General features: G+C 40.1%; 52 protein-coding genes, 1 tRNA gene and 1 other annotated feature. Of the genes, 25 read left to right on the top strand and 28 right to left on the bottom strand.

Translation table 11 applies throughout. The features are described from left to right. On the top strand, positions 1 to 1,229 hold a 1,229-nt coding region (locus CA730_RS07455; RefSeq protein WP_231940024.1), incomplete at its 5' end, for a hypothetical protein. Between the two features lie 216 nt (positions 1,230 to 1,445). On the opposite strand, the gene CA730_RS07450 is transcribed toward CA730_RS07455, so the two are convergent. Further along, positions 1,446 to 2,699, bottom strand: a complete 1,254-nt coding sequence (locus CA730_RS07450) for an FGGY-family carbohydrate kinase (protein WP_096665774.1) — start codon at positions 2,697 to 2,699, stop codon at positions 1,446 to 1,448. A gap of 156 nt (positions 2,700 to 2,855) precedes the next feature. Here CA730_RS07450 and psaM point away from each other — a divergent pair, with 156 nt between their 5' ends. Both psaM and CA730_RS07440 read left to right on the top strand, forming a co-directional pair. After that, positions 2,856 to 2,951: a photosystem I reaction center subunit XII gene (psaM, locus tag CA730_RS07445; RefSeq protein ID WP_027404816.1), complete on the top strand. Its 96-nt coding sequence runs from the start codon at positions 2,856 to 2,858 to the stop codon at positions 2,949 to 2,951. Between the two features lie 249 nt (positions 2,952 to 3,200). Beyond that, positions 3,201 to 3,611, top strand: coding sequence for a slr1601 family putative cell division protein (locus tag CA730_RS07440; protein ID WP_096665771.1), 411 nt, complete (start codon positions 3,201 to 3,203; stop codon positions 3,609 to 3,611). 43 nt (positions 3,612 to 3,654) lie between these two features. Here the strand turns inward: CA730_RS07440 and CA730_RS07435 are convergent, their stop codons facing one another. Next, entirely contained in the window at positions 3,655 to 4,365 is a 711-nt protein-coding gene (locus CA730_RS07435; protein WP_096665768.1) for a tetratricopeptide repeat protein, read from the bottom strand. Between the two features lie 311 nt (positions 4,366 to 4,676). Here CA730_RS07435 and CA730_RS07430 point away from each other — a divergent pair, with 311 nt between their 5' ends. Together CA730_RS07430 and CA730_RS07425 are read left to right on the top strand one after the other, a co-directional pair. After that, positions 4,677 to 5,141 carry a hypothetical protein gene (locus CA730_RS07430; protein WP_096665764.1) on the top strand — a complete coding sequence of 155 codons (465 nt, stop codon included), beginning with the start codon at positions 4,677 to 4,679 and terminating at the stop codon, positions 5,139 to 5,141. 14 nt (positions 5,142 to 5,155) lie between these two features. Next, the gene (locus tag CA730_RS07425) at positions 5,156 to 5,713 is read left to right on the top strand and encodes a glutathione S-transferase family protein (RefSeq protein ID WP_096665761.1); all 558 of its coding nucleotides are present in this window, start codon (positions 5,156 to 5,158) and stop codon (positions 5,711 to 5,713) included. Between the two features lie 58 nt (positions 5,714 to 5,771). Here CA730_RS07425 and CA730_RS07420 read toward each other — a convergent pair whose 3' ends face one another. From CA730_RS07420 to cofG, 5 genes are all read right to left on the bottom strand, one after another. Further along, positions 5,772 to 6,263, bottom strand: a complete 492-nt coding sequence (locus tag CA730_RS07420; protein WP_096665758.1) for a YajQ family cyclic di-GMP-binding protein — start codon at positions 6,261 to 6,263, stop codon at positions 5,772 to 5,774. A gap of 87 nt (positions 6,264 to 6,350) precedes the next feature. Further along, positions 6,351 to 6,767 carry an MAPEG family protein gene (locus CA730_RS07415; protein WP_096665755.1) on the bottom strand — a complete coding sequence of 139 codons (417 nt, stop codon included), beginning with the start codon at positions 6,765 to 6,767 and terminating at the stop codon, positions 6,351 to 6,353. Between the two features lie 138 nt (positions 6,768 to 6,905). Beyond that, positions 6,906 to 7,409, bottom strand: coding sequence for a hypothetical protein (locus tag CA730_RS07410; RefSeq protein ID WP_053540673.1), 504 nt, complete (start codon positions 7,407 to 7,409; stop codon positions 6,906 to 6,908). Between the two features lie 131 nt (positions 7,410 to 7,540). Next, positions 7,541 to 8,380, bottom strand: a complete 840-nt coding sequence (gene hpsJ-B / locus CA730_RS07405) for a hormogonium polysaccharide biosynthesis protein HpsJ (protein WP_096665752.1) — start codon at positions 8,378 to 8,380, stop codon at positions 7,541 to 7,543. A gap of 88 nt (positions 8,381 to 8,468) precedes the next feature. Beyond that, positions 8,469 to 9,437 carry a 7,8-didemethyl-8-hydroxy-5-deazariboflavin synthase subunit CofG gene (gene cofG, locus CA730_RS07400; protein WP_096665749.1) on the bottom strand — a complete coding sequence of 323 codons (969 nt, stop codon included), beginning with the start codon at positions 9,435 to 9,437 and terminating at the stop codon, positions 8,469 to 8,471. Positions 9,438 to 9,702: 265 nt separating this feature from the next. On the opposite strand from cofG, the gene psbA reads away from it, so the two are divergent. The 4 genes from psbA (at position 9,703) to CA730_RS07380 (ending at position 14,110) form a co-directional block, all read left to right on the top strand. Beyond that, positions 9,703 to 10,785 carry a photosystem II q(b) protein gene (psbA, locus tag CA730_RS07395; protein WP_027404089.1) on the top strand — a complete coding sequence of 361 codons (1,083 nt, stop codon included), beginning with the start codon at positions 9,703 to 9,705 and terminating at the stop codon, positions 10,783 to 10,785. Between the two features lie 114 nt (positions 10,786 to 10,899). Further along, positions 10,900 to 11,424 (top strand): Ycf51 family protein, encoded by a 525-nt coding sequence (locus CA730_RS07390; RefSeq protein WP_096665746.1) that lies wholly within the window; start codon positions 10,900 to 10,902, stop codon positions 11,422 to 11,424. A gap of 305 nt (positions 11,425 to 11,729) precedes the next feature. Beyond that, positions 11,730 to 12,908 (top strand): iron-containing alcohol dehydrogenase family protein, encoded by a 1,179-nt coding sequence (locus CA730_RS07385; protein ID WP_096665742.1) that lies wholly within the window; start codon positions 11,730 to 11,732, stop codon positions 12,906 to 12,908. Next, positions 12,905 to 14,110, top strand: a complete 1,206-nt coding sequence (locus CA730_RS07380; protein WP_096665739.1) for an aspartate aminotransferase — start codon at positions 12,905 to 12,907, stop codon at positions 14,108 to 14,110. The genes CA730_RS07385 and CA730_RS07380 overlap by 4 nt, the downstream gene beginning before the upstream one ends. Before the next feature lie 144 nt (positions 14,111 to 14,254). On the opposite strand, the gene CA730_RS07375 is transcribed toward CA730_RS07380, so the two are convergent. Next, on the bottom strand, positions 14,255 to 14,473 hold the full coding sequence (locus CA730_RS07375) for a hypothetical protein (protein ID WP_096665736.1): 219 nt from the start codon (positions 14,471 to 14,473) through the stop codon (positions 14,255 to 14,257). A gap of 225 nt (positions 14,474 to 14,698) precedes the next feature. After that, positions 14,699 to 17,221: a DNA gyrase/topoisomerase IV subunit A gene (locus CA730_RS07370; protein WP_096665733.1), complete on the bottom strand. Its 2,523-nt coding sequence runs from the start codon at positions 17,219 to 17,221 to the stop codon at positions 14,699 to 14,701. Between the two features lie 218 nt (positions 17,222 to 17,439). On the opposite strand from CA730_RS07370, the gene CA730_RS07365 reads away from it, so the two are divergent. Further along, the gene (locus CA730_RS07365) at positions 17,440 to 17,838 is read left to right on the top strand and encodes a response regulator (RefSeq protein WP_096665730.1); all 399 of its coding nucleotides are present in this window, start codon (positions 17,440 to 17,442) and stop codon (positions 17,836 to 17,838) included. 71 nt (positions 17,839 to 17,909) lie between these two features. On the opposite strand, the gene CA730_RS07360 is transcribed toward CA730_RS07365, so the two are convergent. The 3 genes from CA730_RS07360 to CA730_RS07350 all read right to left on the bottom strand — a co-directional run bounded on the left by CA730_RS07360 (position 17,910) and on the right by CA730_RS07350 (position 20,855). Next, entirely contained in the window at positions 17,910 to 18,770 is an 861-nt protein-coding gene (locus tag CA730_RS07360) for a tetratricopeptide repeat protein (protein ID WP_096665727.1), read from the bottom strand. A 149-nt stretch (positions 18,771 to 18,919) separates the two neighbouring features. After that, positions 18,920 to 20,341: a sensor histidine kinase gene (locus CA730_RS07355; protein ID WP_096671348.1), complete on the bottom strand. Its 1,422-nt coding sequence runs from the start codon at positions 20,339 to 20,341 to the stop codon at positions 18,920 to 18,922. A 49-nt stretch (positions 20,342 to 20,390) separates the two neighbouring features. After that, on the bottom strand, positions 20,391 to 20,855 hold the full coding sequence (locus tag CA730_RS07350; protein WP_096665724.1) for a hypothetical protein: 465 nt from the start codon (positions 20,853 to 20,855) through the stop codon (positions 20,391 to 20,393). A 188-nt stretch (positions 20,856 to 21,043) separates the two neighbouring features. Here CA730_RS07350 and ppk1 point away from each other — a divergent pair, with 188 nt between their 5' ends. Continuing rightward, complete coding sequence (gene ppk1 / locus CA730_RS07345) at positions 21,044 to 23,209, top strand: polyphosphate kinase 1 (RefSeq protein WP_096665721.1); 2,166 nt, start codon at positions 21,044 to 21,046, stop codon at positions 23,207 to 23,209. Between the two features lie 347 nt (positions 23,210 to 23,556). Next, positions 23,557 to 23,973, top strand: a complete 417-nt coding sequence (locus CA730_RS07340) for a response regulator (RefSeq protein WP_096665718.1) — start codon at positions 23,557 to 23,559, stop codon at positions 23,971 to 23,973. Positions 23,974 to 24,614: 641 nt separating this feature from the next. On the opposite strand, the gene CA730_RS07335 is transcribed toward CA730_RS07340, so the two are convergent. Continuing rightward, positions 24,615 to 24,797, bottom strand: a complete 183-nt coding sequence (locus tag CA730_RS07335; RefSeq protein ID WP_096665716.1) for a hypothetical protein — start codon at positions 24,795 to 24,797, stop codon at positions 24,615 to 24,617. Between the two features lie 137 nt (positions 24,798 to 24,934). Between CA730_RS07335 and CA730_RS07330 the strand changes: the two genes are divergently transcribed. Beyond that, the gene (locus CA730_RS07330; protein ID WP_096665713.1) at positions 24,935 to 25,477 is read left to right on the top strand and encodes a DUF2854 domain-containing protein; all 543 of its coding nucleotides are present in this window, start codon (positions 24,935 to 24,937) and stop codon (positions 25,475 to 25,477) included. Between the two features lie 312 nt (positions 25,478 to 25,789). Further along, positions 25,790 to 27,484: a bifunctional serine/threonine-protein kinase/formylglycine-generating enzyme family protein gene (locus CA730_RS07325; RefSeq protein ID WP_096665710.1), complete on the top strand. Its 1,695-nt coding sequence runs from the start codon at positions 25,790 to 25,792 to the stop codon at positions 27,482 to 27,484. Between the two features lie 547 nt (positions 27,485 to 28,031). On the opposite strand, the gene hflX is transcribed toward CA730_RS07325, so the two are convergent. Beyond that, the gene (gene hflX, locus CA730_RS07320; protein WP_096665706.1) at positions 28,032 to 29,768 is read right to left on the bottom strand and encodes a GTPase HflX; all 1,737 of its coding nucleotides are present in this window, start codon (positions 29,766 to 29,768) and stop codon (positions 28,032 to 28,034) included. Between the two features lie 214 nt (positions 29,769 to 29,982). Between hflX and rplS the strand changes: the two genes are divergently transcribed. The 8 genes from rplS (at position 29,983) to rplL (ending at position 34,409) form a co-directional block, all read left to right on the top strand. After that, on the top strand, positions 29,983 to 30,345 hold the full coding sequence (gene rplS / locus CA730_RS07315; protein ID WP_096665703.1) for a 50S ribosomal protein L19: 363 nt from the start codon (positions 29,983 to 29,985) through the stop codon (positions 30,343 to 30,345). A 149-nt stretch (positions 30,346 to 30,494) separates the two neighbouring features. Next, a tRNA-Trp gene (locus tag CA730_RS07310) sits at positions 30,495 to 30,567 on the top strand. A gap of 181 nt (positions 30,568 to 30,748) precedes the next feature. Beyond that, positions 30,749 to 30,970, top strand: a complete 222-nt coding sequence (gene secE / locus CA730_RS07305; protein ID WP_015078220.1) for a preprotein translocase subunit SecE — start codon at positions 30,749 to 30,751, stop codon at positions 30,968 to 30,970. Continuing rightward, positions 30,970 to 31,602, top strand: coding sequence for a transcription termination/antitermination protein NusG (gene nusG, locus CA730_RS07300; protein WP_027404879.1), 633 nt, complete (start codon positions 30,970 to 30,972; stop codon positions 31,600 to 31,602). The genes secE and nusG overlap by 1 nt, the downstream gene beginning before the upstream one ends. 6 nt (positions 31,603 to 31,608) lie before the next feature. Then, positions 31,609 to 32,034: a 50S ribosomal protein L11 gene (rplK, locus tag CA730_RS07295; RefSeq protein WP_027404878.1), complete on the top strand. Its 426-nt coding sequence runs from the start codon at positions 31,609 to 31,611 to the stop codon at positions 32,032 to 32,034. A 274-nt stretch (positions 32,035 to 32,308) separates the two neighbouring features. Then, a complete protein-coding gene (rplA, locus tag CA730_RS07290) occupies positions 32,309 to 33,025 on the top strand; it encodes a 50S ribosomal protein L1 (RefSeq protein ID WP_096665700.1) in 717 nt (238 codons plus the stop codon). A gap of 75 nt (positions 33,026 to 33,100) precedes the next feature. Further along, positions 33,101 to 33,267, top strand: a sequence feature (ribosomal protein L10 leader region). A 114-nt stretch (positions 33,268 to 33,381) separates the two neighbouring features. Then, positions 33,382 to 33,933: a 50S ribosomal protein L10 gene (gene rplJ / locus CA730_RS07285; protein WP_096665697.1), complete on the top strand. Its 552-nt coding sequence runs from the start codon at positions 33,382 to 33,384 to the stop codon at positions 33,931 to 33,933. An 86-nt stretch (positions 33,934 to 34,019) separates the two neighbouring features. Further along, on the top strand, positions 34,020 to 34,409 hold the full coding sequence (gene rplL / locus CA730_RS07280; protein ID WP_096665694.1) for a 50S ribosomal protein L7/L12: 390 nt from the start codon (positions 34,020 to 34,022) through the stop codon (positions 34,407 to 34,409). Positions 34,410 to 34,710: 301 nt separating this feature from the next. Here the strand turns inward: rplL and CA730_RS07275 are convergent, their stop codons facing one another. The 3 genes from CA730_RS07275 to CA730_RS07265 form a co-directional block, all read right to left on the bottom strand. After that, positions 34,711 to 36,276: an NAD(P)H-hydrate dehydratase gene (locus CA730_RS07275; RefSeq protein WP_096665691.1), complete on the bottom strand. Its 1,566-nt coding sequence runs from the start codon at positions 36,274 to 36,276 to the stop codon at positions 34,711 to 34,713. A gap of 50 nt (positions 36,277 to 36,326) precedes the next feature. Continuing rightward, positions 36,327 to 37,088: a hypothetical protein gene (locus CA730_RS07270; RefSeq protein WP_096671346.1), complete on the bottom strand. Its 762-nt coding sequence runs from the start codon at positions 37,086 to 37,088 to the stop codon at positions 36,327 to 36,329. Between the two features lie 102 nt (positions 37,089 to 37,190). Beyond that, positions 37,191 to 37,778, bottom strand: a complete 588-nt coding sequence (locus CA730_RS07265; protein ID WP_231940022.1) for a pentapeptide repeat-containing protein — start codon at positions 37,776 to 37,778, stop codon at positions 37,191 to 37,193. A gap of 399 nt (positions 37,779 to 38,177) precedes the next feature. Here CA730_RS07265 and CA730_RS26000 point away from each other — a divergent pair, with 399 nt between their 5' ends. After that, positions 38,178 to 38,303 (top strand): hypothetical protein, encoded by a 126-nt coding sequence (locus CA730_RS26000; protein ID WP_269076506.1) that lies wholly within the window; start codon positions 38,178 to 38,180, stop codon positions 38,301 to 38,303. A gap of 106 nt (positions 38,304 to 38,409) precedes the next feature. Here the strand turns inward: CA730_RS26000 and CA730_RS07260 are convergent, their stop codons facing one another. From CA730_RS07260 to CA730_RS07235, 7 genes are all read right to left on the bottom strand, one after another. Further along, positions 38,410 to 39,414 carry an aspartate carbamoyltransferase catalytic subunit gene (locus CA730_RS07260; RefSeq protein ID WP_096665688.1) on the bottom strand — a complete coding sequence of 335 codons (1,005 nt, stop codon included), beginning with the start codon at positions 39,412 to 39,414 and terminating at the stop codon, positions 38,410 to 38,412. A 292-nt stretch (positions 39,415 to 39,706) separates the two neighbouring features. Further along, positions 39,707 to 41,056, bottom strand: coding sequence for a magnesium transporter (gene mgtE, locus CA730_RS07255; RefSeq protein ID WP_096665685.1), 1,350 nt, complete (start codon positions 41,054 to 41,056; stop codon positions 39,707 to 39,709). A gap of 424 nt (positions 41,057 to 41,480) precedes the next feature. Next, complete coding sequence (locus tag CA730_RS24190) at positions 41,481 to 41,654, bottom strand: hypothetical protein (protein WP_157749927.1); 174 nt, start codon at positions 41,652 to 41,654, stop codon at positions 41,481 to 41,483. A 175-nt stretch (positions 41,655 to 41,829) separates the two neighbouring features. Then, a complete protein-coding gene (locus tag CA730_RS07250) occupies positions 41,830 to 41,994 on the bottom strand; it encodes a hypothetical protein (RefSeq protein WP_197705505.1) in 165 nt (54 codons plus the stop codon). A gap of 81 nt (positions 41,995 to 42,075) precedes the next feature. After that, on the bottom strand, positions 42,076 to 43,689 hold the full coding sequence (gene murJ / locus CA730_RS07245) for a murein biosynthesis integral membrane protein MurJ (protein WP_096665682.1): 1,614 nt from the start codon (positions 43,687 to 43,689) through the stop codon (positions 42,076 to 42,078). A 49-nt stretch (positions 43,690 to 43,738) separates the two neighbouring features. Continuing rightward, positions 43,739 to 44,245: a pentapeptide repeat-containing protein gene (locus CA730_RS07240; protein WP_096665679.1), complete on the bottom strand. Its 507-nt coding sequence runs from the start codon at positions 44,243 to 44,245 to the stop codon at positions 43,739 to 43,741. Positions 44,246 to 44,341: 96 nt separating this feature from the next. After that, positions 44,342 to 45,841, bottom strand: coding sequence for an LCP family protein (locus tag CA730_RS07235; RefSeq protein ID WP_096665676.1), 1,500 nt, complete (start codon positions 45,839 to 45,841; stop codon positions 44,342 to 44,344). A 343-nt stretch (positions 45,842 to 46,184) separates the two neighbouring features. Between CA730_RS07235 and CA730_RS07230 the strand changes: the two genes are divergently transcribed. Further along, entirely contained in the window at positions 46,185 to 47,249 is a 1,065-nt protein-coding gene (locus tag CA730_RS07230) for a mannose-1-phosphate guanylyltransferase (RefSeq protein ID WP_096671344.1), read from the top strand. A gap of 200 nt (positions 47,250 to 47,449) precedes the next feature. On the opposite strand, the gene CA730_RS07225 is transcribed toward CA730_RS07230, so the two are convergent. The 4 genes from CA730_RS07225 to CA730_RS07210 form a co-directional block, all read right to left on the bottom strand. Continuing rightward, complete coding sequence (locus tag CA730_RS07225; RefSeq protein WP_096665673.1) at positions 47,450 to 49,693, bottom strand: FdhF/YdeP family oxidoreductase; 2,244 nt, start codon at positions 49,691 to 49,693, stop codon at positions 47,450 to 47,452. A 22-nt stretch (positions 49,694 to 49,715) separates the two neighbouring features. Next, complete coding sequence (locus tag CA730_RS25525) at positions 49,716 to 50,012, bottom strand: type II toxin-antitoxin system RelE family toxin (RefSeq protein WP_231940020.1); 297 nt, start codon at positions 50,010 to 50,012, stop codon at positions 49,716 to 49,718. A 175-nt stretch (positions 50,013 to 50,187) separates the two neighbouring features. Beyond that, positions 50,188 to 51,090: a S1 RNA-binding domain-containing protein gene (locus CA730_RS07215; protein ID WP_096665670.1), complete on the bottom strand. Its 903-nt coding sequence runs from the start codon at positions 51,088 to 51,090 to the stop codon at positions 50,188 to 50,190. A 110-nt stretch (positions 51,091 to 51,200) separates the two neighbouring features. Continuing rightward, positions 51,201 to 51,986 (bottom strand): dienelactone hydrolase family protein, encoded by a 786-nt coding sequence (locus tag CA730_RS07210; RefSeq protein ID WP_096665667.1) that lies wholly within the window; start codon positions 51,984 to 51,986, stop codon positions 51,201 to 51,203. Positions 51,987 to 52,353: 367 nt separating this feature from the next. Here CA730_RS07210 and CA730_RS07205 point away from each other — a divergent pair, with 367 nt between their 5' ends. Further along, complete coding sequence (locus CA730_RS07205; protein WP_096665665.1) at positions 52,354 to 53,340, top strand: GntR family transcriptional regulator; 987 nt, start codon at positions 52,354 to 52,356, stop codon at positions 53,338 to 53,340. The last annotated feature ends 340 nt before the right edge of the window (positions 53,341 to 53,680 follow it).

The following is a 53,680-nucleotide window of genomic DNA, read 5'->3' as shown; positions in this document are numbered from 1 at the left end:
ATATTAATGGTGATTTAATAACTCCTAATTTACAAACTGAAGATATTTATGCTGGTGATTTTGTGCAAATGGGTGTATTTGCTATAAATCGCAATACTGCTACTATTAATATGTTAGTGAAGCGGAAAGTTAAACTGGTAAAGGCTGAAGATCATACTCCTATTATTGAGATTGCAGGGTTGCTGGCTCATGATTTGCATAATTTCAATAATTATACCATTGTCAAAGATGGTAAAGTTCATATTTCGACTTTAAATATCAAAATCAGCAACAAGAAAGTATTTGATTTATTGCAATCTAAAGGTGTAATTATTGTTGATAAATTTGAATTTGATTGTGAATATCAAATTCAATTAGATAATTTACCATTAGTTCCTGTTAATATCAAGTTTGGCAATATTGATGGCTTATTTACGCAATTAGCAGAAATTAAGGTGATTATGAGCATTTTATCTGCTTGTTTACGCCATCGCCATCAATCAGAATTATTTGTGAGTAATCAAGTAGAGGAATTAAAACAACATTATTTGTCAAAAAATCTCTACCTAAATTTTCCCACTACTCAAGAATATTCAGAACCAATTGATTCTCATATTAGTCATAAAATTGAGTTTGGTAATCAGGATATTCTCAATTTGAGTAAATTATATGCTGCCAACCAGTTTTTAGCGCGGAGATATGAAGTTTATGACCAAGAAACTGGAGAAATTTTTCTGAAACCAACTTGGGAAATGTGGTTAAATCAAAATATCGCTTTTCGACAAAAAGCCATTTCTGCAAGAATGAAACTAACTAAAGTTGATGATTTGATGAAACCCATTTTTGACGACTTTCTGGGAATCAATATAAATGGCAAAGTAGGAGAAATTCTCAGCAAAGTTGGTGAACATAACTTGGCGTTATTATATACTCAACACGCTAATAAATCTGTTAATAGAGAGGATTTGATTGCAGTTATGACGACAGCTTATAAAACATTAGCAGTTTATGTTGAGCAAATTTACCGAGAAAATATTTCCCCTATGGTCTTTTATATTGGTTCGACAGGATTATTACCAAATAAAATCCCTGCTACAGCGTTAACGGCTGATCAATTAGCGGCTAAATACCCCCATTTGCAATTTTCTAAAAATGAACAGTCAGGAACATTTTTTGAAGTGGGAAATACCATTATTAGCATTTACCCGCAAACAGAATATTACAGTGAAAAATCATTAGCTGTTAGTTAGTTCATAAATAAGATCCCCAACTTATTCAAAAAATCGGGTATCTGACGAACCTGAATCTTTGAAACCCTAAATTACCTGAGTTCGACATAAGATAATTTTGGAAAAACTCGCCCCAAGTATGAGTCTCAAACCCTTATTCTCTCCTTGAAAAATCATAACTCCGTTCGCGTAGCGTCTCCGAAGGAGAAACTCCGAACTCCTAACACCTAACTCAGGTTAAATCTGTACTTTTCCCATTGCTAAAAGTGCTGTTCCATAAGCTGCTTCCGTATGAATTGATGAAACAACGGGTACTTTTAAATAACGTTGACGAATAGCTGTCCAAGTGGAATTAGTCGCACCACCACCAGCGGTATAAATATTAATTAAAGAATCTGCACCTAGATTTTGTAATAGTTCATATCCTCTGGTTTCTATTCTCGCCATACTTTCTAATAAACCATGTAGAAATTCTTTATTTTGATCTGGACGCGGTTCTAGTCTGGGTAATAATTGAGGATCATTAATGGGAAAGCGATCGCCTGGTTTCAATAATGGGTAATAATCTAACTCACTGGGTTGAGTCGGATCAATTTCCCCACTTAACCTCACTAACTCAACATCGCTGAAAAAATGCTTTAAAACAGCACCTCCTGTATTAGAAGCACCTCCAGTCAACCACAAATTACCTAAACGATGACTATAAATTCCATATCGCGCATCTTCAATTCTGTGCCGACTTAAAAGTTTTAGTACCAAAGTTGAACCCAGGGAAGTTACCGCTTCCCCTGGAAATTTAGCTCCACTGGCTAGAAAAGCCGCAATACTATCTGTCGTGCCAGCAACCACCAAACAATCGCCTTTAAAGCCAAAATAAGCCGCAATCCGGGGAAGTAATTCACCAATAGCCGTCCCCGGTGCTAAGACTTGTGGTAACTGGAGGGGAATTTGTAACTGTTCCAACCATTTTGGATATTGCAATTTTTCCACGTCATAACCTAATTTCAAGGCGTTATGGTAATCGCTAATACCTAACTTTCCATGCAGAAGAAACCCCAACCAATCGGCTTGATGCAATAAATATCTAGCTTTTGCAAAATCAGGTAATACTTGCATCCAGAGGAGTTTCGCTAGACTGGATGTAGCACTTAACACGGTGTGATTAGTTGGAGCAACCTGACTCAACTGTTCTAAAGCCATTGCACCCCGACCATCGTTGTACAATAGCGGCGCGTCTACAGGCTCTCCAGCCCCATCAGTCAGCAAAATAGTCGAAGAAGTCCCATTAATAGCGATCGCCCCTATATCCCCCCTTAAAGCGCCCGGAATTTGCCCTAATAGACTCCATAAAGCCTCTCGCCAACATTTAACCCAGTCAATAGTCTCAACCAGCCAATAATGACGCATTTCCGACAAAACGCGACCTTCTTCATCAATTACCACACCCCGTGCGCCAGAAGTGCCAAAGTCAATACCAAGGGATAAAGTCATAAAATTCAGGGGACAGGTGACAGGGAACAGGGAACCAATGAGAAACCCCCAGTTTTTGTTGCATCTTGTAACAAGATGTTTCCTAATCTTGCTAAAACAGGGAAAAGTAGTAAACGAAGTCTTGAAAATCTAGTTCAATTTAGGAGGATTTCCATTATGCCTATCTCAGATACTCAAGTTTACATTGCGTTGGTTGTAGCACTAATTCCAGGAATTCTAGCTTGGCGTTTAGCTACAGAGCTATACAAATAACACCAATGTAACTCTGTTACAGGTGATCAAGCCTAGTATCCGTAAGCGTGATTTCTAAGTTTTTGTAGTTCTAAGCTATGGGAATTTTGAAAATTGCACCTTACCTTACTAGGTAATATTTTATTTATTCTCATACTTGTATAAATTTCCCAAAAATGGAGTAATATAGCAGCTAAATTAAGCCGCAATTAGCACCTGTTTGCTTCTGACGGTCATTACCGTAAATTATGCAAGCCTTTTCTTAGCACCATGAATGCGTTCCAACCATCTAAACCTCCTCTACAACCCGTAGAAAAAAAACGAACTGTACCAAGACCTAAACGACACTTACGCCAACGTGCTTATCAAGTCATGGCACTGGAAACTACAGCTAAAGTAGCAGTTAATATAGTTATTAGTGCAGCAGCGGTATCTGCCTTAGTACAATTATTACCTTATCATTGGTCACAACAGGATAAGTTGCGAACAGTCCGTACCGAAGTAAAAGTGATGGAAGGGCGTGTGCAAAATTTGCAGACAGAATTTACCCGCAACTTTGATCCCGGTGAAGCTAAAAGTATTATGCAACAAAAATCATTTCGCTTTGACCCTAATCAGCGTCCAGTTATATTAATGAATCAAGATCAGACTGTAATAGAACCATCTAATTCAGCACCTTGATACTCCCCCTGATAATTCTGAATTAAGTCATCTACTGCTAAAATTAATCTTCAAAAAACAGCAACTCGTTTAACCAGGTTTCGAGTTGTAAACGCAAGCGATAACCAGAAACATCTTGATAATTCAAAGATGGTAGCTCTGCCAACGCGCGACGATAATCTGCTATTGCACAATTCCAATCACCCCAGAGATGATAAGTCCGTCCCCGTTCTGCCCAAATATTGCCTTTAAGTTGACCAAATAGCATAGCAATTTCCAAGTTTTCAATAGCTTCAGCATAGTTTCCCAAATCGCGTAAAGTAATACTGCGATTAATCCAAGCCCGAACATGATGGGGATTGAGATCCAACGCTTGTTCATAATCAGCTAATGCGTCAGTTAATTGACCACAAGCAGCGTAATAATTAGCCCGGTTATTGTAGGCACTAGCTAATTTAGAATTTAGATCCAAGGCTTTGTTATAATCGGAGATGGCTTTTTGACTATCACCACTTTGAAAATAAATTAGTCCCCGGTTATTGTAATCAACGGCATTTTCGGGATGATGGTCAATCAGGTGACTTAACAGAGCGATCGCTTTGGTATAATCCCCTTGTTGTGCTAACTTCAAAGCACAAGAGCGTAAATAACGTTCTTCTAACATTGATTCATTACCATCCTGTAACCGCTCAGATTGATGACAAGGATTGTTTTGATCAGAAACACATACTTGATTGTTTTGAATACCAGAATTAAAAAAAGAGTGCTTATTCATGGGTTGCCTATTTGATTTACTTGATTTGTCAAATAAAATTACAGTCTTTGTGTCTTGATGTCTCTAGGATTGTTGAAGAACGTGGATTTTACATCCAGCAACAGACGAGCCATAAGCCTAATAATGTATACTTCATACCCAAGTTCAATTCCCGAATCAGTAAAATTCTAAAGAATTGAAGTGTAAATTTTAATGATGACAGGGAAAAAGCAAAGGAAAGAAGCACAAGACAAGAGAAATTTTTACCAGTAACAACGAACAACTGACAACTAACAAAGCCCTATTTCCCAATTTTAGAAGAGACATTTCTTATGACAACAACAATTTCTTATGCTGATGCAACCGACCTCAATACCGAGGACTATATTGTTCTTGGTTTAGCTACGTGCTTTTATAAAGAAGACGGGGAAGTGCATCAAATTGAAGTGATAGAACCCATTCCTTCCGCAGCTTTAGAAGCTATATGTAAACAAATTCCCACCTCTTACAGATTGATTTATGCAACAACTTTGGGATCTGTATTAGAGGGTGATAAACTATCTTTGCCAGAAGGGTTTCCAGAGTCAGCACAATTTGGAGATGAGTTTCCATTACGATTATTTTCTGCGGCTCGTACCTATAAGCGCCGTGAAGTAGCCCAAACCTTGATTCCCTTGGGAACTACTAAAACCGATTTGAATTATTCCACAGAGCGCAAACGGGTACTAAATGCAGCTAGAGTTGTCACAAAAGACGACAACGTAAAACAACACTCTCACACTCACAAAGTTCTTTAATATTTCAGATGACTATGTTGAAACTTTACGGCGGCGCTCGTAGTCGGGCTGCGATTATCCAGTGGTACTTAGAGGAACTGGAAGTTCCTTATGAATTCGTGCTGTTAGATATGAAAGCAGGGGAACATCTCCAGTCTGAGTTCCTCAAAATTAACCCTATGGGTAAAGTTCCCGCAATTGTGGATGGTGATTTCCAGCTTTGGGAGTCAGGCGCAATTTTGCTTTATTTAGCGGAAAAATACGCTAAAACCGCCTATTCCGTCGAAGAAAAAGCCATATTTACCCAGTGGGTATTATTTGCCAATTCTAGTTTAGGAACAGGTATTTTTATAGAAGCCAATCGTGAACGAGAAATGCCACGATTATTGACTCCTTTAAATGAAATTTTGACAAAACAGCCTTTCTTACTGGGTAATGATTTTACCGTTGCCGATGTGGCTGTGGGATCAATTCTCTCTTATATCCCCATTATGCTCAAGTTAGATTTGAGTGCTTACCCAGCAATTGTGAACTATATTCAGTCAATGTCTGAACGTCCCGCATTTCAAAAAAGCATCGGGGGAAGTAAGTAATTTGAGGTAATTGGTAATGGGAATATTCTTTCTCCCTGCCCCTGCATCTTGTCTCTTTCTAACGATAATTTGTAAATTGCAAGGCAACGGGGAAATCTTCTTGTTTAAGACGTTGAATCACCAGTTGTAAATCATCTTTTGATTTAGCTGTTACTCGTACAGCATCACCTTGAATTGAAGCTTGCACCTTTTTAATTTCGTCTCGAATCAATTTAGAAATTTGTTTAGCAATTTCTTGGCTGATGCCTTTTTTGAGAGTGATTTCTTGACGGACACGGTTGCCGCTGGCAGATTCGATTTTACCAAATTCAAAGATCTTCTGGGAAAGGTTACGCTTGGCTGCTTTTTCCCGGAGGATGGTATGAACCGATTCTAAGGTAAAGTCGCTGTCAGCGCCAATGGTGATTTTTTCTTCGCCTAATTCAATTGTGGTTTGAGTATCTTTAAGATCGTAACGGCTTTTAACGTCTCTTGTGACTTGATCAATAGTATTCACTAATTCTTGTCTATCAAAGTCGCTGACGATATCAAAAGAAAAAGTAGCAGCCATAAATAAAATTGGTAATGGGTAATTGGTAATTGGTAGTTGGGAACAGGGAAGAGACAAAGTTGAAAATTCCCCTTCCCTTTTTCTTAATTATTTGATTTGCATGAGACTGAGGTAAAACAGAGTTCCTGAACTAAAAGAAGCAATACCGAACATGAGCGATCGCAACAGGGGTATATTCGTAATATAGAAAATAGAGTATAGCAAACGAGCAATATTAAAAGCGATCGCTGCGGTTACTGCTTCAGTGGAACTTACCCCAGTAACATACGCCATTAACGCTGCTGCCGCAAAAACCATAAACCCTTCAAAGGAGTTTTCATGGGCCCATGTTGCCCGTTGGGCATAGGGTGGCAACTTGTCAAACATAGCGCGAGGCGCAGAAAGATCATATCCTACCTGCACTCTAGCAAAAGCTACCAATAAATAGGGTAGATAAATGAGAATAGCCGCGACGACAATAGAGTATAAAAAAATAGCAGGTACTGGTAATAGAGATAGCGACATTCAACTAATTTAATTAGGGTACTTGGTCAAGCATTAATCATTCTTATCAATGGATAAGGGGTAATTTAGTTAAATTATTACCCTTTACCCAAAAATTTCCCATCTCCATCATTCGCTTTGCAAAAACAGCAGTTCACTCTAGTCAAAGTAGAAGAGTGTTACCACTTTTCGCTGGTCTTCTGCATCACTACAGGTTTGTAGCAGAGTGCGACTATCATGAAATGCAAAGCAAATTAGTTGTTGACAACGAGAAATAATTTCTTTGTTACATAAGTAACTCGCTTCAGCTAGAGACAAGTTATCATTACTGGGGTTTTCCACCAGGTGCATCACCTGTTCTAATTGCTGGCGCGATTCCTGGGGTTGACGTTCCAAGCTCTGAGGTAAAATTACCGTGAGTAAGTTGGGATCAGCCTTAGTTGCGCCCCGGATGGCCGCAGAGTTTGTGCCTGTAGCACCAGAAGTAATGATACGGTTGCCCGATAAAATCAGAGCATAAGTCATCATTTCAATCAGATTCTGGTGGGTAATTGGCACATGACGAGAACCTAGCAAGGCAATCCGCTTGGAACCTGTTTGCTGGATAGTTGCTAGTTCTTGGGCTAATGTATCGAGGTTGATAGTATCTATTGACTGACTCAAAGATGAAGATCATGAGATTAAACAACCTAGACATTCTACCAAACAGCGTGTAGATGGCAAACTAACCAGAGTTACATCTTGCTACAATTTATTTATTAGTTATTTATGAGGCTCACGAGAATAAAATAGACTCATTTGCTCCCTCTAGAACCACTTTTGGAAACACCCATACCTCTTAATCCTCTCCACCCGATGACGATGTAACCAATTGACAACAATAAACTATTAATACCAGTTCGCAATTCCTTCCAGGCATCTTCCTGAGTTTTTTCCAACTGTTGTTGTGCTTGAGTCTGAATTTGGCTAATTCTCTGCTTTGCTAGTTGTTCAGGGTCTGTTTGCTGGGCGATGAAATTATCAAGAGAGTTAAGATTTGTTTTATACTGCTTCAGTAAATCCTTCTGCGCCTCTGGTAATTGGTTATTATTAAGTGCCTGATTATACTTTTGTTCATCCTTAACTAGTTCATTTAGCTGGGTTCTGAGTTGCTCTTTTAATGCAGCGCGTTGTTTCTCTACAGATGCTTTTACCTGATCATTACCAAGTTGATTTTGGAGTTGTGCTAATTGACTTTTAACTTGGTTTTCTGACTGTTCCGCTTCTTTCTCAATCCGTGTTAACCCCTCTGCCTTTACTTGATTAACGTTACTTAGATGTAGGGGAAAAATCAGCAAAAATATTAGTCCTAACAAACTAGATAGGATAAAAATTGGCAATTTTAGACCAGAGGACGAGGAACGACCACTTTCACTAGATCTATCAACCCAGTATGCAGTTAGAATCGCTCCTAGACCAAGCAATGGTACAATACCCTGATCTACAAGACTTCTGCACAGGTTAATTTGCCAGAGTTTATCTGTAAGTTGTAAAGGGAATAATAAAAATAGAAAGTCCAGAGAAAAACACAATATGCAGATGATACCTATTAACTGAAGCAAGAAGGATGTCCTAGAGGATATACTAGTGGTCATGTTTGTTTACAGTGTAAATACATTAGATTAATTAGCATATTTAATGTTACTTTTATCGTACTGTGTCGCTATTTTTTCATGAACAGGGCTAGAGCTTAAATCTTTCTCGCCATTCTTGTACCTGCTGTTGTAACCCTGCACCCAACCATTCGTCAAACTGGGGATACAGTGGTAAACGTGGTACTAACTCCCAGCCTCTAGACTCTAAAATGTTTCTGAGTTCCTGTTCCTGTAAATGGGGATAATCAGGATTAACTTCATCTTTGGGACTTATTCCTCCTAAATCCCTCGCTCCAGCGGCTATACAAGCAAGTAACCAATTTTCATCTTCAACTAAATTGGGGGGAATCTGAATTGTCATGTCTGCTGGTAAAATTTCCCGCGCTTTAGCGATAACTGTCGGTAATTGATGGGGATCAAATGGTGGTGCGTCAAAGGTTTGCACAGTTCCGGGGCTGTGGGGTTGAAGAATTACCTCTTGAATATGATGGTAATGTGCATGAGATTCGGAAATAGCGGTTAAAGTCTCCCACCAATCTGCGTCTGTTTCTCCTATTCCTAAAAGTAATCCTGTGGTGAAGGGGATTTTTAGATCTCCTGCCCATTGTAATTGTTGCGATCGCACTTCTGGCAATTTACTCGGTGCGTGACGATGGACTGTATTTAATAGTTTTGGTGTCAATTGTTCCAGCATTAACCCCATTGACACATTCACAGTTTTAAGTTTCTGCATTTCTGTCCAACTCAATGGACCAACGTTGGTATGGGGTAAAAATCCCATTGCTAACGCTAACGCACACAAATCATAAATTCGCTCAAACCAAGCTTCCCTTCTAGCTGAATGGGGATGGACTTCACCACTCAAAATCAGGATTTCACAGACATTTTGATTTTTAAGTTGTAAAAAAATCTCTTTAGCAGCCTCAAGGGTCAACCAAGGACTTTTACCCGGTTCTGTGCGGAAATTGCAATAGGAACAGCGGTTAAAGCATTCATAAGTCGGGACAATAGTATAAGCAGGACTGTAGGTAACAATATTTTGACCAGATAGCGACATATACAGTAGGGGTAAAGGGCTTGCTCCCAAAATTTCAGGAATAAGGTAGTAGCTTACAAGAAAATTAGAATTTGTTACCAAAAAAGATTAATGCTTAAAAAGCCGACTACATCTAGTTTATAGCCATAAAGATGACCCAACTTTTGAGATTTATCAAAAAATATTACGAAAACCCCTTTACAAATCGAAACATAGGGATTAATATAAATTCATGAGGTAGAAACACCTACCAAAACATACATAACTAAAACGCAATTATAAACACATGACAACCACCTTACAACAGCGCGAAAGTGCTAACGTATGGAGCCGCTTCTGTGAGTGGATCACAAGCACCGACAACCGTTTATACATCGGCTGGTTCGGCGTAATCATGATCCCCACCCTACTATCTGCGATCGCTTGCTTCGTAATTGCATTCATCGCTGCTCCTCCTGTAGACATTGATGGTATCCGCGAACCAGTTGCAGGTTCATTACTCTACGGAAACAACATTATTTCCGGTGCAGTAGTTCCTTCCTCTAACGCCATCGGTTTACACTTCTACCCAATTTGGGAAGCTGCTTCCTTAGACGAGTGGTTATACAACGGCGGTCCTTACCAATTGGTAGTGTTCCACTTCCTGATCGGCGTATTCTGCTACCTCGGTCGTGAATGGGAACTTTCTTACCGCTTAGGTATGCGTCCTTGGATTTGCCTAGCATTCTCTGCTCCTGTAGCAGCAGCAACCGCAGTATTCTTGATCTACCCAATCGGTCAAGGTTCATTCTCTGACGGTATGCCTTTAGGTATCTCTGGAACATTCAACTTCATGATCGTGTTCCAAGCTGAACACAACATCTTGATGCACCCCTTCCATATGTTAGGTGTAGCTGGTGTATTCGGTGGTTCTTTGTTCTCCGCAATGCACGGTTCTTTGGTTACTTCTTCCTTAGTTAAGGAAACAACCGAAAACGAATCACAAAACTACGGTTACAAATTCGGTCAAGAAGAAGAAACCTATAACATCGTTGCTGCTCACGGTTACTTCGGTCGCTTGATTTTCCAATACGCTTCCTTCAACAACAGCCGTCAACTACACTTCTTACTAGCTGCATGGCCTGTAATTGGTATCTGGTTCACAGCTTTGGGTATCAGCACAATGGCGTTCAACTTGAACGGTTTCAACTTCAACCAATCCATCATGGATTCTCAAGGTCGCGTAGTCGCTACTTGGGCTGATGTAATCAACCGCGCTAACTTAGGTATGGAAGTAATGCACGAGCGTAACGCTCACAACTTCCCCCTAGACTTGGCTGCTGCCGATGTTGCTCCTGTTGCTTTAAGCGCTCCTGCAATCAACGGTTAATAAGTTTAGCTAAATAAAAAACGCTCTCCAATTACGGGGGGCGTTTTTTTGTTTTTGTGTAAAAATCTGGTGTTGCCGATAGTTAAAATAGTAATTGTTCGTAATTAAAACCTTATGCCTAGTACCGCTAATTTTCTCGAATATACCCAATGGTCAGGTATTGCAACAATAGCTTTTGCCGTCCTGACAATCTTGGCTTTCATTTTAAAATGGGGCTTTCGCTTTCGATTGGTGGGTGCAACTGGCTTTATGCTGGTATTGACAGGGGGATTATTTTCACTTTCCCTCGTTCCCCTGAGTCGCACAGTTATTCCCGGCGCTGCCAAGTATACTCTAGTTTATGATAATGGTTCTAACCAAACAGTAATTGCGATCGCACCACAAATCACTCCCACAGAATTAGAAGCCACTTTACGTCAAGCAGCTAGTAACCTTTATTCCTATGGTCGCTTAGGTACTGGTGGTGATAAGCAATTAATAGTCCGCGCCCGCACTATTATCCACCCAGAAATAGGTTTATCTGTACCTGTGTACTTGGGTCAAGTAAATCGGACTTTGGTGAGTCGGGAAGACCCAGAAATGGCGGTAGAAGTTTATTTAGACAAGTTTGCTTCCTTACCAAAACCCACTGCTTCATAGGTGACAGGTGACAGGATAGTTAAGAGGGAATAGGAGAAAAATGTTCTTCCTCCTGACTCCTGACAGGGCGCAGGTCCTAGTCCCCTACTTCCTGATTCCTGATTTGCACATTTTTTGGTCATCTATCATACAATAAAGATTATTTTAAAATTTGATTAAGAAATATCAATAGTTTTGGCCAAATAAGTAGGTGAACAGAAAAATTTAAAGGTATGTGAAGAAAAGTAAAATCACTCAAAACTCTCTTCCTGTTCCCTGTTCCCTTGCCCCAACGACAATTTTTAACGCCCACCTACTTAACGATCATGCCTAATCAACATTCTACTGAAACTTTGTCCACTCAAACCTCTAGTTCATTTTTCAGCCTTTCTGTTGCCCCTGGGAAAGTAATTCGCGGTGCAGGGGTATTGTCAACAGTTGCGGGCGAAGTCGCTAATTTGGGAACTCGTCCCTTAATTATTGCTGGAAATCAGACTCTTAATCTGAGTCAAGAGAGTTTACAACCTCTTTTCCAATTTCCAGAATTGCATCCTATTTTGGTTTCTTATGGTGCTGATTGTTGTGAAGTTAGTTTAAAGACTTTACGCAAAGCCGTTAAGGAACATAAAGCTGATATGATTATCGGCATTGGTGGTGGTAAAGCCCTAGATACGGCTAAATTAGTCGCCCACCAATTGACATTACCAGTTGTGACAATTCCCACTTCTGGGGGTACCTGTGCGGCTTGGACTGCCCTTTCTAATGTCTATTCGGCGACAGGGGCGTTTTTGTATGATGTGGCTTTGTCTCGCTGTCCTGATTTGCTAATTTTGGATTATAATTTGGTTCAGACTGCACCTCAAAGAACATTAATAGCAGGAATTGGGGATGCGATCGCTAAATGGTATGAAGCTTCAGTGAGTAGTGGACATTTACAGCAAACTCTGATTATTGCCGCAGTTCAACAAGCACGAGTTTTACGCGATATCTTATTGCAAAAGTCTGCCGCTGCTTTACAATCCCCAGGTAGCGAAGTTTGGCAGGAAGTTGTAGACGCAACTGTACTTCTAGCTGGGGTAATTGGCGGACTTGGTGGGGCGCAATGTCGCACGGTTGCCGCCCATGCAGTTCATAATGGCTTAACCCATATTTCTAGACATGAGAGTATTCACGGGGAAAAGGTCGCTTATGGTATCCTGGTACAACTGCGGTTAGAAGAAATGATCCAGGGAAATCAATTAGCAGCGTCAGCAAGACAACAATTGTTGAAGTTCTATGCAGAGATTGGACTACCCCAAAAATTAGCAGATTTGGGATTAGGTAATATCACTCTAGGTGAGTTACAAACAGCAGCGGAAATTAGTTTAGAACCTAATTCTGATATCCACCGTTTACCGTTTAATGTAGCGTTGGAACAATTGATGGCTGCAATGGTTTCTACCACTGCACCAATAGATGTTAATCGTGTTTCCACCAGGGGAATAAGTGACGAGGTGAAGGAATGAGTTTGAGTTGGATGTCTCCCGCAGAACGGATACAAAAATTGCCGCCTTATGTATTTGCTCGTTTGGATGAATTAAAGGCTAAGGCTAGAGAACAAGGGTTAGATCTAATTGACTTGGGAATGGGTAATCCTGATGGACCCACTCCCCAACCAGTGATTGAAGCAGCTATGGCAGCTTTGCAAAATCCCGCTAATCACGGTTATCCGCCGTTTGAAGGGACGGCTAGTTTCCGTAGGGCGATTACTCAATGGTATCATCGCCGTTATGGTGTTACCCTTGATCCAGATAGTGAGGCTTTACCTTTACTTGGTTCTAAGGAAGGTTTGGGACATTTAGCGATCGCCTACATTAATCCTGGTGATACTGTATTAGTACCTTCACCATCTTACCCTGTGCATTTTCGTGGTCCGATTATTGCTGGGGGAGTTATCCATAATTTAATTCTCAAGGAAGAAAACAACTGGTTAATTGATTTAGCGGCTATTCCTGACGAAGTAGCCAGAAAAGCTAAAATCCTCTATTTCAATTATCCCAGTAATCCTACCGCAGCTACCGCCCCCCGCGAATTTTTTGAAGAAATTGTCGCTTTTGCACGGAAGTATGAAATCCTTTTAGTCCATGATTTATGTTACGCCGAATTAGCTTTTGATGGTTATCAACCCACTAGCTTGTTAGAAATTCCTGGTGCAAAGGATATAGGTGTAGAGTTTCACACTTTATCTAAAACCTATAATATGGCAGGTTGGCGCGTCGGGTTTGTAGTCGGAAATCGTCATGTTATCCAAGGTTTGCGGACACTGAAAACCAATTTAGATTATGGCATTTTTTCGGCGTTGCAAACAGCAGCAGAAACTGCCCTTAGTCTCCCTGATTCTTATTTACATGAAGTTCAGCAACGTTACCGCACTCGACGAGATTTTTTAATTGCTGGTTTGGGTAAATTGGGGTGGAATATTCCCAAAACTGAAGCAACTATGTATTTGTGGATAAAATGTCCAGTGGGGATGAATTCTACAGACTTTGCTTTGAATATTTTACAGCAAACTGGGGTGGTTTTGACTCCTGGAAATGCCTTTGGTGTGGGTGGTGAAGGCTATGTGAGAATTAGTTTAATTGCAGATTGCGATCGCTTGGGTGAAGTTTTACAAAGATTCAAGGAAGCGGGTATTTGCTATCAATCGGAAATTTCTGTTTCTGCGTAATAATTAGGGTGATATGGGATAGGGGAAAATCACCAATTACCAATCACCTCTTTTGGAGAACTTCAATGAGCGATCGCTCTTGAGTTTATGATATTTCTACTGTACCACGAATCGAGTTTATGCCCTAGTCTAATAACTTGGATGCTAATTTAAAAAGACTTTAATGTTTACATGAAAACGTTCTGCTAATTGTTGAATTTGATTTAAAGTTAATGCTTTTTCTTTGTTTAAAATAGCTTTTATCCCACATTCCGCACCCCCCGGTGTCACAATCGGTTTTTTCTGATTTTTATCCCCATTTAATGTTGTATTTTGTACCAAAACCAAGAAATATTGGTAGGCGATAGCGAAGCGCTGCTGCAAGCAGTTCGCTAAAACCAAATCTCCAAACGACTAATTTTCGTTGTGTGACAGTTTAGGGTGCGGAAGGTAGGTTAAAAGAACAAGGAAGAAGAGTATTGTAGGATGCGTTACTCTGTCTGTAAGAGATAGGAAAATCAAATCTGATTCCTATAAATTAGATCATAACCCCCTCCTCGCTTGCGGGGAGGGGGTTGGGGGTGGGTTTCTTATATCTCAGTCAAAACCCTACTCTACTTCCACCACACTGACAATCCTCTCATCCCTGTTGAGTTGACAAATACTTTCACCCTTACTATCTTTATTGAGATTAGGAACTGCATCTACCGATACGCGAATTACTCGCTCCTTATTTGTTAATAATGCGACCTCTGAACCTGGTTTTGCGGGAACCATAGCCGCTAAATTGTCCGTTTTATTATTAAATTTCAAAAGTTGTATGCCTAAATCCCCCCGATTCGCCGCCCTCAATTGATTTGCAGCCATAATTTTGCCATATCCTTCCTCAGTCACTAACAATAATTGGTTATATTTGCTGACATTGACACAACCAACCATCTGCTGATTTTTCAAAAGGCGGAAAGCTTGCAAGCCCATCGCAGCCCGACCCATAATCGGTAATTGTTCATCATTAACCGGAAACCTGAGTAGCCTACCGCTAGAACTCGCTAAAATTAAATGTTCTCCGCTGCTGAGGAATTGGGTAAACGCCAATTCGTCCTTGTCTTTAAGCTTCAAAATTGTAATTCCGCGCCGTGAGAGATTCACAAATTCCGATAAAGATAAGCGTTTAATCCGTCCTTCCTTAGTTAACAAAACCATTTCCAACGTTTCGGGTTTTTCTGGCAGCAAAAACCGGGTAATGATACCTTCCGTGTTACCTTGGGCGGTACTGGTAAGCATCGTAATCAATGGCGTTCCTCGCGCTGAACGTCCAGTAGTTAGGGGAATATCTCCCACCGTAATCGGGTAGACTTTACCACCGCTGGTGAGGATTAACAGGTCTTTGTGAGTATTAGTTAATTCAGTTTGGATCAGGAAATCATGATCCAGCAACCCATTTTCCCCTTTTGTTTTTTTACTGTTGGGGGAAATCCGCCGGATATAACCCCGTTGAGTAACTTCTAAAATGGTTTCTTCTGGGGGTTGTTCCGGTATAGGAGTGGGGATTTTTGCTGGAGAATTTTCTGCTGCGGCTACTGCTTTTGGTTGTTTAGCCTTACCTTTATCTTCAGAAACTTGTTTTTCTGTAGTGTGAACTATTTTTGTCCGTCGAGGATCATTATATTTCCGTTTGAGAGTTCGCAAATCTTTTTTCAGGGCTTTGAGTAATTCCCGTCTATCTTCCAACAATGTCTGCAATCGGGTAATTTCCTGATTAAGTTGGTCAAATTCCTGTTGTAAGTTTTGCTGTTCTAAACCAGTGAGACGACGTAATGGCATAGACAAAATGGCATCTGCTTGGACTTCAGTTAAATCTAAGCGGGTACAAAGTGTCATCTTGGCTGTACTGCCATCGGGGGCTTGTCGTAATATAGCGATAACATCATCTAGATTTGCTAAGGCTTTTAACAATCCTGCTAGGATATTTACCCGATTTTCGGCTTTTCCTAATTCGTAACTGTAGCGACGATTGAGGGTATGTTCTCGGAACTTGAGAAATTCCTGTAATAGTTGCCGTAATGTTAATTGACGGGGTTGTCCATCAACTATAGCTAAGAGAATCGCGCCAAAGGTGGTTTGTAAAGCTGTTTGGTGATACAAATGCTGGAGTAGTTCTTGGGGATTAGTATCGCGTTTGAGTTCAATAACTACGCGCATTCCCTCCCTGTCACTCTCATCTCGAATGTCAGAAATTCCGTGTAACCGACCTTGATTGACTAAATCGGCGATTTTTTCAATCCATCCAGCTTTATTAACTTGAAAGGGCAGTTCTGTGACTATTAATGCTGTGCGGCGTTTAGTTCCCCTCGTGGCGGGAATTTCTTCCATTGTGACGATACCGCGCATGACAATACCACCTTTACCAGTGGTATAAGCTTCTTTAATACCACCATGATCAACAATTTCCCCACCAGTAGGAAAGTCTGGACCGGGAATTAATTGAAATAATTTATCATCGGTTAAATCTGGGTTGTCAATTAAGGCAATTAAGCCATCAACGATTTCTCCCAAATTGTGGGGGGGAATATTTGTCGCCATACCGACAGCAATTCCCGCACAACCATTCAGTAACAAAAATGGTAATTGAGCGGGGAGTACGGTTGGTTCTTGTTGAGAATTGTCGAAATTGCCAGTAAACTCCACAGTCTCTTCGGCAATTTCCGCCAGCATTCCTTCATGTCCTACAGGTGCAAGACGGGTTTCTGTGTAACGCATGGCTGCCGGTGGATCATTATCCACGCTACCAAAGTTACCATGTCCACCAAGTAGGGGATAACGGCTGGAAAAGTTTTGGACTAACCGAACTAAGGCATCATAAACTGATTGATCGCCGTGAGGATGATATTTACCGAGAACATCTCCCACCACACGGGCGCATTTTCGATAAGGTCGATCTGGTGTTAAACCCAGTTCGTGCATAGCATATAAGATGCGCCTATGTACTGGTTTTAATCCATCTCGAACGTCTGGTAAGGCTCGCCCCACAATCACACTCATGGCATATTCTAGGTATGACCGTTGCATTTCGGTGTGCAGGGCGGTGGTGATGACCTGTCCCTTGGAGAGAAGGTTTAACTGTTTTGCCATGAGGTTTTTCCCTGAATTTTCACTACACAACAGCCGCTAGAAGATAACACGCTCTAAAATTACAGCATAACGGATGATCAAATAGAAATACTCACATAATCTTGATACTCATGATGAGAAAAAGCAGTAGTATTATTTTTGATGTGATCTATGCTTATGGATTATTAAAAATACAATAGATGTTGATCAGATGTTAGCCCTATTTAGTATGAAATCTCATGAAAACTGTTCTAATTGTTGAAGATGATTTAATTAATGCTCGTGTTTTTTCTAAAATACTGAGTAAACGTGGGGGGTTGGAGGTAAAACATACAGAAGATGTAGATGAGGTGATGAAAATAGCTCAATCCCATGAAATTGACCTGATTTTGATGGATGTGTCCCTATCACATAGTGTATACCAAGGTAAGTCTGTTGATGGGATCAAAATTACACAAATGTTAAAGTCTGACCCACAAACAGCTAATTTACCGGTGATTTTAGTAACAGCACACGCGATGGAAGGCGATCGGGAGAATTTTTTGAACCAAAGTGGTGCTGATGGTTATATTTCTAAGCCTGTGGTTGATCACCAACTGTTTATTGACCAAATTATGGCTCTTTTGCCACAAGGATAGTTGGGTAATTAATCATTGGTTATCGGTCATTGGCAAATTCTTTCCCCCTGCTCCCTGCCCCCTGCCCCCTATTAGGGTATTTCCTCCTTTGGCTGTGAGGCTGATTTAATTTCTGGTATTTCTAAGAATTTTTTGGTGTCTGCAAGTAGGCGATCGCCCCATAGGTTTTCTTTGAGAAAATCTAAATTGGCATAACGGGAATCTATGCGGAGTGCGGATACTCCCATTTCTAAACTTTTTCGTTTATCGCCCTGATAATAGGATGCTACGGCTAAAGCTAGTAAAGGTTCTGCGGCTTTTTTGTCAATACTAACTGCTGTTTGCCATTGCTGAATTGCGCCCGGAATGTCGCCTTGTTCGTATTTGATTAAACCAATATTGTTAATTGCTGGCCAAAACTTTTTATCTTGGTTAACTGCTAAATTAAATTGAGCGATCGCCTCTGGGAATTTCTGTAACATAAAGTAAGCATTACCCAAATCAAACAACCCCCCAGAATAATTGGGTTTTAATTTCAAACCCGCTTGATAATGGCTGATAGCTCCTTGGTAATCTTTTTTTTGAAATTTGGCTGAACCCAATGCAAACAGCACTTCAGGATTTTTAGGGTTAATGGTTTGGGCTTTGTTCAAGGAGATAACTGCTTGATCAAAGTCTCGATTTTGTAAATGTAAACTTCCCAGTAGCCACCATACTTTGTCATTTTTCGGGGCTAATTTCGCAGCTAATTGCGCTCTCAGTAGGGCTGGTTCAAGCTGCTGAAACTGCGCTAATTGAGCCGCTTCCTGGGCTAAGTTCAAGCCCTGTTTCTCTAACTGAGCATTATCAATTTGTACTGTATGCGGAATGAATGCCTGAGCATGAGCAGCTTTTGGCAAACTCCATAAACTGATTGCTACCAAAAGAGAAATCAACCGAATATATTTTGGCACACTACTACCTTCTAGTCCGAATATTGGAATCTTATCGCTAACGCTTTCGCTTAAGATAGCTTAACAAAATCAGATAGGTTGTTCATTAGTCATTGGTCATTGGTCATTGGGTAATTTTATTCTTCCTCCGAACTCCTAACTCCTAACTCCTAACTCTTAACTCCTAACTCCTGGGACAAAATTGGCAAAATAACGGTGAAAGTAGTACCTTCCCCCAGATTGCTAGTTACTTGAATTTGTCCTTGATGATGCTCGATAATGGCTTGAGCGATCGCTAATCCTAATCCTGAACCAGTAGTTGTGGCTGTAGCCGTTTTCCCACCTCTATAAGTTCGTGCCGGATCAACTCGATAAAAGCGGTCAAATAATTTTGGTAGCGCGTCCGCAGGAATACCAGTGCCAGTATCACTAACTTTTACTTGTAAATGAGAATTAGTGTAACGCCTTCCTGTAACTCGATTTATCCCCTCTATTCTTTCTAACTCCACTTTTATGACTCCTTGGGGTGGAGTATATTGCAAAGCATTACCAATCAAATTTGTAAATAACCTGACTAATTGCTCCCAATTCCCCGTCAGACTAAACCAATTTTCTAATAATTCTGGATTAACTTCCGTCAACGCAGAATCAACTAAATTCAAACCTAGATTAATTTGTTTTTCTCTAGCTACAAATTGTTGTTCTTCTACAACTTCCATCAACAAAGCATCAAGAGGACAAGATGAAAATAAATCTATATTAATACCACTATCTTGTCTAGCCAAAAATAGCAAATCATTAACTAACTTACCCAATCTTTGAGTAAGTCTTTCTACTACCTTTAATTGTTGTTTATATTGAACCGTATTTTTTTCTTCTTCCCCTGCATCCAAATCAGCCAAAGCAATTTGCACATTAGTTTGAATTAAAGCAATCGGACTTCTTAATTCATGAGAAGCATCAGCAGTAAATTGTTTTAAGCGTTGATAAGATTCTCGCACAGGTTCCATAGCCTTACCTGATAAAAACCAACCACTGGCAGCCACTGAGAATACCATTAAAATAATACCTAAAGCCAAATCAAAAATTAATTCCCGACTAGGTTTTGTTACCTCAAACCAAGGATGACTAACTCGTAAATAACCTAAAATCTGTCTTCCTACTTCTATCCTTTTTGTCACTTGTCTAAATAACTGTGCAGATTCTCCCCATCCTCCCATGCCCTCTATTCGCACAGTTTCACCTGTATGATGAGTATGAATAGGAATATCTAATTTTTCCGAAAAAGTTGACCACAGTAATTTACCATTAGGACTAAACCACTCTAAATCAATCCGATCATCTTCAGCACTTTCAGACTTATTAGGAAAACTAGCTTCTACATTTACTCGTAATTGAATCGGTTGAAATTTTATCGGTTCAATTACTAAAGAACGCTCGACAACTTCCACAACATGATACAATGTATCGTCAATTCGCTCAACTAATGTACTGCGAACATATAAATATACTCCACTAGCAAATAATAATAGTAAAATTGCCGTTATAGCCGTGTACCAAATTGCCAACCGGCGACGAGTAGCTTGAAACAGGTAAATAGACATAAAATTAATAACCAGTCATTACTTCTTGAATTTCAGTTTATCGGGACGGGAAATCAGTTTCCTTTCCTTCATTTGCGTATCTTTCCCGCGCATACCCCATGAATCGTTCCCGACTTTCTGAAGTAAACAAGGCTTTTTCCCAGTCTTCTGATTCACCCTCAACACACAACCAACCAGATTCCCAATAATCATCATTAAGTAATGGAAACCATACCAACTTACGCACTAATACCCCATTAAGCCTATGTTCATAAACGAACCCATCAACCGAGGTATCTCCATAGACAAAAATGATCTCCCGTAGTTCTGGTGATTTAAATTCAGTGATGGATTCTTGTCCCCAAAGAACCTCATCCTCTGGAGGATAGTCGTCTTTGCAAAAATCACACAACAGCCAGGATGAGTCTACAATGGGAACTATTTTACTAAAACCGGCTTGTGCTATATCAAAATCTTCCGTGCGAAAAAATAAGCTGAATATGATTTCATGGTTCCCATCCATGTTTGATATTATTTAATCAATTACTCTGTTTCTATTGAAACACTTTAACTAAAAGATTTTATCTAAAAATATCAAATTAAAAAACTTAATCAGGTTTCTAGATCAAGAAGTGTAAAAATCTATGCAGTAGCAATTAAGATATTGATATTCACGCTCTATAAACAATGTCTACCTATATCTAGGTGATTATGGCGAAACCAAAAAAGAATTCTGCTTCCATGAATCTGAGTGATCCACAATACTACATCAACCGTGAGTTAAGTTGGCTAGAATTTAATAATCGGGTCTTACATGAGGCTTGTGATCCCAGAACTCCTCTGTTGGAAAGGCTGAAATTTTTAGCCATTTTTAGTTCCAATTTGGATGAGTTTTTTATGGTACGAGTCGCAGGTTTAAAGCAACAGGTGGAAGCCACTGTTAATTTATTAAGTCCTGATGGACGGACACCACAGAAACAACTAGATGATATTCGTTTGCATTTGAATCCTCAACTCAAAAAACACAATGCGGAATTTGAGGAAGCGCTGCAACCACTTTTAGTCCAACAGGGAATCTATATCCTGGATTACATAGAATTGAACTCAAAACAGCGAAGTTATCTAGATAACTATTTTGAAGAGCAGATTTTTCCAGTTCTGACTCCTCTTGCTGTTGATCCTAGTCATCCCTTTCCTCACATTTCCAATCTCAGTTTAAATCTAGCAGTGGTGGTCAAAAATCCTGATACAGAAGAGGAGTTTTTTGCCAGAGTTAAAGTTCCTCAAGTTTTACCAAGATTTTTGCCATTACCTCCAGAGTTGAGAGTCCAAGACAATGGGAAAATTGCTACCTGGTCAGGGATTCCCTTAGAACAAGCGATCGCTCATAACCTAGAATCTCTCTTTCCCGGTATGAGTATCCAAGAATATCATCCCTTCCGCATTACCCGCGATGCTGATCTGGAATTAGAAGAAGATGAAGCCGACGACCTGTTATTAGCCATTGAACAGGAACTTCGTAAACGCCGCATGGGTGGGAATACCGTCAGGTTAGAAATTCGCTCCCAAACCCCTGCATTAGTCCGTTCCCGTCTCTTAGAAGATTTGGGACTCACTGAAAGCGATATTTATGAAGTTGATGGTCTGTTGGCACTACGGGATTTAATGTATTTTCTGGCACTACCACTACCAGAACTTAAAGATCGCCCCCGTCAATCCGTCGTTCCTTCCCGCTTACAACGACTCAGAGAACCCTGTACTGATGCTGATGTTCTCGAACCAGAAGAAGGAAAAGACTTTTTTGCCGTAATTCGAGAAAAAGATTTGCTAGTTCATCATCCCTATCAATCCTTCTCTGGTACAGTAGTACGCTTTATTACTAGTGCTGCCCATGATCCCAACGTCCTAGCCATCAAAATGACTCTCTACCGGACTTCTGGAGACTCACCCATAGTTAATGCTTTAATTGCAGCAGCAGAAAATGGTAAACAAGTTTCCGTGCTAGTCGAACTAAAAGCCCGATTTGATGAAGAGAATAACATTTATTGGGCTAGACGTTTAGAAAGAGTTGGCGTTCATGTCGTCTATGGTTTAGTCGGTTTGAAAACCCATAGCAAAATCGTCTTGGTAGTGCGACGAGAAAAAGACAGAATGCGCCGTTATGTCCACATTGGAACCGGGAATTACAACCCCAAAACCGCACGACTCTATACAGATTTAGGCTTATTTAGTTGTCGAGAAGAATTAGGCGCAGACTTAACAGATGTGTTTAACTTCTTAACAGGCTACTCTCGCCAAAAATCCTATCGAGAAATTATGGTAGCACCTGTGAATATGCGCGATCGCTTTCTCGAACTAATTAAACGGGAAATTGACAACGTGCAAAACGGATTTTCCGGTCGCATAGTTGCCAAAATGAACGCCCTAGTTGACCCACAAATAATAGTTGCCCTCTACGAAGCCTCCCGCGCTGGAGTCCAAATAGACCTGATTATTCGGGGAATATGTTGTTTGCGTCCCGGACTACCCAATCTCAGTGACAACATTCGCGTTATCAGCATCATCGGTCGATTTTTAGAACACTCCCGCATATATTACTTCTACAACAATAACCAAGAAGAAATATATATCGGCAGCGCAGACTGGATGCGGCGTAACTTAGATCGTCGCGTCGAAGTTATTACCCCCATCAAAGACCAAGAAATTGCCAAAGATCTACAAGAAATCTTAGGGATTATGTTAGCAGATAATCGTCATGCTTGGGAATTACAACCTGATGGCAATTATATCCAAAGATGCCCAGGTGATAACTGTCCAGAAGCCAATTCTCAAAAAACAATTATGTCTATGGCTTTACGGTCTGCCGGCATAAATTAGACTCTCATTAGTTGCAGCAAAAGTGAATCATCACCTCAAATTCTCATAGCGTAAGCATGGCTTAAGCATATCTGAATTTACATACCCTTTTGTCAATTCTTCATCTTTCCCCTGACTCCTATCCCCCACAAAAAGACTTTTTTAGTAAACCCCACATAACATATTTTGGAGATAATGCCCCATAATCCTATGCCAGTTTCCTAATCAGTGCATCAGCTAAATCATTATTATTATGCAATAATTGCATAAAATTCAACTTTTAGCCCCCAAAATTCACCCATAAGACAGAGTAAACTTAGAACTCGCATTCATAAACTATAAACATACATATTTATTATTTTTTTGGAATGTTAATGTTGTCCAAAGAGCTTTCTAAATTGCGCGTTCTTGTAGTTGATGATCATGAACTCACTCGTTTAAGTCTCCAACTAATTTTTTCTATTCAAGAAAATATGTACGTTGTTGGTTTAGCTAGTAATGGTCAAGAAGCTATAGACATGGTTAAATGCCATCAACCTGATGTGATAATTCTTGATTTACAAATGCCGATAATGGATGGTTGGACAGCATCTAATTACATTAAAGTCATATCTCCAAATACTCAAATTTTGGCTTATTCCTCAATAGATGAATTATCTTTTCAAAATCACAAAACTAAACATCAATTTGATAAAGTTTGCACAAAAGATATTCCCACAAAAGAACTCATCACATTAGTTAAACAATTAGGCAGTAAACGTAGTTATTCTTCATTTTTTGAATAAAGATTGCACTCTGCTTAATCTTATCTTCCTTGTAGGTTGGGTTAAGCGACAGCGCAACCCAACACATTGATTGAGTGTCATCTCTCAACCCAACCTACGAATCAAGACTTTTTTTAATTTGCCAAAGGTATTGTAATTAGGACTTACGCACGCTCACTAATTTACCATGATATGAATGAACGAAATTGCGTCGTTTTCGGCTTTGGGAATAACTTATTGAGTAGGGTGCGTCAGATAGAGGGAATCTGTTTTTTTTGTCAAAATATCGTGTCTGACGCACCCTACAAGGGATAAAATTTACGTCACATATTTGGGGAATCTTGTCAATGCGTAAATCCTAGTACCGCAAGGCGGAAGTCAAAAGTCAAAAGTCAAAAGCAATATTGGGCAAGCTTTTTGGCGATTAAGAATGGTTGGTTTATTTACGCCGTGCTGTACTAGTAGTCTGTCAAGAACTAGTTGACGGGTAAATAAATTTTTCCTCTTCCTTCTTCCTTCGTGGTTCATTTCTTCTTTATCCGTCAAAATTTATTTGACAGACTACTAGAATCAAAGTCCCCCTTTTTAAGGGGGATTTAGGGGGATCTAAAAGTTATTGATACATAGCTAAGGACTTTTCAAACATCCTCTAACAACTTAGGTTAATTATTTCCTGTATCAGGAATAGTCCGTTTAAACTCATCAAGTAAATCATCTAACTCTTCCAAAGCTTGATTCACATCAACTCTTAAAGTTCCTAAATTGGGTTGTTCCAATAAACTCAGCAAGCGCTCGCGTTTACCTTGAACAGTGCTAATTCGGTCTTTAATTGTCTGAATATCCATTTTTTTGCTTCCTATTTTGAAACACTTCAAATCTAAAGTTAACGCAAAAAGTAAAAATCCCCATATCCCCTTTCCCAATTTGTCACCAATCAGCGATGATAATAAAAGATGAAAATAAATTATACTAATCTCAAATTATGCTCGGCAGAATTTCTTTAGGAACACTTGGCTTAACAATAGGTACTATACTCACCATAACAGGTTTTGTTGCCTACTTTGTAGATAATGCCACCCTCAATCTAGTGGGATTTTTCTATGGATTTCCCCTATTACTGGGAGGTTTAGCCCTAAAAGCCAATGAACTTAAACCTGTACCCTTCAGCCAAACTACCACACCATCCATCCTCGAACTCAGAAAGCAACAAGCAACAGTTACACAGACCAAAATCCGCAAAGACATCACCCGCAACTGTTATGGGCAAAAAGCTCATTTAGATGTAGCCCTAGCCTATCTAGGTTTAAGTCCCACCGATGACGCAAGACCAATAGTAACAGGTTTACGAGAAACCGAAATTAATGGGGCTTATACCTTAATTCTAGAATTCGATTCACCACTCATCACCTTTGATACCTGGCAACAAAAGCAGGAAAAAATGACCAAATATTTTGGACCAGGTGTAGAAGTCAGCATTAAACAGCCTAGAGAGGACTGCATTGAACTGTCCTTGATGAAGATTTAACCTAAAACCTATATTCCGCAAGGAACTGGAGTTCCTTGCTAATAGCGCAAGTTGTCTTTTGATGACTAAACATTTAGAAAAATTCCTAGTACAGGTCGGCGGAAATAAATAGACCATTCCAAACTACTGGAAAGCTCATTGTATATTCGTTTTGACTTTTGACTTTTGACGAACGCCTTACGGTAATAGTCCGTTAAAACGGAATTCAGCTATTAGACAGGGAATTTATTCCCTGGCGGGTTCTTAACCGTAGCTACTGGTAGAACTATGTTAGTATAGTATAAGCATCCCTAGAAATACCCACAATCTACCATGAGCCAATGCCTTAACCCCACCTGTCTTCATCAAAATCCCCAGGGTACTAACTTTTGTGAAAAGTGTGGGAGTAAAATCCTTTTAGATGATCGTTATCGTCCCATTAAATTTCTCGGAGAAGGTGGTTTTGGCAGAACATTTCAAGCAATAGATGAAAAAAGATTAAATACACCCTGCGTCATTAAACAATTTTTACCCCAACAAGCTGGAAGTGCGGCTTTAGCAAAAGCCACCGAATTATTTCAACAAGAAGCCCAAAGACTGCAAGAACTAGGAAAACATCCCCAAATACCAGACTTAGAAGCCTTCTTTCCCCAAGATGGTAGACTTTATTTAGTCCAAGACTTTATTGATGGTCAAAACTTATTACAAGAATCTGAAAATCAAGGTAAATTAAAAGAACCACAAATCAGAAATATCCTGACAGAATTATTACCAGTTTTACAATTTATTCATGATAACAAAGTCATTCATCGAGACATCAAACCAGAAAATATTATTAGGAGTAAAACTGGTAAATTATTTCTAATTGATTTTGGCGTTTCCAAAGAAACAAGTGGAACTATTTTAACTAGAGTGGGGACTATTACAGGTACTCCTGGATATGCTCCCCCAGAACAGTTTCGGGGTATGGTTTATCATAGTAGTGATCTCTATAGTTTAGCTGTTACCTGTGTCAGATTATTGACAGGACATTTTCAAGAAGCTGATGGTGCAGATGAATTATTTGATAATAGAAAAATGCAATGGCAATGGCAAAAGTATGTTTCTTTAAGTCAAGAATTAACAACGGTATTAGAAACCATGTTGCAAGATATTCCTGCTTATCGTTATGACTCAGCAGCAGAAGTTTTAGCAGCATTAGCGAATCAAAAAACAATAGTTATTCCCACACCCACAACCCCACCCAAACCACCAGCAAATATTAACGTAAATATCAATCCCCAATCATCATTTACAGAAGACTTAGGAAAAGGTGTCAAATTAGAAATGATAGCCATACCCGGAGGAACTTTTCTCATGGGTTCACCGGAAAATGAAGCAGAAAGATTGAGTTATGAAAGTCCTCAACATCAAGTCACAGTTCCCAGCTTCTTTATAGGCAAATATCAATTGACACAGGCACAATATCAAGCTATCATGGGTGCTAATCCCGCTTCCTTCAAAGGCAATAATCGCCCCGTTGAAAATGTCAGTTGGGATGATGCAGTTGCATTCTGCAAAAAGTTAAATCAAAAGACAGGAAAAAATTACAGATTGCCCAGTGAAGCCGAATGGGAGTATGCTTGTAGAGCCGGGACAAAAACGGCATTTTCCTTTGGTGACAATATCACCACAGATTTAGTCAATTACGATGGTAATTACTCCTACAAGTCCGCCGCAAAAGGCAAATATCGCCAACAAACCACAGATGTAGGAACTTTTCCCCCTAACCCTTTTGGTTTGTACGATATGCACGGAAACGTCTGGGAATGGTGCGAAGATGACTGGCATGAAAATTATATAAATGCGCCTACAGATGGCAGTGCTTGGAATAGTCGAAGCGGAAGTCATAAGCTGCTGCGCGGTGCTTCGTGGTTCAACCTTCCTGCACACTGCCGTTCTGCCTACCGCTACAACATCGACCGCGATAGCAGGTACGACTCTCTCGGTTTTCGCGTTGTCTGTTTTAGTGCGGCGAGGACTTTGTAGCTCTTTATACTCTTGCTCTTTTGCCCTCTGCCCTTCTTTTTCTTTTCCCTTCTTAACCCCTCCGCCTCTGGCGGAAAAATTTTGCAGAAATAATTTATAGTTACTGCACGAATATAACACACAGATTGTACAAATGGCAATAAAAATAGAATCATTAAAATACTAATGTAGGGTGTGTTAGCGACAGCGTAACGCACCATAATTGCTAGATTTGAACCAAAATATTACCCAAATGGTTGAGTTATTATCTCGTTTATCTCGTTCCCAGTCTTTGACTGGGAATGCCCTCAAGAGGCTCTGCCTCTGCTATCATTGAAGGCAGAGCCTTCTAAAATTCATTCCCATACAGAGTATGGGAACGAGAGAATGGTTGAGTTATTATCTCGTTTATCTCGTTTATCTCGTTCCCAGTCTTTGACTGGGAATGCCCTCAAGAGGCTCTGCCTCTGCTATCATTGAAGGCAGAGCCTTCTAAAATTCATTCCCATACAGAGTATGGGAACGAGAGATCCCCGACTTGTCAAAGAAGTCGGGGACATGAAAATCATTAATCATCACCAACAGCGTACTCAATCAATAGAGATAACCGCTGACGCAGAGTTTCCAGTCCTAACCGCTGACTAGCAGAAATAAACACAGCTAAAGGAAACTCTTCCCTAGCCAAAGCTAGTGTTTCACTACTAACTTGATCAATTTTATTAAAAGCCACTAACGCTGGTCCTGGTGTAATTGGCATTTGTGCTAATATATCCCGCACTGAGCGAATATGACTTAACCAAGCCGGATGAGATAAATCCACCAAATGCAATAAAGCATCCGCTTCTGTTACCTCCTCCAAAGTTGCCCGAAAGGCATCCACTAAAGATGCGGGTAACTCATGGATAAACCCTACAGTATCGGTCATCAAAGTTTCCTGGGGTGCGCCCGTTTCCGCATGAGGAAGCATTAACCGCCGCGTAGTTGGGTCAAGGGTAGCAAACAGTTGGTCAGCGGTGTATACTTCTGAGTTGGTAAGAGCGTTGAGTAAGGTAGATTTACCAGCATTAGTATAACCCACCAACGCCACCGAAGGAACTTCTCGATGTTGTCGCCGTTGCCTTAATCTACAACGATGTGCTTGTAATTGATTAACTTCTTGTTGGAGTCGAGAAATGCGTTTTTGAATAGCTCGGCGTTCTGTTTCTAGCTTGGTTTCACCAGGTCCTCTTGTACCAATACCACCTCCTAATCTGGACATGGATTGACCTCTACCAGTGAGTCGTGGCATCATATACTCTAACTGCGCCAGTTCCACCTGTAATTTACCTGCACCAGATTGAGCGCGTTGGGCAAAAATATCTAAAATTACTTCGGTACGGTCAACTACTCTAACACCAATTTGCGCTTCTAAATTGCGAACTTGGGAGGGTGAAAGATCACGATCAAATACTACCAAGTTAGCGCCCAGAGTTTGCGCTGTGAGAGCAGCTTCTTGGACTTTACCTTCACCGATAACTGTTTGGGGATGAATGCGCGATCGCTTTTGTTGTAATACTTGTAGTACAGTACCACCAGCCGTATCTACTAACCGAGTTAATTCCACAATAATGTCCTGGAATTGTTGCGGATTGGTATTTTCTGTTAATACCCCAACAATTAGCACCCGATCATGATCAGTATCTACCTCTTGAGCTACAAACTCCTGGCTAAATTCTTCTTCTAAACCTTCCACTAAGCTGAGAAAGTCCTGATCGGCTAAAGCATCTAAACTCAGCGGCGGTGATATATTAGAACACATTATAGCATCAGGAACAATCATGCCAGAAGATTGAGTCGCAACTAATTGTTTACTATTAGCTACTAGATGCGCTAAATAAGCTTCTTTCACGTACCCAGTTGAACCACCACCACGCTTTGTAAATCCTCCTCCAGTAATATTTAAAACTACTAAAGCATCCAACCTTTGTAAAGCCATCGCCGTCAAGGCTGCTTCATTTGGTGGTTCTGACTTAAGATGGGTAGATAAACAACGAATACCGCTCAGACGTTCTGCACCATAACGGGGTAACTCTAGAGGCGGAATTTGAGTTTGACGCGGAGTACCTACACCAACCCGAATCACTTGTCCGCGACGGTTAATGTAAACACAAATAGGTTGATTAATTTCCGTACTAATTGCTGCCAGACGTTGAGCAAAATCAGTTGTAGTAATACAATCGCCTGATATCCGCTGGTGGTACAGTCGCTGGAGTTGTTTTAGCTGACTGGACTTTAAACCTTGAACATTGCCAAAGATAGTCTCTATAGGCGTTTATGACCAGTTACCTGGTTCCCCCTGAATCCTTACACTGTCTATTTTACAACAGGGAACAGGGAACAGGGAACAGGCAAGAGTTTTTTAATTCTTCATTTTGAATTTGTGAGTAGTTTTTATTTATAATGAGTGAAATTTCTAGACTCTCAAGCGATTATAGATTTATAATTAACGATTGTGAGTTTTTTCAAAAAACAGAAAAGTAATGAACGCGCAAGAGATTATTCGCTCAATTGAAGCGGAACAGATGAAATCTGATTTACCCGATATCTATGTCGGTGACACAATCAAGGTCGGAGTCAAAATTCAGGAAGGCAATAAATTCCGTGTGCAACCTTACGAAGGTGTAGTTATAGCCATGCGGAATGGTGGCATCAACGAAACTATTACAGTCCGTAAGGTTTTCCAAGGTGTGGGTGTAGAAAGAGTATTTTTGCTTCATTCTCCCTTGGTTGAAAGCATTAAAGTATTGCGTCGTGGTAAAGTTAGACGTGCTAAATTGTACTATCTACGCAACCTAGTCGGCAAGGCAACCCGCATTAAACAAAGATTTGACCGCCCTTTGTGATTCTCAATGGTGAATTAATAAACAAAACCCAGTCTGCAAGCGGCATCCGCCGCTAACTTGCCAAAAGAAAAAAAATAGGTTACAATTAGAATCGAAATTGCGTTAAACTAAAAAAGTTCAGCGCAATAATTGTAAAAAGAAAAGCTTGTGCGCTCTTAGTTCAGTTGGTAGAACGCAGGTCTCCAAAACCTGATGTCGGGGGTTCAAGTCCTCCAGGGCGCGCTGAAAAAGAAAAATATTGCCCGAAGCAATAACGTCAATGCCAAAACGGCAGAAAACGTCAATTATTTCGGGTATAATTTTTTTAAAATATAGCTTTCTGATGACAAGATCATTGAGACCGAAGCTGTAAACCTTAAAAATCACAAGGTTAGGCTATTTAAGAAACGGGGGTATAACGACTGTGGCCAAAAAAAATGAAGCAGAGATGCCAGAAACCGAAAATGGGTTTAACTTAAACAATTTTTTCCAGGGTACAAAGGAAGAACTTGAGAAAGTGATTTGGCCCAGTCGGAAACAGTTGGTAAGTGAATCTGCCGCTGTACTATTAATGGTTACACTCTCCGCATCTTTGATATATTTGGTCGATGGATTGTTCGCTTGGGCAGCAAAACAGGTGTTCTGATGACTTCTGCAACAGACGAACCACGCAACTCCGAGTTGCAGTTAGAGGAAACACTCTTAACAGCGATGAAAGAAGCACGCTGGTATGCAGTGCAAGTAGCCTCTGGCTGTGAGAAACGGGTGAAGACAAATTTAGAGCAACGTATCCAAACTTTTGATGTCGCCGACAAAATCATCCAAGTGGAAATTCCCCACACCCCGACGGTGAAAATCCGTAAGGATGGTAAACGGCTACCTTCAGAAGAAAAGGTTTTCCCTGGTTATGTGCTAGTCCGAATGGTAATGAGTGATGATACATGGCAAGTGGTAAGAAACACCTCTCATGTCATTAACTTTGTGGGTGCAGAGCAAAAGCGTGGTAGCGGTAGAGGTCGTGGTCACGTTAAGCCGGTTCCCCTGAATCCTTCGGAAGTTGAACGCATATTCAAACAAGCCTTGGAACAAGAGCCAGTAGTCAAAATTGATATGGCTTCAGGTGATAAGATAGTTGTGCTTTCGGGTCCATTTAAGGATTTTGAAGGTGAGGTGATTGAAGTTTCCCCAGAACGGAGTAAACTAAAAGCTCTACTCTCGATCTTTGGAAGAGATACACCAGTAGAATTGGAATTTAATCAGGTTAAAAAACAGAGCTAAATACAAATGGCGAAGAAAGTAGTAGCGGTCATTAAATTGGCCCTGAATGCTGGGAAAGCCAACCCAGCACCGCCAGTTGGTCCTGCGTTGGGTCAACATGGTGTTAACATCATGATGTTCTGCAAAGAGTACAATGCCAAAACAGCAGACCAAGCCGGGATGGTTATACCTGTAGAAATTTCTGTTTATGAAGATAGAAGTTTTACATTTGTCCTCAAAACTCCACCAGCATCAGTATTGATTCGCAAGGCAGCGAAGATTGAAAGAGGCTCAAATGAACCCAACAAAAAGAAAGTTGGTAGCATTAGCAGAACGCAATTACGGGAAATTGCTCAAACCAAGCTTCCTGACCTCAACGCCAATGATATTGATGCAGCCATGAATATCGTGGAAGGAACTGCTAAAAACATGGGCGTAACAGTTACAGATTAGGTGACAGGTGACAGTAAATAACAACTGACCAAAAAGACGGGACACAATCCCCGTCCTTCCAGGACGGCTTTATGCTAAAATTTGGTTATAGTCGCCATAGGGCATTGGGAGACTTTAAACGGACATGGAGGGACGATAAGACCACTTGTGGCGTGTTCTGGTAAAGTGTCAAGAATCACCGCACATTCAGGTCGGTGAGTATATCAAAACTGAACCATTAACAAAATTTTATCGGGGGAGAAGCACGACTTCGAGATGACCCCAGGAGAAAAAAATGGCAAAAAAAGTATCACGCCGCTTACAGGCGTTGCTAGAAAAGGTAGAAAATAGGGATTATACACCCTTAGAAGCATTAGCTTTGTTAAAAGAAACAGCAACTGCTAAGTTTCCTGAAGCTGCTGAAGCTCATATTCGTTTAGGAATTGATCCTAAATATACAGACCAACAGTTGCGGACAACGGTGGCACTACCTAAGGGTACAGGACAGATTATCCGGGTAGCAGTTATCGCTAGAGGTGAAAAAGTCACAGAAGCAACTAACGCTGGTGCTGATATTGCTGGTTCTGAAGAACTCATTGAAGATATTCAGAAAGGCATGATGGACTTTGATAAGCTGATTGCTACGCCGGATGTGATGCCACAGGTAGCAAAGCTGGGTAAATTATTGGGTCCACGTGGTTTGATGCCTTCACCCAAGGGGGGAACAGTGACATTTGATGTTGCTAGTGCGATCGCTGAGTTCAAAGCTGGTAAATTAGAATATCGGGCTGATCGGACTGGGATCGTCCATGTTATGTTTGGTAAGACTGCTTTTTCACCTGAAGATTTGTTAATCAATCTGAAGGCATTACAAGAGTCAATTGACCGTAACCGTCCTTCGGGTGCTAAGGGTCGTTATTGGCGCTCATTGTATATATCCTCGACAATGGGTCCATCAATTGCTATTGACATCAGCGCCTTAAGAGAGTTAAAAATAACTGACGCTGCATAATTTGGTAATGGGTAATTGGTAATTGGTGATAGATGAATATAATCAGTAATGACCAATGACTAATCACTAATGACCAAAATTAAATAGATAAAGCCGGAGACAGCAGGTGCTAATAGCTTAATACCCTGCCGAGGTTGTAATTTTAACTACTGAAGTTTAAGCCGCAAAAGCGGAATAACTACGGGATTAAAAATACCACTTTGAAACCCTGGCTAAGTTAGCTGGGGTTAATTGTTTTCGGTAAGTCAGCAAAGGGTTACAGGTGACAGGTGGCAGGAAATAGAGTAAAAACTAACAACTGACCACTGACAACTAACAACTGACCACTGACAACTGACATTGGAGGTGAGACAAGTATGGGAAGAACGTTAGAAAACAAGAAAGAGATAGTAGCTGATCTCAAAGAAAGTTTGAGTGTGTCAACTTTAGCACTGGTAATTGATTATCAGGGGCTAACAGTTGCTGAAATCACCGATTTGCGTCGGCAACTCCGTCCTAGTGGTGCTATCTGTAAGGTGACAAAAAACACCTTTATGGGTATTGCGATTAAGGATCAGGAACAATGGCAGCCAATGTCAGAATTACTGAATGGTTCTTCTGCATTCCTGTTAGTTAAAGAAGATTTATCTGCGATTAAAGCTTACCAAGCATTCCAAAAAGCCACCAAGAAAACAGAAATTCGCGGTGGTGTGATGGAAGGTCGTGTCCTGAGTGAAGCTGATGTCAAGGCTCTAGGAGACTTGCCGTCTAAGGAACAACTCATGGCGCAAATTGCTGGAGCAATCAATGGTGTAGCTACCAAGCTGGCTGTTGGTATCAACGAAGTTCCCAGTTCCTTGGCTCGCGCTTTAAAAGCTGTTGCTGAAAAAGAAAATGGCGATAGTTCTGAAAGTGCTACCGAAAGTTAGTTGTAGTCAGTGAAAATTAACTACTGACCCATGACAACTAAATAACTAAAAACTCACAAATCAAACATTCTTTAGGAGTTATATCCATGTCTGCTGCAACCGAACAAATTTTAGAACAATTGAAATCTTTGACCTTATTAGAAGCTTCTGAATTGGTTAAGCAAATCGAAGAAGCTTTTGGTGTTAGTGCTGCTGCTACTGGTGGTGGCATGATGATGATGGCTGCTCCTGGTGCTGCTCCTGCTGAAGCAGTGGAAGAGAAGACTGAATTTGATGCAATTTTGGATTCTGTACCTGCCGATAAGAAGATTGCCGTCTTGAAGATCGTTCGTGAAATCACCGGTCTAGGTCTGAAAGAAGCTAAGGACTTGGTAGAAGCTGCTCCTAAAGCTGTTAAGGAAGCTGTAACTAAGGACGCTGCTGAAGATATTAAGAAGCGGATTGAAGAAGCTGGTGGTAAGGTAACAGTTAAGTAATTAATATTTACAAAGTCAATACCTTGTCCAAATTGAAAAAAGTCTTGATTTGTAGGTTGGGTTGAGGCACGTTCACGTTCGCGGAGCGTGGCGATAGCCATAACCCAACAAATGCGTCGGGTTGCGCTGTCGCTTAACCCGACCTACAAAAAATGGACAAGGTATTGCAAAGTAATTGGTAATTGGTAATATCTCTACCTTTTTCCTAATTACTAACTTATGTTATTGCGGTTCTCGATTGGATGAAATACAAGAACCCCACCCCCACCCCCTTCCCCGCTTGCGAAGAAGGGGCTGTGATTTATTTGTACCGCTCACTATAATATTGCTTCAAAACTGGTATTAAATATTGTGTGAGTGTAAAGGCATCAACTCCCAGTTCTGTTCTTGTTTGTGCTGCTAAAATTCCGGCTTGGGAATGCCACCAAGCGGCAGTTGCGACTATATCTTCTATAAAAATTTCTTTATTCATAATTTGCGCTAATAGTCCACCTAATAAACCAGTTAATACGTCACCACTGCCTCCACGAGCTAAGGCTGGGGTACTTTCAGGATTTATCCAAACATTACCTTGGGGATTAGATATGGCTGTTCTTGCCCCTTTTAATAGGACTATAGCGCCACTCTCTTCGGCTGCTGTTTGGATGGCTTTGATTCTGTCTGTGTGGTCAATATTCGGAAATAACCGTTGAAATTCTCCGGTATGGGGTGTGAGGATGATGGCTGATTTTCGCTGTTTTAGGGTGGGGATAGTGCCTATTTGTGTCAAAATATTTAGAGCATCAGCATCCAGAACTAGAGGACATTGACATTGAATTATTTCGGGAATAATAGATATATTATCTTTAGTTAAACCCGGTCCGCAAGCGATCGCAGTAAATGAGTTTAAATCTGTGAGGTGCGTTACGCTGCCACTAACACACCCTACAAATGGTAAATGAGCGATCGCTCCTGTTTCTGTTTCAGGACAACCAATAATTAATGCTTCTGGTAACTGGGAAGCTAATAACATTTTTAAGGATTCTGGAACAGCAATTGATAACATTCCCACACCAGAGGCTCGCGCACCTAAACCTGTTAAAATTGCTCCACCGGCATAACGTCGAGAACCACAAATTAATAATAAATGTCCTTGTTTGTATTTGTGAGTAATTAGGGGACGGGGTAAAGGTAACGTGGATAATGCTGTTGTTTGTGTAATCCGTTTGATTTTGGGAATGTCGCCGATCACAGCATGAATATCTGCCAGGGGAATATCAAAATCAATTAATTCGGCTTTACCAATATAAGGTAATGCTTGTTCTTGTAATAAACCTTGTTTCCATAAACCCAAGCAAAATGTATGAGTTGCTTGAATTGCTGTTCCTAAAACTTCCCCTGTGTCTGTATGTAAACCTGAAGGTATATCAATACTAATAATGGGTTGATTTTTGCTATTAAAATAATTAACTGCCGCAGCGATAGAATCAGTAATTTCTCTTTCTAAACCAAACCCAAATAAACCATCAATTAAAAAATCATAACTTGGTAATTGGGAAATTTCTTGATAACAGGGGATTTTTAAACTTTGTGTATATTGGAAATGTTGAGAAGTTAATTCTTTTAATTTAGAAAAAGGTTGATAAATCCAAACGTGATAACCGCGAAAATGCAATTCACGCGCTACTACTAAGGCATCTCCTCCATTATGACCAGGACCAACTAAAATTCCTATACATTTTCCTGGAGAAATAATAGCCTGTAAGCGTTGGCAAATTAATCCTCCTACTTTTTCCATTAAGGCAGCTACAGGCATTCCTGCTGTAAATATTCTGGCTTCAATCTGCCGCATTTGGTCTGCGGTAACAATAAATTTTTCTTTTGTCATTGGTCAGTTGTCCGTTGTCCGTTGTCCGTTGTTACTAATGACCAATGACCTTATTTGCCATAATACACTCTGGCATTGCCGTAACCTGAATCCTTTAAATAGCTATTCCATAGTTCCGCTTCCAAGCGATCGCTAAATGGTCCTACAGCTATGTGTAATCCCAATGGCTGACTTCTTCTAAATACATTAATACTGATACTAACTTTTTGGCGAATTTCTGTACCTAAAGAACGTAACCTATTAGAATTACTAGGAATAACTACATAATAGGAATTTCTTGTTTCCTGTTGATAGTTTTGGGTATTAGATCCAGGAGTATTATAAGGTGCTGCTAACCGACCGGATAATTCTATATTATCAGAATTAACAATTCTTGCGCCAGGAATACCATTCAATTCCAATTCTTGTACTCGTCGTTGAGCATTAGATTGTCCATTAAAAACGCCAGATTGGATAACATTACGTCCATTATAATTGCGAATATAGGCATTAGTTTCAATTTGCCGAACTCGCTGTAAGACTTGAGGATTATTACTGTCAACATAAACAAAATATCGATCAAATCCTTGATTATATTGACTATATTGTACACCTTGAGATTGATATAATTTTACTGATGGTAACTGCGATAATGACTGCTGGTTGATGGATAGTTCCTGGAGATATGGAAGTGTTCCTTGGGCTAATATGGGAATATTATTAGGGATTTGGGCTTGCACCGAACTATATTCACAGAGAAACATCCAACTTCCACTTATCAGTAAAGAAAATACGGGTAAAGAGGTAAAACGACCAGCTTTTAAAATAGGCATATTTGTTACCATTTTTTGCAAAAGTTTTGAGTTTAATTCCAGTGTGATAGAATAATTAGAAGGAGCATTAAACCGACGAAATTATTCTAAATTTATTAATTTTTAGTAGCCAATTGTCCCGTCAGGCATTACCGCTTCAAGCAAATTTGCACCTGTGAGATTTGTCGTACTAATTTCTGCCCCGAGTAGATTTACCTTGGTTAAATTAGCATCGGTAAAGTCTGTCATAGCCAGACAAGCATATACTAATTCTGCTTCAGTTAGATCAGCTTCGCGGAGATTAGCTCGACTAAAATTAACTTTACTCAGTCTAGCAAAACTGAGGTTTGCTTGGTTTAGCTTGGCTTTAATTAGGATAGCCTCTGGCATGATTGCACCTTGCAAGTTAGCACCTATTAATTCTGCTTCAGTCAAATTTGCTTTTGTCAGTCTAGCATTTGTCAGATTAGCACCATTTAAATTAGCACCTTCTAGATTAGTCTCAGTTAAAGTGGTATTTTGTAAGATAGCTCCGCTCAGGTTAGCATCACTCAAATCCACACCCCGCAGCATGGCCTCACTTAAATTAGCACCACTTAGATTTACCCTAGCTAAGTTTGCACCAGTTAAATTAGCACCGCGTAAGTCAACTTTACGGAGGTTAGCGCCCAAGAGCTTAGCATAATGGCTTAGCCGTGAGCGGTCAGCCATACGGAGTCAGAAGTCAGGAGTTACAGCAAATTGTCATCAAACCCGGAACAAGAACCCCACCCCCAACCCCCTCCCCGCAAGCGATGAGGGGGCTAAGATGTACCTTATATGATTGGAAATCGCTGTAAGAGTCTCTTACCGTATGGCTTTTACTGTAGATTCTGTAACTCATTTAAGTGCATACCGCTATATAAAATTTCACTATTTGTGATCTAGTACAGGTCGGCGGAAATAAATAGACCATTCCAAACTACTGGAAAGCTCATTGTATATTCGTTTTGACTTTTGACTTTTGACGAACGCCTTGCGGTACTAGGGATTTATTTAACCTACCTTCCGCACCTTAAACTGTCACACAACGGAAATTGGTCGTTTGGAGATTTGGTTTTAGCGAACTGCTTGCAGCAGCGCTTCGCTATCGCCTACCAATATTTCTTGGTTTTGGTACAAAATACAACATTAAATGGGGATAAAAATCAGAAAAAACCGCTTGTGACACCGGGGGGTGCGGAATGTGGGATTTAAATTCAATTTTATCTCTCATTTCTAGTTAATCACACAGTATTTTTATTTAAGGAAATTATCGTAAGCAACTATGATTTTCAATCATGGAAGTGCTATGGCATCATGATTAATTAACTCTACTACTACCACTACCGATAAAGTACAAAAGTGCCATCCGCACTGCTACACCGCTAGTTACCTGAGATTGAATTAAGCTAAATTCGGGATCATCCATTAAATCAGAACTAATTTCTACACCCCGATTTACTGGACCTGGATGTAATACTTTAACGTTAGGTTGACAGAGTTTTAACTTGGTGCGAGTAATGCCAAATAGTTGATGATATTCTCGTAAACTAGGTAATAAATGGGCTGTCATCCGTTCTTTTTGTAGACGCAATGTCATCACAAAATCAGCATTTTCTAAGGCTGGTTCTAGTTGCCAATGGGTAAATAATCGGCTAGAGTTTTCTGTACATCCTAAATATTCTGCAAAGAATTTAGGTAATAATGTGGGAGGTGCAGCGAGGTGAACTTCGGCACCACTAGCGGTGAGACTCCAAATATTAGAACGGGCTACGCGAGAATGTAAGATATCGCCAACAATAGCAATTTTTTTACCTTGTAATAATTCAATTTTGGGTTGTGCGGGGTCAATTAAACTACAAATTGTGAATAAATCTAGTAGTCCTTGAGATGGATGTTCATGTTGTCCATCACCGGCATTGAGGACGCTAACTTTTACACCTAGACGATCCATTTCTTGAGCGATCGCTTGCGGAACTCCTGCATCCTTATGGCGGACTACCATAATATCAGTTCCCATTGCTAAATAGGTTTTTGCGGTATCAAGAATTGTTTCGCCTTTGGTCATGGAAGATGTGGCCGCGGCAAAGTTGAGAGTATCGGCACTTAGTCTTTTAGCGGCAATTTCAAAACTACTGCGGGTGCGAGTAGAGGGTTCAAAAAATAAATTTGCTACTACCTGTCCCTGTAATGTGGGGACTTTCTTTGTCCGTCGTGATAGTACCTCTTGAAAAGAAGCCGCAGTTTGTAAGACGGCGTTATATTCAGCGGTTGTGAAGTCAGCGAGTGTGAGAATGTGATGACGATTCCAGGTAGTAGTAGGCATTGGGATTTTAGATTTTAGATTTTAGATAATTGTTTATAGGATTTACGCATTGACAAGATTCCCCAAATATGTGACGTAAATTTTATCCCTTGTAGGGTGCGTCAGACACGATATTCTGACAAAAAAACAGATTCCCTCTATCTGACGCACCCTACTCAATAAGTTATTCCCAAAGCCGAAAACGACGCAATTTCCTTCATTCATATCATGGTAAATTAGTGAGCGTGCGTAAGTCCTAGTTTATTGGTAATGACGAGAAAAGCATAATTACCAATTACCAATTACCAACCGATTAACTTTGTAAATGAAATACCTTTAAAGCGACAGAAATCATACTGAGGAAGGTTAAAAATCCAATGGTATCTAGCATTGTTGTCACTAAAGGACCACTCATTAAGGCTGGATCTAGTTTTAAATGCTTTAAACCCATTGGTAGCAAAGTTCCTAAAGTCACCGCTACCATTGTATTAGTAGCCATAACTGCCCCAGCGATTAAAGCTACCCATCTTTCTTGAGGTTTAGCCCAAATTAGGGAAAGGGCAACCATTGTCAGCCCTAAAGCTACGGCTGTTCCTAACCCGGCTAAAAGTTCTTTGCGGAGAATTTTGCTAGTGTCTTCGGGTGTTACCTCTCCTACACCTAAACCGCGAATAGTCACAGTCAGGGCTTGTATACCTACAGTCCCCCCTGTGTTAGAAAATATGGGCATGATCACAGCAAGAACTGGTACAGCCGCAATAACTTGTTGAAAGGGTGCGATCGCACTGGCAGCGCCAATATATAATCCCATAATTCCCAATAACCAAGGCAAGCGTTTCCGAATGGTAATATGTGGGGGCGATAAGGCTTCTTCATCACCACTTACCCCTGCCAATTTTTGGATATCTTCTGTAGCTTCTTCTTCTAAAATATCTACGACATCATCAATTGTAATAATACCGACTAATCTATCTTCTCTATCAACCACAGGTATAGCGATTAAATCGTATCGCTGCATAATCCGGGCGACTTCTTCCTGAGAGGTTTCTGTGCTAACTTTGACAACGTGGGAGCTGGCAATATCTTTAATTAAGACATCGGGAAAGGTAAATAATAGCTGACGCAAAGAAACAACACTAACTAATTTGCGATTATCATCAGTAACATAGGCATAGTAAATTGTTTCCTTATCTTGATCTTGCAAGCGGATTTTACTGAGGGCTTCACCAACAGTTAAACCTCGTCGCAAGCGAACATATTCCGTTGTCATTACCCGCCCCGCAGTCCCTTCTGGATAGCCCAGAATTGTGGCTGTAGCTTGTCTTTGTTCGGGACTGAGTTGTTGTAATAAGCGTTTGACTACTCCTGCTGGTAGTTCATCAAATAAATATGCCCGTTCATCAGGACTCATTTCTTCAACGAGGTCTACTACCTGGCCATCGTGGAGGGAGTTAATCAAGTCTTCCTGTACTTCTGTGGGTAAATACTCAAAGACATCTATGGCCTGATCTTTATTGAGTAATCGGAAGGCGATCGCTCTTTGTTTTTCGGGCAATTGAGTGATATACTCACCCACATCTACTGGCTGTAAACAATTCAGGTCACATTTAAGCCGATTTAAGTCAGCAATATCTAAGGACTTGCGAATTTCCTGTGTAAGCATAATAGAAATCTCCTAAAGTCTCCCCCACCCTGGGAGACTGTCTCACCAGCTTAGAGGAGGATACTACTGCCATCTGTTGGACTTTTGTCCATAACCTCTCGTAAAATTGAATATCAACGTGAAAACTAAAAATAGCACCGCTAATTAAAGATTTTAGCTCGGAATCCAGTTTTCCGATACTGTGCGATATTCTAAGCTGAATTTGTCATGTATACAACTATTGACAGAAAATTAGGTCGAAGATATTTTGACCCCTTACTTAGGGAGATATCAAGATTTTGGATACATGACCAAGGACTTATAAGAAAATAGGCTAAAAACCCTTGAGGGTAAGTTTTGGAGCGTGGCGGAAAAACTTAACTGTCCTTTAGGCAAGAGATGAAAGCCAATTAGAGGCTGTCTTCCTCCAGTGACTTGTATTATACTAATTATCATCTTTAGCATCTCGACAAGCAACAATAGTCTTGCTAATTTCTATAAAATCAACTGATTCAGCCAACCAACCTAGAAATAAATCTCTCTCAATTGCCGTAACATACTTTTCAAACTTTGGTCTTGCTAAAATCTCTATTATTTCTTGCCAAATTGCCTGGGACATCAAAATATTTCCTCGATGTCGAGCTATATCTAAGGCTTGGCGCGGTTGACTATTTTAAAACAGTAAAGCGCTCACAAAAATATTGGTATCTAACACATAATTAGGGAAATTATTCATTCATAATTGTCTCCAAAATTTCTGGTGTCAAGCCTCTAGAAACTCCTCTATCGCTAATTTAATCCATCAATTTCCCAAGAAAATCAACTTCCTCGTTCATATCCTCTCTTAAAAATAAACTAACCAGCGTTGCCAGAGATTGCTTTTTACGTTCTGTTGCTTTTTGATAGGCTTGAGCAACGTTAGGACTAACTTTGATCCTGATTTCTTCACTAATCTGCATAGTCAAGACTTGGTCATAGTGTTTCTATTATTATATCGGATTAGGGCGATCGCTGAACACGAACAGCGTCTCACTGGTTTGTCACCTGATATTTTTCTTCAAGAACTTTTGCTGCATCTTCATTACAAAAATATTCACTTCGGGAATATTCATTCTAGAAGCAATTATCGCAAATACTCCAATTCCCACAAAAGCAGATATGGATAATTCTACTAGTAAACTAATTAAATCTAGTTTACCTAACACCTGTTGGGAAGCAACCAAAGTTCCAAAACTGGCTAAACCTGCAATTATACTCCCAACCGTTAACCCCAAAATTGGTAAACACCATTCTTGCCAAGGTAAGCCATTAAGTTTACGATTGAGCAAAAATAACAACATCAACATGGAACTACAATTAACTCCCACTGTAGCTAAAACTAATCCAGGCGCACCAAAAGGTTCAACTAATATTAAATCTAATACGGCATTGAGAACAATATTAAATATACTAATTTTAAAAGGTGTTTGTCCATCACCTAAAGCATAAAATACTCTAACTAAAACATCACGCCCTAGATAGACAAACATTCCAATTCCATAGGCAATTAATAGAGAAGATACTAACTGAGTTGCCTCTTGTTTAAATGCTCCCCGTTGATAAACTATCTGGACAATTGGCACAGATAAGGATACCATTAATGCCCCTAAAGGTAGCATGGTAACGGCAGTTAATAAAAGTCCTTGCCGAATGCGTAATTTTAATTCTTCCCAATTGTCTGGGTGGGAAAGTTTGGCAAATGTCGGTAATAAAGGCAGTAAAATAATATTAGAAATAATTCCTAATGGAGTTTGGACTAAAAGATTAGCATAGTTAAAACCTGCCGCTGCACCAACAATAGGACTTGCAAAATAAAGATCAGTAGCGACATTAATTGGCATCATTCCTGATGATATTGTCGCTGGAGTCATGATTTTAATTACTTCTTGCACACCGGGGGATTTAAAATCAAATCTCAGGCTTAATGTCCCTAATCCTAACCGCCATTGCACAATTAACTGGACTAACCATTGGAGAATTCCCCCTGCTAAAGTTCCCCAAGCTAATACCATGCCACCGATTAAAGCATATTCAGGATTAATAATTGCTTTGCCATATTGGAGGGCTAAAATACCAATACCGATGATAACGGTAACACTCGATAATAAAGGACTAATAGATAATAACCAATATTGATTTGCTGCATTTAAAGTCCCAAATCCAATCCCAATTAAACCAGCAAATAAAGCCAAAGGTGCCATGATTTGGATTTGACGGATAGCGATCGCTCTTGTAGTTGCTTCTAAGCCATGACCCACAAAATCAACAATATACTCAGCGCAGAAAATCTGAGCAAATGTCACCACTAATAACAACCCACCCACAAGAGTTGTGATTGTTTCTACTATCGGTGCAGCTTCCTCTTTTTTATGTTTAGCCAAAACACTGACAATGGCACTATGTAAAGGTCCGTTGACACCACCAAGTAAGATTAAAAGAAAACCAGGGATAATATAGGCATAACTATAAGCTGTAGCTGCTGCACCCACACCAAAAGCCGCAGCGATTATTTGCTGCCTAATTAAACCAAACACTTTACTAATTAATGTTGCTGCGGCAACAATCCCAGCAATACCAGCGAAAGAACGAGCAGGTTTTTGATCTTGTTGTGTCACGAATATTTATTAGTCCGTTGTCAGTTATTAGTTGTCAGTTGTCAATTTTTTACCGACAACCCAAACTATCTCTTGTAGAAACACCAGTTACAGGATTCACACCATCTGCCCTTTGACAGAGTAAGGATACTTGATAACGGTCAATAAGTGCGTCTGTAAAATCAGCACCAGTGATATCAGCATCATAAAAACGGCTACGGGTTAAAGTTGCTTCTGTGAAAATAGCGTTTCTTAGATTAGCACTATCCAAGGTAACACGATCAACCAAAGCACCTGTTAAATTTGCAGCTTCTAAATTTGCTTTTAATAAAACGCCTTTAGTAAAAATTGCGTTAGTTAAATTTGCACCTTGGAAATTTGTTCCCCGCATTTCCGCTGCCACAAAAGTTCCCCCAACTAAATCAGTATAGGAAAAGTCACGGTTTTCCAAACTGGCATTATTGTAATTAATGGTGTTAATTTGAGCAAAAGCTGCTTGAGGATTGGTAATTACCGAAAATCCTGCCAAAATAGAAACCAATATTAAACTCAAAAATCGGCAAAAAATCTTGTTCATAAATTTGTTTAATTGTTTATTGTCAGTTGTCAGTTGTTCATTTTCAGTTGTTTTTTATTGACTACTGACTACTGACTACTGACCACTGACTAATGACTATTTCCAATCCTTACCAATGCGAATTGTGAGGTCAGATTCCAAATCACCATTTCCAGAAACTTCGATTTGTCCTAAACCTAAAACTTGTCGCAAGTCAATTCCTGGTTGTCGGTTGCCCTTTTGGACAATAATCTGAGTTTGGCGTTGGGTATCTGGCCAATCTGGAACTACATAAACATTAGTAAAACCTTTCTGTTTCAGATAAGTAACTACTTTTTCCGTTAACTGGGGTTGGTTAGTGGTATTTTGCACGGCAATTCTTTGAATAGAGACCGGTCTGGTATCTGATTTAATGCCAGTTATATCTACCCCAACATAATCATTTAATAAGGTTTGTTGTCCAGTCATGTTTAACCAATAGCTATTGACATCTTGACTGAATTTGCTAAATGTACCAGGTAACATGGACATTTGGAAATTATCCCGGTCTACATTGACGGAAAAATTTGCTAATGCCATCATTTCCTCCATTTTTAGGTTGGTATCAAAATACTTTCGCATGACGCGAGTTAATTGGGGCAACCTGGGTAAAACGGTGGGACTGTTGAGTCGTTGCATTAAAGCATTTATTAGTGCTTGTTGTCGCTGGACTCTGGGTAAATCTCCTTTACCTTCTTCATGAAAACGGGCAAACTGTTCTGCCTGTTCACCGTTGAGGTTTTGCCAACCGCCGACCAAATTCACGGCAAAGCCACCAGCTTGATCTTGATAATTCATGGTTTGGGGGACAAATACATCTACACCACCCAACTGTTCCACTAATTCCCGAAAACCGCTGGCGGAAATGCGGATATACCGATCTATGGGAGCATTACCTAAACTCCGACTCACTACTCTGGCGGCTAAAACTGGGCCACCTTTGGCGTTAGCTTCCGATACCTTTGTTAATCCCTGTTCGGGAATGGCTATCATTGTCCCTCTGGGAATTGACAGTAGGCGAATAGATTTATCACTGGGATTAAGGCGCACCAACATCATGGTGTCGCTCTTACCAGCAAAACTTTCTGGTGAACCGTCTACAGTACCTGGAACTGGTTCAATGCCCATAATTAAAATGTTCATGGGTTTTGATAGTTTGTACTGAGAAAGTTTAGTCCATAAGTCCCCAGGTACTTTGATTTGGTCTTGTTTATTAGGACTGAATTCATCATCTTTCGCTTGGTCGAGATTGCTCCAGAGGGGAGTCCATAGTGCCAAACTTGATGCTATTAATCCAGATAGAATTATCCCTAAAACAATTGTTAAGACCCACAATAACCAGCGGGGAACTGTTAAGCCTAAACGGTCATAGAGTTCGTTGGGAATAGCACCAACGGATTCAGCGACGTTCCGAGAAGAGTTGACTGATGGTTTTGGGTTCACCGGCGAAGTTGCGGCTGGTTGGGTTGCTACCTGATTTTCCGAAATTTGAACTGGTGGCTGTTTTACCTCCGGTTCTGAGGTTGGGACTTGTTGAGGTGCTACCTGATTTTCTGACCATTGAATTTGTTTAATCATAATTTTCTCCCCACTCAACCACTCCTAAAAGGTATGTTAATACAAGCTACAAATATTGCGAGTTTAAAACTCGTTATGGAAATTTTAGATTTTGTGAAAAGTTAATCGGATATTTTTTTATTGCTGTCCTCAGAGTTTCAATCAGTGATAATTACAACATACTCAACCAGAAAAATTCATCAGTGAAGATCATCTAAAAGTTAATGAGTGTACACTTACAGCAGATATCAGGTAAATGAGGTACAAAGTTTCAAACCTGCCCCCTGCCCCCTGCCCCCTGTTCCCTGTTCCCTGTTCCCTGTTCCCTGCTGTATATTGTTCTGAATTAGCGATGTATGCCAATATGAATAATTTATTTTTTCCTGTGATTCTGGCTGGTGGTAAAGGTGAGCGTTTTTGGCCTTTGAGCCGACTAGACCGACCTAAGCAATTTTTAAGCCTTGATGGTAGCTCAAGAAGTTTACTACAAGCAACTGCTGATAGATTATTAGTTCTGGCTGGTGGTTGGGAAAATTTGTGGGTAATTACTTCTAGTCCCATTGCTCAAGGGGTGCGAGAACAACTTCCTGATTTGCCAGAGTCGAATTTACTGATTGAGTCCCAAGGTCGAGACACTGCTGCTGCTGTTGCTTGGACAAGTTTAGAAATTAAAAAGCGTTACGGAGAAGATGCTATTATTGGCTTTTTTCCTGCTGACCATTGGATTGCTGACCCGGAGATATTTGCTGAAACTTTAGCGGCTGCTAAGGATCTGGCGACTAAGAAAGCAGCGATTGTGACTTTGGGGATTAAACCTAATTTTCCTTCAACTGGCTATGGTTATATTGAACAAGGCGAAAAAATAGGTAGTTTCAATGGGTTAGCAGCGTATCATGTGAACCGTTTTACTGAAAAGCCCGACCGGGAAACGGCAGAAACTTTTTTGTCAACGGGGCGGTTTAGCTGGAATAGCGGGATGTTCGTTTTTCGAGCTGGTGTTGTTTTGTCAGAATTACGCACCCATGCACCGGAAATTATGAAACCTTTGGAACAACATGGTCCTGATATTTATCCGCAGTTACCTAAGAAAAGTATAGATTATGCTTTGATGGAAAAAACCAGTCTAGCTTATGTTTTGCCGGTAGCATTTGGTTGGGATGATCTGGGTGATTGGAATGCTATTGAACGTTTGCTGAAGCAGGATGATAATCCTAATGTAGAACTTGCTACTCATGTGGGTTTAGATACTCAGGGAGCGATTGTTTATGCCTCCAATGCTGATGATGTCATTGTTACGATTGGTTTAGAGGATGTGGTGATTGTGCGCGATCGCAATGTTACTCTGGTAGTGAAGAAGAACCGCACCCAAGAAATTAAGCAGATTTTGAAAATTCTGCAAAATGATGGGAGATTTACAGGCTTATTGTAAAATTTAAAACCCTGGGTAGATGGCTCAAAGTCTTGCTGTTTATTATAACTAGACTGTTGATAGTATTTTGTGACAGTATATATCAAATAACAGATTTGAGCCTTTTTTTGGCATAAATTTCCGAAGAATCTGCCTTTTTTGTCAAGTGGAGTCTCTTGACTCCTAATAACATTCCCAGTCTCCAGACTGGGAACAAGATTTTATTGATAAACAAAAACTGGAACTCTTTTATAAGCAGGTATCCCACTTTGGGGATCAATATCTGCTTTAAATAAAACGTTAGCTTCAGGATAAAACATAAAAGCTACACCTTCACGAATTGCACCACAAATAATTTCAATATTTTCTAATTCTCCTGCATTTCCTTTAACTGTAACTTGTTGATGTTTCTGGAATCCTGCTTTTTGTACATCCAAACTATTCATTAAAATACAATAACGATGGGGCATTTGGCGATATTTATCTTCACTGCGATAAACTACCGTGTTATGTTGTCCATAACTACGTCCTGTTCCCAATATAACTACAATTCCTGCTCGATTTTCCTCAACCCCAAAAGCTGATTTATTTGGTAAAGATAATTGCGGTAAAGCAGTGACAAACATCTGCGCTTTACCATTAAAAGTGGGAAATTTAGGTTCATCAAAAATCCGTCCGGCAATGGTAAATTCTGCCTGAGTTTGATCAATTTTACCTATTTTTTCATAACCAGGAATGGTTTTAGCAATTAATTCTCTAACATAGATAGTATCTTGTAATTTACGCCAATTAATCGGATTTACATCATGTAAACGATGGGCAATTTCTGTAATTAGTTTTACTTCAGAAATCAAATCAGAATTGTCTGTTTGTAAATGACTTTTACCTGCATCATTTAACCTGACAAAATTATTACCTGATTCTGTTGTAGTCTTATGGGGATTTTCAAACCGATTAAAAACAGGTAATATTAAAGTTTGCTGTTTTCCTAATCCGTGAAAATGTCCTAGATTCGGTTTTGTCGCTACATAGAAAATGGTTTCTATTTGTGATAAAGCCTGTTTTGCTTGTTGTAAATCTGGGTTAGCTGCATACAAATTTCCCCCTAAACAAAAGAGAGTATTGATATTTCCTAATTCTGCTGCTGCTATTAAATCACGGGTATGATAACCAGGAGTTTCATTGAGGGGTTTTCTTAGCAACTTAGATAGTGCTTGTTTGATTTCTTCGCGCAAATTGATAGTCACACCCATTGAACCAAATCCTTGCACGTTGGAATGTCCACGAATGGGCATTGTTCCTGCGCCAATTTTACCAGCGTTACCTGTAATTAAAGCCGTATTTGCGATACTAAAAACATTGTCAACACCGTTAGCTTGTTGGGTGATTCCCATAGCCCAAGCAAATACTACACGATCAGATTTACCAATTAGATAAGCTGTGGCTGTAATTTCTTCTTGGGATAATCCGCAGGTTTTAGTGATATGATCCCAGGATATATTTTCTGCATAATCTAAAATTTGTTGCCAGTTTTGAGTATAGGATTGGAGATATTCTGTTTTGATTAAATTTTGGGCAATCAGGGATTTTTGCAACCCGACAAATAACGCGACATCACTACCAGGAATCGGTTGTAAATACAAAGAAGATATATCTGAACCACCTGTGAGTAAAGATTTGATGGGAAATGCAGGTGAGGCAAATTTAACTAAACCGATTTCTATTTGGGGGTTAATAATAATTATTTTACCGCCCCTTGCCCGCAATTGGATTAATTCGTTCATCAAGCGCGGATGATTTGCGGGTGCGTTAGAACCAATTAAAACCACACAATCACTATGTTGTAAGCCTTCTAAACTTACCATTGATGTTCCTGAACCGAAAACTTTTTTTAAGCCGATGGTTGAGGGGACGTGACATAAATCTGAACAATCTGCTAGATTATTACTACCGAGCGATCGCATTAACAATTGTAATAAATATGCAGCTTCATTAGATGAACGTCCAGAACTATAACTAGCAATCTTTTCTGCTGGTTGTTGAAAAGCTGTTGTGGCGATTTGATAAACTTCTTCCCAGCTAATGCGTTGATAATGGGATGAACCTGATTTGAGGATGAGAGGATAAGTCAGTCTACCTAAATCATCGCATTCTTGAGAGGTCAGTTGTTGTAATTCATTAATATTATATTGTTGAAAAAAATCCGGTTTAATTCCTGGTTGCAATTCCGCAGCAATGGCTTCTACACTTTTAGCACAACGTTGTAAGTATTCTCCTGCTTCATTAACAAAACCTCCTTTTTGTCCACCTGTACCCCAAGCACAGGATAAACAGGCGCTTTTATGATTGAGAGTTTGCCATAATTGTAATCCTTGGGGTGAGAGAGTTTTTTCTACCCAATATTGAATTACAGGTAAACCGCCACCGGCTTGGGAATTAGATTTGTTTTCAGGTAAATTTTTCATAAATAGGAGTTTCCTATCTTATTTACAAATTTTCATAAACCTCATCATCATTTCGCTTACCAACTCGAAAAATTTCAATCTCCTCCTCTTGAATTGTATAGATAATGCGAAACTCTCCCTGATCCAATACTTGTCGGTTAAGGAAATGTAGGTTGGGTTGAGCGACAGGGAAACCCAACAAAATCCTTGATAATGTTGGGTTTCGTTCCGATTGCTCAATCTGGCGATCGCTGAAATGGCGCAAACTCGTTTCAAAATGAGAATTGCTGGCAGTACAAGATTGATGTTTCCCCTTGAGTAAGACTATCCAAAAAATCACTCAAATGTTCTTGTACTTCAGTAGCATTTACTTGATTCATGATAATTTTACTATGATGATATTGATTATTTTAGCTGATTTAAATAGAGTTAATATCCCCGACTTCTTTTTTGATCTTGTTAATCAATGATAAATTCCTGCAAGAAGTCGGGGATCTGGGTCAATTAGCAATTACCTATTCAGCCGTTTTATTAGCTGCACGATTAGCACGAGCTTCGGCGGAATCCATGACTTCTGCAAAGTTTTCTACAACTTCACCAGGGAAGTTTTCTAGGATTCTGGTAGAAATAGCAACTTGACCTTTACCTTCATCTAAATCAATAATGACAGCTTTAATGGGTTGACCGATTTGAAAGATTTTTTCTAAAGAGTCAATGAATTTTTGGCTCACTTGTTTGATGTGTAGTAAGGCGCTGATACCGTTAAAATCTACGAATACACCAAAAGGTTTGATGCCGGTAATTTTTCCTTCGATTAATTGACCGATTTCTAATAAACTGAAGTTGCTAGAACGAGCGGCTAAACGTTGAGAGAGAACGAGTTTATTGGTTTCCCGATTGATTTCTAAAAAGCCTACGGTGAGAGTTTGACCTTTGAGTGCTTCTAGGTTATCACGTTCGGCGATGTGCGATCGCGGAATAAAACCCCGGACACCTAGAAGATCAACAGTGACACCACCTTTATTGACACCTGTTACCCGCACTTGCACACTTTGGGAGTTCTCCTGCATTTCTAACAGTTTTTCCCAAATTTGTTTCACTTCCAATTGCTTGCGGGAAATGGTAACTTGACCTTCAGCATCCTGATCCCGAATAATCAAAAACTCTAGTTCCTCATTCATCGGTAATACTTCCGACAAATCAGCTACTGCTCTCAAGGAAGCCTCTTCTTGGGGAAGAAACGCAGACGATTTCCCACCAATATCAACATAAGCACCATCGTGGTCAACTTGGAATACTTTACCACGAACAACTTGTCCTTTTTGAAATTGGTAATCGTGTTTTTCCAAGGCTTTGGCAAAATCATCCATTGAAAAAGACGAGTTGGCTGTTTGAGAAAGTTTAGATTCGGAATTCATGACGTTTGAAGATAAATTGTTATTTGTTTAGTTGTCAGTGGTCAGTTGTCAGTGGTTAGGCTAGTACAGATTGGCGGAAATAAACCAACTATTCTAAATCGTTAAAAAGCCTATAATGTCTTAGTTTTGACTTTTGACTTTTGACTTCCGCCCTGCGGTACTAGTTGACTAAAAAGTTGTTCAACTTGCTCCCAAGCATCTGCCGCAGCTTTAGAATTATAACTGGCACGACGGTCACAAAAAAATCCATGACCAGATCCATCGTAACGAAACAGACGATGAGAAATGTGATATTTTGCAAGTTCGGCAGCAATCTCGTCTACCTGTTCTGGAGGAATACTCGCATCTTCCTCACCAAAAAAGGTGTAGATAGTGCCTTTAATTGCTGATGTCCGGGTAATACTGGGATTTCCACCTCCGGGAGTACGAGTAGTGATCCCCGCACCGTAAAAGGAAGCAGTGGCTTTAATATCAGAGAGTGTGGCAGCTAGATAGGCGACGTGACCACCAAAACAAAAGCCAACACAACCAAATCCATCTGGTTTAACTTCAGGTAAAGTTTTCAGGTAGTTAATAGCTGCTTGAATATCACTCAAAAGTTGTGATGCTGTAGTTTCTGCGGCGTGTTTTCTGCCTATTTCCACATCTTCGGGCGTGTAACCCGTTTCAAATCCAGGGGCTTGACGTTGAAACAGCGCTGGAGCGATCGCCACATATCCTAGTTTAGCAATCCGTTCAGTAATATCCCGAATATGCGCGTTAACGCCAAAAATCTCCTGGAGAACTACAATTCCTGGATAAGAACCGGGTGCTGTTGGTTGAGCTAAATAGGTGGCTATTTGTAAATTCTCTTGAGGAATTTGAATTGTTGTAGTCTGTATTGCTGGCTCTGTCATAATATAAGTTGTGAGTAGGGAAATAGGTAAGAGGTACGAAGCACAAGTTAATAATAGTTATATCTATCAGCAATTAGTAATCACTAATGGAGTTGTGAATTACGATTCATTTACTAGTCCGAACTTACAGCATATTGCAGGTAAATGAGGTACAACCTTTAATCACAAAACTTGGCAGCGAGGCTGTTTTACTGCTGATAGCTGAACGCTGATAGCTGAAAGCTGCTGTATATTCATTCTGACCCTTGACTTCTGATTTGGTGTATTCTTCTGTGATAATATTTTCCAGAGCAAACTAACCCATTAATCATATATTTAACAGGTAAATTATGGCCATTTGTATAAGTCTTGTGGAGCAGAATTAGTAATGATTCAATTCCGTATTCAGCCAGATAGTGAAATTCCTGCATCTAATCAACTGTTTAATCAGATTCGATTTGCGATCGCCTCTGGGCAATATTCACCTGCATATAAACTACCCAGTACCAGGGCGTTAGCTATGCAAACTGGATTACATCGCAACACCATTAGTAAAGTTTACCGCCAATTGGAAGAAGAAGGATTTGTTGAAAGTTTAGCAGGTTCAGGCATCTATGTCCGCGCTCAAGGTCATGAAGGCGGAAGTAGATCCCAGTCTCCCATGCTCAAACAAAATCCTCAAGCCTATAAGGTAGTGCAACAAGCCCTAGATGAGTTACTTGGTCAAGGTTGTTCTCTCAATCAATCACGGGAACTATTTCTAGCCGAAGTTGACTGGCGGTTGCGTTGTAGCGCTAGAGTTTTAGTAGTTACACCATCTCAAGATATTGGGGCTGGGGAATTAATGATTGATGAATTGGAAGAATCTCTGCAAATTCCAGTTCAACTTGTAGCAATGGAAGAACTTATTGGTGTTCTCGACCAAACTACCTCAGCCACATTAGTCACCAGTCGTTATTTTATCGGAGAAGTGGAAGCGATCGCTGCCCCCAAAGCCGTCCGCGTCATTCCCCTCGATATTCACGACTATGGTAAGGAAATGACAGTAGTTAAAAGCTTACCCAAATCCAGTTGTATAGGTATAGTTAGCCTCAGTTCCGGTATTCTCAGAGCCACAGAAGTTATTCTTCACGGTTTACGCGGGGATGAACTATTGGTAATGACCGCCCAACCAAAGGACGCTTATAAACTACACGCGATCGTCAAACGCTCAGAAATCATCTTTTGTACCGATCAAGTCAGCTATTCCACAGCACAATCCGCCATGCAAACAGCCTTAGAAGACCTTATCCGTCCACCGAAACTCATTCGCTGTGAAAACTACATCGGCACTCAGTCCATCAACCTCCTCAAACGCGAACTGGGATTAATTTGAAACAAAGTAGGGGAGGGGTTTCCCCTCACAAGGGTAGGTTTTTAATATTGTCTGTGAAGGCAAGACTGGGAAGACTTGGAGGGAACGTAGACAAGGAAGATTTTATCCGCACAATAGTCTTTTAACGGTGTGTTATTGTTGCCAAAAAACATCATCCTGTAGGGTTTTCCTCCCTTGTCATCTTGTCCACCTTGTCGCCCAAGTCTTGCCCTCACCGGAATGTAAAAAACCTACACCTGTCAGGGGGGTTGGGGTTCTTGTACCTCATATATCGGACAATTGCAGGTATTTACACCGCATTGGCTTATTATTATTAGGACTTACGCAAGTGTCACACTAA

The sequence above is a fragment of the Dolichospermum compactum NIES-806 genome (assembly GCF_002368115.1).
In the GTDB taxonomy this organism is placed as follows: Bacteria; Cyanobacteriota; Cyanobacteriia; order Cyanobacteriales; family Nostocaceae; genus Dolichospermum; species Dolichospermum compactum.
The sequence above is the reverse complement of the archived record's forward strand: the minus strand, read 5'-3'. Positions and strand labels throughout refer to the sequence as shown.

What these genes read in the sequence shown, in the direction of transcription:
- CA730_RS07450 (WP_096665774.1), bottom strand. Translation starts at nt 2,699, where the DNA reads ATGACTTTATCCCTTGGTATTGACTTTGGCACTTCTGGCGCACGGGGT.
- psaM (WP_027404816.1), top strand. Translation starts at nt 2,856, where the DNA reads ATGCCTATCTCAGATACTCAAGTTTACATTGCGTTGGTTGTAGCACTA.
- CA730_RS07440 (WP_096665771.1), top strand. Translation starts at nt 3,201, where the DNA reads ATGAATGCGTTCCAACCATCTAAACCTCCTCTACAACCCGTAGAAAAA.
- CA730_RS07435 (WP_096665768.1), bottom strand. Translation starts at nt 4,365, where the DNA reads ATGAATAAGCACTCTTTTTTTAATTCTGGTATTCAAAACAATCAAGTA.
- CA730_RS07430 (WP_096665764.1), top strand. Translation starts at nt 4,677, where the DNA reads ATGACAACAACAATTTCTTATGCTGATGCAACCGACCTCAATACCGAG.
- CA730_RS07425 (WP_096665761.1), top strand. Translation starts at nt 5,156, where the DNA reads ATGTTGAAACTTTACGGCGGCGCTCGTAGTCGGGCTGCGATTATCCAG.
- CA730_RS07420 (WP_096665758.1), bottom strand. Translation starts at nt 6,263, where the DNA reads ATGGCTGCTACTTTTTCTTTTGATATCGTCAGCGACTTTGATAGACAA.
- CA730_RS07415 (WP_096665755.1), bottom strand. Translation starts at nt 6,767, where the DNA reads ATGTCGCTATCTCTATTACCAGTACCTGCTATTTTTTTATACTCTATT.
- hpsJ-B (WP_096665752.1), bottom strand. Translation starts at nt 8,380, where the DNA reads ATGACCACTAGTATATCCTCTAGGACATCCTTCTTGCTTCAGTTAATA.
- cofG (WP_096665749.1), bottom strand. Translation starts at nt 9,437, where the DNA reads ATGTCGCTATCTGGTCAAAATATTGTTACCTACAGTCCTGCTTATACT.
- psbA (WP_027404089.1), top strand. Translation starts at nt 9,703, where the DNA reads ATGACAACCACCTTACAACAGCGCGAAAGTGCTAACGTATGGAGCCGC.
- CA730_RS07390 (WP_096665746.1), top strand. Translation starts at nt 10,900, where the DNA reads ATGCCTAGTACCGCTAATTTTCTCGAATATACCCAATGGTCAGGTATT.
- CA730_RS07385 (WP_096665742.1), top strand. Translation starts at nt 11,730, where the DNA reads ATGCCTAATCAACATTCTACTGAAACTTTGTCCACTCAAACCTCTAGT.
- CA730_RS07380 (WP_096665739.1), top strand. Translation starts at nt 12,905, where the DNA reads ATGAGTTTGAGTTGGATGTCTCCCGCAGAACGGATACAAAAATTGCCG.
- CA730_RS07370 (WP_096665733.1), bottom strand. Translation starts at nt 17,221, where the DNA reads ATGGCAAAACAGTTAAACCTTCTCTCCAAGGGACAGGTCATCACCACC.
- CA730_RS07365 (WP_096665730.1), top strand. Translation starts at nt 17,440, where the DNA reads ATGAAAACTGTTCTAATTGTTGAAGATGATTTAATTAATGCTCGTGTT.
- CA730_RS07350 (WP_096665724.1), bottom strand. Translation starts at nt 20,855, where the DNA reads ATGGATGGGAACCATGAAATCATATTCAGCTTATTTTTTCGCACGGAA.
- ppk1 (WP_096665721.1), top strand. Translation starts at nt 21,044, where the DNA reads ATGGCGAAACCAAAAAAGAATTCTGCTTCCATGAATCTGAGTGATCCA.
- CA730_RS07340 (WP_096665718.1), top strand. Translation starts at nt 23,557, where the DNA reads ATGTTAATGTTGTCCAAAGAGCTTTCTAAATTGCGCGTTCTTGTAGTT.
- CA730_RS07335 (WP_096665716.1), bottom strand. Translation starts at nt 24,797, where the DNA reads ATGGATATTCAGACAATTAAAGACCGAATTAGCACTGTTCAAGGTAAA.
- CA730_RS07330 (WP_096665713.1), top strand. Translation starts at nt 24,935, where the DNA reads ATGCTCGGCAGAATTTCTTTAGGAACACTTGGCTTAACAATAGGTACT.
- CA730_RS07325 (WP_096665710.1), top strand. Translation starts at nt 25,790, where the DNA reads ATGAGCCAATGCCTTAACCCCACCTGTCTTCATCAAAATCCCCAGGGT.
- rplS (WP_096665703.1), top strand. Translation starts at nt 29,983, where the DNA reads ATGAACGCGCAAGAGATTATTCGCTCAATTGAAGCGGAACAGATGAAA.
- nusG (WP_027404879.1), top strand. Translation starts at nt 30,970, where the DNA reads ATGACTTCTGCAACAGACGAACCACGCAACTCCGAGTTGCAGTTAGAG.
- rplK (WP_027404878.1), top strand. Translation starts at nt 31,609, where the DNA reads ATGGCGAAGAAAGTAGTAGCGGTCATTAAATTGGCCCTGAATGCTGGG.
- rplA (WP_096665700.1), top strand. Translation starts at nt 32,309, where the DNA reads ATGGCAAAAAAAGTATCACGCCGCTTACAGGCGTTGCTAGAAAAGGTA.
- rplJ (WP_096665697.1), top strand. Translation starts at nt 33,382, where the DNA reads ATGGGAAGAACGTTAGAAAACAAGAAAGAGATAGTAGCTGATCTCAAA.
- rplL (WP_096665694.1), top strand. Translation starts at nt 34,020, where the DNA reads ATGTCTGCTGCAACCGAACAAATTTTAGAACAATTGAAATCTTTGACC.
- CA730_RS07275 (WP_096665691.1), bottom strand. Translation starts at nt 36,276, where the DNA reads ATGACAAAAGAAAAATTTATTGTTACCGCAGACCAAATGCGGCAGATT.
- CA730_RS07270 (WP_096671346.1), bottom strand. Translation starts at nt 37,088, where the DNA reads ATGCCTATTTTAAAAGCTGGTCGTTTTACCTCTTTACCCGTATTTTCT.
- CA730_RS07265 (WP_231940022.1), bottom strand. Translation starts at nt 37,778, where the DNA reads ATGGCTGACCGCTCACGGCTAAGCCATTATGCTAAGCTCTTGGGCGCT.
- CA730_RS07260 (WP_096665688.1), bottom strand. Translation starts at nt 39,414, where the DNA reads ATGCCTACTACTACCTGGAATCGTCATCACATTCTCACACTCGCTGAC.
- mgtE (WP_096665685.1), bottom strand. Translation starts at nt 41,056, where the DNA reads ATGCTTACACAGGAAATTCGCAAGTCCTTAGATATTGCTGACTTAAAT.
- CA730_RS24190 (WP_157749927.1), bottom strand. Translation starts at nt 41,654, where the DNA reads ATGTCCCAGGCAATTTGGCAAGAAATAATAGAGATTTTAGCAAGACCA.
- CA730_RS07250 (WP_197705505.1), bottom strand. Translation starts at nt 41,994, where the DNA reads ATGCAGATTAGTGAAGAAATCAGGATCAAAGTTAGTCCTAACGTTGCT.
- CA730_RS07240 (WP_096665679.1), bottom strand. Translation starts at nt 44,245, where the DNA reads ATGAACAAGATTTTTTGCCGATTTTTGAGTTTAATATTGGTTTCTATT.
- CA730_RS07235 (WP_096665676.1), bottom strand. Translation starts at nt 45,841, where the DNA reads ATGATTAAACAAATTCAATGGTCAGAAAATCAGGTAGCACCTCAACAA.
- CA730_RS07230 (WP_096671344.1), top strand. Translation starts at nt 46,185, where the DNA reads ATGAATAATTTATTTTTTCCTGTGATTCTGGCTGGTGGTAAAGGTGAG.
- CA730_RS07225 (WP_096665673.1), bottom strand. Translation starts at nt 49,693, where the DNA reads ATGAAAAATTTACCTGAAAACAAATCTAATTCCCAAGCCGGTGGCGGT.
- CA730_RS07215 (WP_096665670.1), bottom strand. Translation starts at nt 51,090, where the DNA reads ATGAATTCCGAATCTAAACTTTCTCAAACAGCCAACTCGTCTTTTTCA.
- CA730_RS07210 (WP_096665667.1), bottom strand. Translation starts at nt 51,986, where the DNA reads ATGACAGAGCCAGCAATACAGACTACAACAATTCAAATTCCTCAAGAG.
- CA730_RS07205 (WP_096665665.1), top strand. Translation starts at nt 52,354, where the DNA reads ATGATTCAATTCCGTATTCAGCCAGATAGTGAAATTCCTGCATCTAAT.